The 56,255-nt window shown below is 68.2% G+C and carries 52 protein-coding genes, 2 tRNA genes and 1 riboswitch (1 of these 55 only partly in view); of the genes, 30 read left to right on the forward strand and 24 right to left on the reverse strand.

Features of this window, described 5'->3' with window-relative positions; all coding sequences use genetic code 11:
* Positions 1-280: 280 nt before the first annotated feature.
* A riboswitch (cobalamin riboswitch) is annotated at positions 281-477 on the forward strand.
* Between the two features lie 121 nt (positions 478-598).
* The 3 genes from BM140_RS17615 to BM140_RS25485 all read left to right on the forward strand — a co-directional run bounded on the left by BM140_RS17615 (position 599) and on the right by BM140_RS25485 (position 5,665).
* Positions 599-2,827, forward strand: coding sequence for a TonB-dependent receptor (locus tag BM140_RS17615; protein ID WP_091949333.1), 2,229 nt, complete (start codon positions 599-601; stop codon positions 2,825-2,827).
* Between the two features lie 188 nt (positions 2,828-3,015).
* Positions 3,016-5,160, forward strand: a complete 2,145-nt coding sequence (locus BM140_RS26615; protein ID WP_165616487.1) for a M57 family metalloprotease — start codon at positions 3,016-3,018, stop codon at positions 5,158-5,160.
* Positions 5,161-5,428: 268 nt separating this feature from the next.
* The gene (locus BM140_RS25485; protein WP_131803876.1) at positions 5,429-5,665 is read left to right on the forward strand and encodes a hypothetical protein; all 237 of its coding nucleotides are present in this window, start codon (positions 5,429-5,431) and stop codon (positions 5,663-5,665) included.
* Between the two features lie 52 nt (positions 5,666-5,717).
* Here the strand turns inward: BM140_RS25485 and BM140_RS17625 are convergent, their stop codons facing one another.
* Entirely contained in the window at positions 5,718-6,548 is an 831-nt protein-coding gene (locus tag BM140_RS17625; protein ID WP_091949339.1) for an ABC transporter permease, read from the reverse strand.
* Positions 6,549-6,584: 36 nt separating this feature from the next.
* Between BM140_RS17625 and BM140_RS25490 the strand changes: the two genes are divergently transcribed.
* Both BM140_RS25490 and BM140_RS25495 read left to right on the forward strand, forming a co-directional pair.
* Entirely contained in the window at positions 6,585-6,935 is a 351-nt protein-coding gene (locus BM140_RS25490) for a hypothetical protein (RefSeq protein ID WP_131803878.1), read from the forward strand.
* 74 nt (positions 6,936-7,009) lie between these two features.
* On the forward strand, positions 7,010-7,261 hold the full coding sequence (locus BM140_RS25495; protein ID WP_131803879.1) for a hypothetical protein: 252 nt from the start codon (positions 7,010-7,012) through the stop codon (positions 7,259-7,261).
* A gap of 17 nt (positions 7,262-7,278) precedes the next feature.
* On the opposite strand, the gene BM140_RS17635 is transcribed toward BM140_RS25495, so the two are convergent.
* The 6 genes from BM140_RS17635 to BM140_RS17660 all read right to left on the reverse strand — a co-directional run bounded on the left by BM140_RS17635 (position 7,279) and on the right by BM140_RS17660 (position 14,153).
* Positions 7,279-7,354: transfer RNA gene (locus BM140_RS17635), tRNA-Val, on the reverse strand.
* Between the two features lie 136 nt (positions 7,355-7,490).
* The gene (gene lon / locus BM140_RS17640) at positions 7,491-9,914 is read right to left on the reverse strand and encodes an endopeptidase La (protein ID WP_091949345.1); all 2,424 of its coding nucleotides are present in this window, start codon (positions 9,912-9,914) and stop codon (positions 7,491-7,493) included.
* Between the two features lie 269 nt (positions 9,915-10,183).
* Positions 10,184-11,455, reverse strand: coding sequence for an ATP-dependent Clp protease ATP-binding subunit ClpX (gene clpX / locus BM140_RS17645; RefSeq protein ID WP_091949348.1), 1,272 nt, complete (start codon positions 11,453-11,455; stop codon positions 10,184-10,186).
* A gap of 250 nt (positions 11,456-11,705) precedes the next feature.
* Positions 11,706-12,332, reverse strand: a complete 627-nt coding sequence (locus tag BM140_RS17650) for an ATP-dependent Clp protease proteolytic subunit (protein ID WP_091949351.1) — start codon at positions 12,330-12,332, stop codon at positions 11,706-11,708.
* Between the two features lie 171 nt (positions 12,333-12,503).
* Positions 12,504-13,931 carry a trigger factor gene (gene tig / locus BM140_RS17655; RefSeq protein WP_091949353.1) on the reverse strand — a complete coding sequence of 476 codons (1,428 nt, stop codon included), beginning with the start codon at positions 13,929-13,931 and terminating at the stop codon, positions 12,504-12,506.
* 137 nt (positions 13,932-14,068) lie between these two features.
* Positions 14,069-14,153, reverse strand: a tRNA-Leu gene (locus BM140_RS17660).
* Between the two features lie 321 nt (positions 14,154-14,474).
* Here BM140_RS17660 and BM140_RS17665 point away from each other — a divergent pair.
* Positions 14,475-15,968: a multicopper oxidase family protein gene (locus BM140_RS17665; protein ID WP_091949356.1), complete on the forward strand. Its 1,494-nt coding sequence runs from the start codon at positions 14,475-14,477 to the stop codon at positions 15,966-15,968.
* A gap of 3 nt (positions 15,969-15,971) precedes the next feature.
* Here the strand turns inward: BM140_RS17665 and BM140_RS17670 are convergent, their stop codons facing one another.
* Entirely contained in the window at positions 15,972-17,477 is a 1,506-nt protein-coding gene (locus BM140_RS17670; protein WP_091949359.1) for an NAD(P)H-hydrate dehydratase, read from the reverse strand.
* Between the two features lie 185 nt (positions 17,478-17,662).
* Here BM140_RS17670 and BM140_RS17675 point away from each other — a divergent pair, with 185 nt between their 5' ends.
* Both BM140_RS17675 and BM140_RS17680 read left to right on the forward strand, forming a co-directional pair.
* Positions 17,663-18,001 carry a P-II family nitrogen regulator gene (locus tag BM140_RS17675; RefSeq protein WP_003600526.1) on the forward strand — a complete coding sequence of 113 codons (339 nt, stop codon included), beginning with the start codon at positions 17,663-17,665 and terminating at the stop codon, positions 17,999-18,001.
* 92 nt (positions 18,002-18,093) lie between these two features.
* Positions 18,094-19,023, forward strand: a complete 930-nt coding sequence (locus tag BM140_RS17680) for a glutaminase (protein WP_091949362.1) — start codon at positions 18,094-18,096, stop codon at positions 19,021-19,023.
* Positions 19,024-19,161: 138 nt separating this feature from the next.
* On the opposite strand, the gene BM140_RS17685 is transcribed toward BM140_RS17680, so the two are convergent.
* Entirely contained in the window at positions 19,162-20,208 is a 1,047-nt protein-coding gene (locus BM140_RS17685; protein WP_091949365.1) for a glutamine synthetase beta-grasp domain-containing protein, read from the reverse strand.
* Between the two features lie 554 nt (positions 20,209-20,762).
* On the opposite strand from BM140_RS17685, the gene glnA reads away from it, so the two are divergent.
* The 5 genes from glnA (at position 20,763) to BM140_RS17705 (ending at position 25,548) form a co-directional block, all read left to right on the forward strand.
* Complete coding sequence (gene glnA, locus BM140_RS17690; RefSeq protein ID WP_091949368.1) at positions 20,763-22,172, forward strand: type I glutamate--ammonia ligase; 1,410 nt, start codon at positions 20,763-20,765, stop codon at positions 22,170-22,172.
* A gap of 195 nt (positions 22,173-22,367) precedes the next feature.
* Positions 22,368-24,299 carry a putative bifunctional diguanylate cyclase/phosphodiesterase gene (locus BM140_RS17695; RefSeq protein ID WP_165616488.1) on the forward strand — a complete coding sequence of 644 codons (1,932 nt, stop codon included), beginning with the start codon at positions 22,368-22,370 and terminating at the stop codon, positions 24,297-24,299.
* Between the two features lie 62 nt (positions 24,300-24,361).
* Positions 24,362-24,940, forward strand: a complete 579-nt coding sequence (locus BM140_RS17700) for an NADPH-dependent FMN reductase (RefSeq protein ID WP_091949374.1) — start codon at positions 24,362-24,364, stop codon at positions 24,938-24,940.
* Between the two features lie 89 nt (positions 24,941-25,029).
* Positions 25,030-25,167: a hypothetical protein gene (locus BM140_RS25935; RefSeq protein ID WP_165616489.1), complete on the forward strand. Its 138-nt coding sequence runs from the start codon at positions 25,030-25,032 to the stop codon at positions 25,165-25,167.
* Positions 25,168-25,341: 174 nt separating this feature from the next.
* On the forward strand, positions 25,342-25,548 hold the full coding sequence (locus BM140_RS17705) for a hypothetical protein (protein WP_091949377.1): 207 nt from the start codon (positions 25,342-25,344) through the stop codon (positions 25,546-25,548).
* Positions 25,549-25,604: 56 nt separating this feature from the next.
* Here BM140_RS17705 and BM140_RS17710 read toward each other — a convergent pair whose 3' ends face one another.
* On the reverse strand, positions 25,605-25,910 hold the full coding sequence (locus BM140_RS17710) for a hypothetical protein (protein ID WP_091949380.1): 306 nt from the start codon (positions 25,908-25,910) through the stop codon (positions 25,605-25,607).
* 289 nt (positions 25,911-26,199) lie between these two features.
* Between BM140_RS17710 and pstS the strand changes: the two genes are divergently transcribed.
* From pstS to phoB, 6 genes are all read left to right on the forward strand, one after another.
* The gene (gene pstS / locus BM140_RS17715; RefSeq protein ID WP_091949509.1) at positions 26,200-27,240 is read left to right on the forward strand and encodes a phosphate ABC transporter substrate-binding protein PstS; all 1,041 of its coding nucleotides are present in this window, start codon (positions 26,200-26,202) and stop codon (positions 27,238-27,240) included.
* 103 nt (positions 27,241-27,343) lie between these two features.
* Complete coding sequence (gene pstC, locus BM140_RS17720; protein ID WP_091949383.1) at positions 27,344-28,321, forward strand: phosphate ABC transporter permease subunit PstC; 978 nt, start codon at positions 27,344-27,346, stop codon at positions 28,319-28,321.
* Between the two features lie 23 nt (positions 28,322-28,344).
* Positions 28,345-29,238: a phosphate ABC transporter permease PstA gene (gene pstA / locus BM140_RS17725; RefSeq protein ID WP_091949386.1), complete on the forward strand. Its 894-nt coding sequence runs from the start codon at positions 28,345-28,347 to the stop codon at positions 29,236-29,238.
* A 46-nt stretch (positions 29,239-29,284) separates the two neighbouring features.
* Entirely contained in the window at positions 29,285-30,100 is an 816-nt protein-coding gene (pstB, locus tag BM140_RS17730; protein ID WP_091949389.1) for a phosphate ABC transporter ATP-binding protein PstB, read from the forward strand.
* Between the two features lie 65 nt (positions 30,101-30,165).
* On the forward strand, positions 30,166-30,879 hold the full coding sequence (phoU, locus tag BM140_RS17735; RefSeq protein ID WP_091949392.1) for a phosphate signaling complex protein PhoU: 714 nt from the start codon (positions 30,166-30,168) through the stop codon (positions 30,877-30,879).
* A 302-nt stretch (positions 30,880-31,181) separates the two neighbouring features.
* Positions 31,182-31,886, forward strand: coding sequence for a phosphate regulon transcriptional regulator PhoB (gene phoB / locus BM140_RS17740; protein ID WP_091949395.1), 705 nt, complete (start codon positions 31,182-31,184; stop codon positions 31,884-31,886).
* Between the two features lie 109 nt (positions 31,887-31,995).
* Here the strand turns inward: phoB and BM140_RS17745 are convergent, their stop codons facing one another.
* Complete coding sequence (locus BM140_RS17745; protein ID WP_091949398.1) at positions 31,996-33,510, reverse strand: carbohydrate porin; 1,515 nt, start codon at positions 33,508-33,510, stop codon at positions 31,996-31,998.
* 40 nt (positions 33,511-33,550) lie between these two features.
* Positions 33,551-33,949, reverse strand: coding sequence for an MAPEG family protein (locus BM140_RS17750; RefSeq protein ID WP_091949401.1), 399 nt, complete (start codon positions 33,947-33,949; stop codon positions 33,551-33,553).
* 231 nt (positions 33,950-34,180) lie between these two features.
* Here BM140_RS17750 and BM140_RS17755 point away from each other — a divergent pair, with 231 nt between their 5' ends.
* Both BM140_RS17755 and BM140_RS17760 read left to right on the forward strand, forming a co-directional pair.
* Positions 34,181-35,080: a ParA family protein gene (locus BM140_RS17755; RefSeq protein ID WP_091949404.1), complete on the forward strand. Its 900-nt coding sequence runs from the start codon at positions 34,181-34,183 to the stop codon at positions 35,078-35,080.
* Positions 35,070-35,594, forward strand: a complete 525-nt coding sequence (locus BM140_RS17760; RefSeq protein WP_091949407.1) for a hypothetical protein — start codon at positions 35,070-35,072, stop codon at positions 35,592-35,594. Before BM140_RS17755 ends, BM140_RS17760 begins: the two co-directional genes overlap by 11 nt.
* Positions 35,595-35,780: 186 nt before the next feature.
* On the opposite strand, the gene BM140_RS17765 is transcribed toward BM140_RS17760, so the two are convergent.
* Complete coding sequence (locus BM140_RS17765) at positions 35,781-36,644, reverse strand: outer membrane protein (RefSeq protein WP_091949512.1); 864 nt, start codon at positions 36,642-36,644, stop codon at positions 35,781-35,783.
* A gap of 315 nt (positions 36,645-36,959) precedes the next feature.
* Here BM140_RS17765 and pyk point away from each other — a divergent pair, with 315 nt between their 5' ends.
* Positions 36,960-38,396: a pyruvate kinase gene (pyk, locus tag BM140_RS17770; RefSeq protein WP_091949410.1), complete on the forward strand. Its 1,437-nt coding sequence runs from the start codon at positions 36,960-36,962 to the stop codon at positions 38,394-38,396.
* Positions 38,397-38,555: 159 nt separating this feature from the next.
* On the opposite strand, the gene BM140_RS17775 is transcribed toward pyk, so the two are convergent.
* Entirely contained in the window at positions 38,556-39,197 is a 642-nt protein-coding gene (locus BM140_RS17775; protein ID WP_091949413.1) for a response regulator, read from the reverse strand.
* Between the two features lie 8 nt (positions 39,198-39,205).
* The gene (locus BM140_RS17780) at positions 39,206-40,534 is read right to left on the reverse strand and encodes a sensor histidine kinase (protein WP_091949515.1); all 1,329 of its coding nucleotides are present in this window, start codon (positions 40,532-40,534) and stop codon (positions 39,206-39,208) included.
* Positions 40,535-40,708: 174 nt separating this feature from the next.
* Between BM140_RS17780 and BM140_RS17785 the strand changes: the two genes are divergently transcribed.
* Positions 40,709-41,617: an MBL fold metallo-hydrolase gene (locus BM140_RS17785; protein WP_091949416.1), complete on the forward strand. Its 909-nt coding sequence runs from the start codon at positions 40,709-40,711 to the stop codon at positions 41,615-41,617.
* A gap of 10 nt (positions 41,618-41,627) precedes the next feature.
* On the opposite strand, the gene BM140_RS17790 is transcribed toward BM140_RS17785, so the two are convergent.
* Positions 41,628-42,539 (reverse strand): cell envelope integrity EipB family protein, encoded by a 912-nt coding sequence (locus BM140_RS17790; protein WP_091949420.1) that lies wholly within the window; start codon positions 42,537-42,539, stop codon positions 41,628-41,630.
* Between the two features lie 565 nt (positions 42,540-43,104).
* Here BM140_RS17790 and BM140_RS17795 point away from each other — a divergent pair.
* Positions 43,105-43,659, forward strand: a complete 555-nt coding sequence (locus BM140_RS17795) for a GcrA family cell cycle regulator (protein ID WP_091949423.1) — start codon at positions 43,105-43,107, stop codon at positions 43,657-43,659.
* Positions 43,660-43,825: 166 nt separating this feature from the next.
* Here the strand turns inward: BM140_RS17795 and BM140_RS17800 are convergent, their stop codons facing one another.
* From BM140_RS17800 to BM140_RS17810, 4 genes are all read right to left on the reverse strand, one after another.
* On the reverse strand, positions 43,826-44,032 hold the full coding sequence (locus BM140_RS17800) for a hypothetical protein (protein ID WP_244535475.1): 207 nt from the start codon (positions 44,030-44,032) through the stop codon (positions 43,826-43,828).
* Between the two features lie 109 nt (positions 44,033-44,141).
* Entirely contained in the window at positions 44,142-45,224 is a 1,083-nt protein-coding gene (locus BM140_RS17805) for an aromatic ring-hydroxylating oxygenase subunit alpha (RefSeq protein ID WP_091949426.1), read from the reverse strand.
* Positions 45,225-45,314: 90 nt separating this feature from the next.
* A complete protein-coding gene (locus BM140_RS25500) occupies positions 45,315-45,806 on the reverse strand; it encodes a hypothetical protein (RefSeq protein WP_131803881.1) in 492 nt (163 codons plus the stop codon).
* 380 nt (positions 45,807-46,186) lie between these two features.
* Positions 46,187-46,714, reverse strand: coding sequence for a hypothetical protein (locus BM140_RS17810; RefSeq protein ID WP_091949429.1), 528 nt, complete (start codon positions 46,712-46,714; stop codon positions 46,187-46,189).
* A gap of 238 nt (positions 46,715-46,952) precedes the next feature.
* On the opposite strand from BM140_RS17810, the gene BM140_RS17815 reads away from it, so the two are divergent.
* The 5 genes from BM140_RS17815 to BM140_RS17835 all read left to right on the forward strand — a co-directional run bounded on the left by BM140_RS17815 (position 46,953) and on the right by BM140_RS17835 (position 52,080).
* Entirely contained in the window at positions 46,953-47,882 is a 930-nt protein-coding gene (locus tag BM140_RS17815) for a metal ABC transporter substrate-binding protein (protein ID WP_091949433.1), read from the forward strand.
* Between the two features lie 112 nt (positions 47,883-47,994).
* Positions 47,995-48,717, forward strand: coding sequence for a tRNA (guanosine(37)-N1)-methyltransferase TrmD (gene trmD, locus BM140_RS17820; RefSeq protein ID WP_091949436.1), 723 nt, complete (start codon positions 47,995-47,997; stop codon positions 48,715-48,717).
* 173 nt (positions 48,718-48,890) lie between these two features.
* Positions 48,891-50,066, forward strand: a complete 1,176-nt coding sequence (locus tag BM140_RS17825; RefSeq protein ID WP_091949439.1) for a phosphoserine transaminase — start codon at positions 48,891-48,893, stop codon at positions 50,064-50,066.
* Positions 50,067-50,216: 150 nt separating this feature from the next.
* On the forward strand, positions 50,217-51,809 hold the full coding sequence (serA, locus tag BM140_RS17830; protein WP_091949442.1) for a phosphoglycerate dehydrogenase: 1,593 nt from the start codon (positions 50,217-50,219) through the stop codon (positions 51,807-51,809).
* A 67-nt stretch (positions 51,810-51,876) separates the two neighbouring features.
* A complete protein-coding gene (locus tag BM140_RS17835; RefSeq protein ID WP_091949445.1) occupies positions 51,877-52,080 on the forward strand; it encodes a DUF1902 domain-containing protein in 204 nt (67 codons plus the stop codon).
* Between the two features lie 240 nt (positions 52,081-52,320).
* Here BM140_RS17835 and BM140_RS17840 read toward each other — a convergent pair whose 3' ends face one another.
* Positions 52,321-52,635: a DUF2853 family protein gene (locus BM140_RS17840; protein WP_091949447.1), complete on the reverse strand. Its 315-nt coding sequence runs from the start codon at positions 52,633-52,635 to the stop codon at positions 52,321-52,323.
* A 237-nt stretch (positions 52,636-52,872) separates the two neighbouring features.
* Here BM140_RS17840 and mtnA point away from each other — a divergent pair, with 237 nt between their 5' ends.
* Positions 52,873-53,970 carry an S-methyl-5-thioribose-1-phosphate isomerase gene (gene mtnA, locus BM140_RS17845; protein WP_091949450.1) on the forward strand — a complete coding sequence of 366 codons (1,098 nt, stop codon included), beginning with the start codon at positions 52,873-52,875 and terminating at the stop codon, positions 53,968-53,970.
* Between the two features lie 29 nt (positions 53,971-53,999).
* Here mtnA and BM140_RS17850 read toward each other — a convergent pair whose 3' ends face one another.
* The 3 genes from BM140_RS17850 to BM140_RS17860 all read right to left on the reverse strand — a co-directional run.
* Complete coding sequence (locus BM140_RS17850) at positions 54,000-54,347, reverse strand: DUF3140 domain-containing protein (protein ID WP_091949452.1); 348 nt, start codon at positions 54,345-54,347, stop codon at positions 54,000-54,002.
* Positions 54,348-54,416: 69 nt separating this feature from the next.
* A complete protein-coding gene (locus BM140_RS17855) occupies positions 54,417-55,808 on the reverse strand; it encodes an MATE family efflux transporter (protein ID WP_244535476.1) in 1,392 nt (463 codons plus the stop codon).
* 22 nt (positions 55,809-55,830) lie between these two features.
* Positions 55,831-56,255 carry the 3' end of an ABC transporter ATP-binding protein gene (locus tag BM140_RS17860; RefSeq protein WP_091949455.1) on the reverse strand. It continues 1,432 nt past the right edge of the window, so 425 of the gene's 1,857 nt are visible here — the last part of the coding sequence; its start codon lies beyond the right edge, outside the window; the stop codon is at positions 55,831-55,833.

Here is a 56,255-nt window from a genome sequence, read left to right on the forward strand (position 1 = left end):
CGCCGGTCGGACGCCGAGAAATCCCTAATCCATGCGTCCTGCGCATGCCCGGGATCGTTTCCATCGGGATTGTTTTGTGCAGCGCACCGTGAGACTAAAACGCCATGCGAGATCGCGATGGCGTCGCGGTCCCGTTGCCCTTCTTGGGCGTTTCCTCCCTAGACTTCGGGCCGCCCTCCATCGGGGCGGCCTTTTTTCTTGCCTGTTCCGGTTCGGTGGGCGGAACACAAGAAACCGCGCGAGGGGCGCGACATCCGGTTGACCGTGATGGTCCCGGCCTTCTAGCTAGACCGTAGACGGTTCCCGAAAGGGATCAAAAGGGAACGCGGTGAGGGGCTATCGGCCCGAACCCGCGGCTGCCCCCGCAACTGTGAGCGGAGAGTCCCCCATCACGACGTCACTGGGCGCCTCGCCTGGGAAGACGATGAGGGACGGCGACCCGCGAGCCAGGAGACCTGCCGTCCGCCGTGGTCACACGCGAAACACGCTGGGCGGGGTGCCCCGGCGGGTGTCGGAGCGCGGGTGCCCGAGACGGTCCCGTGCCACGGCCTCGTTCGCGGTGACGTGCCACTGTCGCCGTCCGAGGCCCTGAAACGCCATGTCCGCTCCTCGCTGCCGCCGCGCGCGGCCGATGCTCGCCGCTCTGTCTGCCGCCCTCCCCTTCGCCGCCACGGCGCAAGTCCTTTCGCCCGCCGAGACCCGGCTCGATGAGATTTCCGTCTCGGGCGCGGCCGCCGTTCCGGCGAACGCGCCCGCCGACGCCGTCGGTGCCGAAGCCGCCGCGCTCCTGCGCAAGCCGAGCCTGACCCAGGCCTCGCCGGTCGGCCTCAACCTGAACACGCCGTCCCGTGGGGCGAGTCGCCTCGGTCTCACGCCGCGGGAGACGCCGGCGAGCCTCGACATCGTCTCCGGCGAGACCATCCGCCTGCGCGGCCAATCCTCGGTGCTGGAGGCGGTCTCGCAGAACGGCACCGGCATCTCGATCTTCGGCACGCCGGGTTTCGGTCTCGGCGCCTTCAGCGCGCGGGGCTTTGCCGGGCAGAGCTCGATCCAGACGCTGTTCGACGGAACCCGGCTCTATGTCGGCGCCAACACCCTGACCTTCCCGTTCGACACGTGGAACGTCGAGCGCATCGAGGTGCTGCGCGGGCCCGCTTCCGTGCTCTACGGCGAGGGCGCCATCGGCGGCATCGTCAACGTCGTCTCGAAGAAGCCGCTATTCACCCCGCTGAACGTCGCCCGCGTCGGCCTCGGTTCGGACGGGCTGGTGCGCGCGGCGATCGATTCGACCGGGCCGATCGGCGAATCGTTTGCCTATCGCCTCAACGTCAGCGGCAACCGCGCCGACGGCTGGATTTCGCCCAACGGCGACTTCCGCAACCTCGCGGTCTCCGGCGCGCTGACGTGGCAGGCGACGCCCGACCTCGCCGTCACCCTGAGCCACGACCTCGGTTATCAGGAGCCGGTGCGCTACTGGGGCACGCCGCTGGTGAACGGGCGCGTGCTGGATAGCGTGCGCTTCAACAACTACAATGTCCGCGATTCCAAGATCAACTGGGCGGACAACTGGACCCAGCTCCGCACCGAGTGGACGCCGTCCGCCGACGTCACGATCCGCAACACCGCCTACCGCCTGCAGAGCCGGCGCCATTGGCTCGATGTCGAGCAATACGTCTACAACCCGACGACCCGACTGGTCGATCGCTCCGATTACATCGACATCACCCACCGCCAGGAGCAGATCGGCAATCGCTTCGACGCGACGTTCCGCGGCTCGCTGTTCGGCCTGCCGAACCAGTTCACGGCCGGCTTCGACGTGAACCGCATCACATTCCGGCACGACAACAACTTCACCGACAACTCTTTCTCGGATCCACCGTCGAGCGTTGCCTTGGTCGGCTACGATCCGGGCCTCTTTCCCGCCGACGGCCGGGCGAAGCCGGCCTACGTGACTCACACGAATCAGGCTTCCGTCTTCGCCGAGAACCGGTTGGAGCTGACCGACCGGCTCTCGCTGCTGGCGGGCGTCCGCTTCGACGCGCCGACGCTCCAGCGCACGAACCTGCTGGCGACTGAGCCCGCGAACCGCTTCTTCGAACGCTCGTACCAGGCGCTGGGCTACCGCTTCGGCCTCGTCTACGCGCTGTCGCCGGACACGACGCTCTACGCGCAATACGCCACCGCCACCGATCCGGTGAACAGCCTGATCTCGCTGTCGCAGTCGCTGGCGAATTTTAGGCTCTCGACCGGCGATCAGGTCGAGGTCGGCGCCAAGGGGCTCGCCTTCAGCGGCGCGGTCGAGTGGACGCTGGCCGGCTACCGCATCGTCAAGAAGGATTTGGTCTCCCCGGTGCCGGGCACACAGGTCGGGGTTCAGGTCGGTCAGCAATCCTCCTACGGGGCGGAGGCAGCCCTGTCGTGGCTGCCCCTGGCCGGTTGGCGCATCGACGCCAACCTCGCCCTGCTGCAGGCCCGGTACGACAATTTCGGCGCTTTCACTGGCAACACGCCGATCGACGTGCCCGAGCAGGTCGCCAATCTCTGGATCAACTGGGCGTTCGCCCGCGACTGGGAGGCGCGGGTCGGCGTGCAATATGTCGGCGCGATGTTCTCCGATTTCGCCAATACCGGCCGCCGCCCGGACTACGCCCTCGTGACGCTCGGCCTCGACCGGCAGGTCACGCCGGCCTCGCGCCTGTCGTTCCGGGTCTCCAACCTGCTCGATACGGTCTACGCCCTCGACGGCACCGCTGCTGGCGGCGTGAACACCAATTGGTATCTCGGTCGGCCTCGAACTTTCGAAGTCGCCTATACGGTCGCTTGGTAACCATAGAGAATTGGCTCGAAAGATGACTGTGGCGGATTCTGCGAAAGCCGTCGCGGCACAAAAATCGATAAAAACCGCTTGTCTCCCGTAAGACACGGGTGGCCCGAAAGCGAAAGCCGCGGCGAGCGAATGCTTGCGCGCCGCGGCTCTCCCTCCTATCGCTTGAGACACGCGTTTGGGGGATGATGATGGCGACCACCGTGTCCGATTACCGGGCTCTGCTCTCGGGCTCGTCATGGTGGGGCGGCGCTACGGTCGGCAAGCCCGCCTTCGTCACCTACTCGTTCGAGGTGCGCTCCTACGAGACGGTCGCCGGCGCGCCCTGGTCGAACGATTTCCGCGCCTCGTTCCAGCCCCTGACCGAGGCCGAGAAGGCGGTCGCCCGCGACGCCCTGAAGGCCTGGGGCGATGCCAGCGGTCTCGTCTTCCTCGAAGCGGATGCCGGCCAGGGCGACATCCGCTTCGCCACCTACGACCTCGCCAAGGATCCGAACAAATCGGAGGCGGCCGGCTACGCCTACTATCCCTCGGTCTTCCTCGGCAGCGACTACGGCTACGACCAAGCGGTCGGTGGCGACATCTACCTCGACGATGCTGTCGCGGGCTATTCCCTCGACGATATGACCCATGTCATCGCCCACGAGCTCGGCCATGCGCTTGGGCTCAAGCACCCGTTCGACGGCGATCCGGTGCTCAAGCCAGAGCTGGACGACACCGACCACACGGTGATGAGCTACGACGGCTACGGACCCAAGCTCGGACCGTTCGACCTCGACGCGATCCGCTACCTCTACGGCGGCCCGGATCGGGATGGGAAGCAGGTCGCCTCGTGGTCCTGGAACGCGGCGACCGACACCCTGACCCAAACCGGCTTCGCGACCGCCGATACGATCCGCGGCGTCGCCTCGGCCGACGTGATGTACGGGATGGGCGGCAACGACCTCCTGTTCGGCGGTCGCGGCAAGGACCGGCTCGACGGCGGCGCGGGCAACGACAAGCTCTTCGGCGATGCGGGCGACGACATCCTCGACGGCGGCGACGGCAACGACACCCTGCGGGGGGATGCCGGCTCGGACCGGCTGAATGGCGGCGCGGGCAACGACGTGCTCGAAGGGGGCGATGGCGACAACGTTCTCACGGGCGGTCTCGGCGACGACACGCTCAACGGCGGCCTCGGCCGCGACCAGCTCGACGGCGGCGACGGCACCGACACCCTGCGGGGCTGGAGCGGCAACGATACCCTCGACGGCGGCAAGGGCAACGACACCCTCGACGGCGGCGACGGTGACGATGTCCTGGCCGGCGGCCTCGGCGACGACACGCTCAACGGCGCCATCGGCCGCGACCGCCTCGACGGCGGCGACGGCAAGGACACGCTTGCGGGCTGGGAGGGCAACGACGTCCTTGTCGGCGGCGCGGGGGACGACACACTGTTCGGCCAAGCCGGCGCCGACCGTCTCGTCGGCGGCCTCGGCAACGACTGGCTCATCGGCGGCGATCAGGCGACGTCTGCTGCTGGGGATATCGACACGGCGGTATACAGCGCGTCGAATGCGCCGATCGTCGTCTCGATGAAGGGCACTTACGAGATCGTCAACAACACTTACGTCTTCTACAACGCCAAGGGCGCGGACATCGGCTACGACCGCTTCAGCAGCATCGAAAACGTCGTAGGCGGTGCAGACAACGACATCATCGAGGGCAATGCCGACGCCAACGATCTCGACGGGCGCGGCGGCAACGATCGGATGTCAGGCGGCGCGGGCGACGACACTTATCGCGTAAACTCCGCTCGCGATGTCGTCATCGAGGCAAAGGGCGAGGGCCGCGATATCATCATGGCGTACGCCACCTACGCGCTCGCCGCCGGTCAGGAGGTCGAAGTGCTCCAACTCGCCCCGACCTCCAGCGCGGGCCTTCGAAAGCTGTTGGGTAACGAATTCAACCAGGCTTTGGTTGGTAACGACGGGGCCAATCTGCTCGACGGCGGCCTCGGCAACGACGTGCTACGCGGGGGCAAGGGCGCCGACCTCTTCGTGTTCTCGACGAAGCCCGGCAGCACCAACATCGATCACATCGTCGACTTCGCTGCCGAGGACACGATCCGACTGTCCAAGAGCGTGTTCACGGCGCTGACCGCGGGCGACCTCGTCGCCACAGCGTTCAAGGATGTCGGCAAGGCAGCGGTCGATCTCGACGATCGTATCCTCTACCGGCAGACCACCGGCGAGCTGTTCTACGATGCGGACGGTTCGGGCAAGGGGGCGAGCGTGAAGATCGCCGTGCTCGACAACAAGGTGGCGCTGACGGCGGACGATTTCTTCATCGTCTGATCGTTTCTGGCGCCGCAGATCCCCGGATCGAGTGTGTCTCGGGCAAGGCGGTCGCGTTTAAGCCATGGCGCCTCAGACACGGGTGCAGACTTCATAATGTTTGTTGTTTTTTGAAAGTGGCGAGCGATGCGAAGTCGTTCTGGAAATACGACCGCGAGCGGCGCTCCACCGCGAGATCATGGGGCGATGCGAAGCTGACAGTTTCACAATCGAGATCTCACGACGACTATCCAGTCGACGTGGGGTGTAGCCGACAGGGGCCGAGGCCATGGCTTTCAACCCGTTCCGGCGGACGGCCGTACCCTTGCGGGCACATGTCATCCATGTCACCGGTGCAGTCCCGGGACGTTTTGCGGTCCTCACAACCGATCCGGGAACGGCGCTGGCTGCTGTCATCACGGGGCTCGACCAGTGCGACATCGCCGAAGTTACGAGCGAGGTGCTGGCCCCGGAGGCCGTCGCGATCCTCCGCCTCGAACCGGGCCGACCGCATCGTCTGACTTGATCTGCCGCTTGGGCGGCTCGTCCCATCGACGGTCCCAACATGGCCGTTCCGGTCAGCGGGCGACCACGTATCGATCCATCAGGAAACCGACCGTAAAGGCTGAGAAGATCCAGCCCAAGACGTAGAGATAATCAATCGTGATCGGAAGATTGGGTTCGTAGCCGAGTCGGACCCACTCGACGATCTGAACCAACGGGTTCCACTTCATGATCGAGTATATCTGTTCCGGCATGTAACAGCCCATGAACATAATTCCGCTCGAAATATAAAGAAGGATTGCGATCACGACATACATCAGCATCCAGAACGGAAAAATTGAAACCATCGCGACGTTAAAAACTCCAACTCCAAGCCCCATTGCGATGGCAGCCAGAAATCCGGTTATTGCCATGGTCATATCGACAGGAAGTGGATCGACGCCCCAACACATGAGGAATACGAAGACAACACCGAGGCCCATGAAGCTGCTGCAAATTTCAACCAAGCCGCGCGCGACCATTGTATCGACGCGTTTGACTTGGGGGAACCACGTCAAGGCTTTATGAATGCCGTATCCCTTCATCATCTCGCGAGAGATGTATTTGAAGGATAGAAAGGGAAAAGCGCCCGTGGCAATGAAAAGGAGCGGCGAATCTCCCATTGGAGATTCCATTCCGCGGATGTGCATGAGCGTAACAAGTAGAAAGACGTGCGCGGCCGGCCATAGCATTTGGACCAAATAGCCCCAGTACGAGCCGAAGAACCGACTGCGCATATCGCGCAGGATGAGCGCGCTGAGGACGCTAAGATAGCCGTCGACCTGTGTTGGACGCTCCGAAGCGGATCGGGTCGGCGGTTGTACCTGATGTCGACTGACCGAGACGGCCGTGGTCGCTGTGCTCATGGAATCCGTCGCACGCAAGAAGGCGATCGCGGCTTGATGGACCGCAATCGCGCCGAAATCAGGGAGGGAATGCAGCCGTCATACGAAGTGGCGGAAGGCGACGCGCTCGTCCCGATCCGCATCGTCGTCGAGCGCCGTGTTGTCCGTTGGATAAGCGACGCCGATCCCGATCAGCGAAACGCTCAGCAGGACCAACCGACGAACGAGCCGGCGAGCCCGCCGCTGGAGAGCATGGGCGTCCGTCCAAACGATGCGACGATCCAACATGGCCCTTGCCCCCGCATCCGGCTCGCACAGCGACGGCCTTTCGCATGCGGCGGGAGCTTGGCTCTTTTATGGCGCAGCCCTTCCCGAGCGCGTGAGGTCGATGCCAATGAAAATTTTTGATTGCGCCTCGCTCTCGTTTGCTTCCCGAGAGCGCTCATGTCTCACTGACACACACGCGAGTCCGGGAGCACGCCTTGTCTGACGAACGACGGCGCCTGACACGTCTCAACGGGTTCAAGTTCGGGACCTGTCGCCAACTCGATGGAACGACTGTGACGGAATGCCTGATCTGGAACCATAACGAGCAAGGCGCACTGCTCGAGTTTCCCGACACGTTCGGTCCTGGCGCGGCCTTCCGCCTGAACTGCCCGGAACTCGCCATCGACGCCGCCTGCCGCGTCGTCTGGCATGACGGGCGCGAATGGGGCGTGGCCTATGCGGACTGACCGCCGTGTCGACGGCGTGGTGGGCGGTGAGGGACTCGAACCCCCGACCCTCTCCGTGTAAAGGAGACGCTCTACCAACTGAGCTAACCGCCCGGCCATGACGCGCGAAGCGTTACGGAAGCGCGGGCGCGCGCGCAAGACGCTGGCCGTCGTCCCATCCGCTTCCGGCACGAAAAAGGCCCCCGGAGCCTGCGCTCCGGGGGCCTTCTCATACTTGTCCGGCTCGCCCCTAATGGGCGACGAGCGTGGCGCTGTCGTCGTCGCCGCGGGCCGGGGCCTTGGCCGGCAGAGGCTCGTCCCACTCGATCGGCTCGGGCTGGCGCACCAAGGCGTGCGTCAGCACCTGATCCATCCGCGAGACCGGGATGATCTCCAGCCCCTGCTTCACGCTGTCGGGCACCTCGGCGATGTCCTTGGCGTTCTCCTCGGGGATCAGCACCGTCTTGATGCCGCCGCGGAGCGCGGCGAGCAGCTTCTCCTTGAGGCCGCCGATCGGCAGGACGCGGCCCCGCAGGGTCACCTCGCCGGTCATCGCCACCTCGCGGCGCACCGGGATGCCGGTGAGCGTCGAGATGATCGCGGTCGCCATGGCGATGCCCGCCGACGGCCCGTCCTTGGGGGTCGCCCCCTCCGGCACGTGGACGTGGATGTCGCGGCGCTCGAACAGCGGCGGCTCGATGCCGAAGTCCAGCGCCCGCGAGCGGACGTAGCTGGCCGCGGCCGAGATCGACTCCTTCATCACGTCGCGCAGGTTGCCCGTGACCGTCATCTTGCCCTTGCCGGGCATCATGACGCCCTCGATCGTCAGCAACTCGCCACCGACCTCGGTCCAGGCCAGACCCGTCACCACGCCGACCTGATCGTCCGCGTCGATCTCGCCGTAGCGGAACTTCGGCGGGCCGAGGAAGACCGGAAGCGTGTCGGGGTTGCCCTCGACTTGCCGGACCTTGGTGATCAGGATCTCCTTCACCGCCTTGCGGATCAGGTTGGAGATCTCGCGCTCCAGGTTACGGACGCCCGCCTCTCGCGTGTAGCGGCGGATGAGCATCATCAACCCGTCGTCGGTGATCGACCACTCGTCGGTCCCGAGCCCATGCTTCTTCATCGCCTCGGGGATCAGGTGGCGGCGTGCGATCTCCAGCTTCTCCTCTTCGGTGTAGCCGGCGATGCGGATCACCTCCATGCGGTCCATGAGCGGGCCGGGGATGTTGAGCGTGTTCGCGGTCGTCACGAACATCACGTTCGACAGGTCGTAGTCGACCTCGAGGTAATGGTCGTTGAACGTCGCGTTCTGCTCCGGATCCAGCACCTCGAGGAGCGCCGCGGACGGATCGCCGCGGAAATCCATGCCCATCTTGTCGATCTCGTCGAGCAGGATGAGCGGGTTCGAGGTCTTGGCCTTGCGCATCGACTGGACGATCTTGCCGGGCATCGAGCCGATATAGGTCCGGCGGTGGCCCCGGATCTCGGCCTCGTCGCGCACGCCGCCGAGCGACATCCGCACGAACTCACGCCCCGTGGCCTTGGCGATCGACTTGCCGAGCGAGGTCTTGCCGACGCCGGGCGGGCCGACGAGGCAGAGGATCGGACCGGTCAGCTTGTTCGTCCGCTGCTGCACGGCCAGATACTCGACGATCCGGTCCTTGACTTTGTCGAGACCGAAGTGATCCGAGTCGAGGAGCGCCTGAGCCCCGAGCAGGTCCTTCTTGATCTTCGAGCGCTTGCCCCACGGGATGCCGAGCATCCAGTCGAGGTAGTTGCGCACGACCGTGGCCTCGGCCGACATCGGCGACATCTGGCGGAGCTTCTTCAGCTCGGCGGTGGCCTTCTCGCGGGCCTCCTTCGTCAGCTTGGTCTTCTCGATCTTCTCTTCCAGCTCGGCCAGCTCGTCGCGACCGTCCTCGTCGCCCAGCTCCTTCTGGATCGCCTTCATTTGCTCGTTGAGGTAGTACTCGCGCTGGGTCTTCTCCATCTGCCGCTTGACGCGGGTGCGGATGCGCTTCTCCACCTGCAGCACGGAGATCTCGCTCTCCATCAGCGACAGCACGCGCTCCAGGCGCGCGGCCACCGTGGGAATCTCCAGGATTGCCTGCTTGTCGGCGATCTTGACCGCGAGATGCGAGCCGACCGTGTCGGCGAGCTTCGAGGGCTCGTCGATCTGCGTGACGGCGGAGACGACCTCGGGCGAGATCTTCTTGTTGAGCTTCACGTAGTTCTCGAACTCGGAGATCACCGAGCGGGCGAGCGCCTCGGCTTCGACGCGGTCGCCGAGATCGTCGTCGAGGGTGAGCGCGCGGGCCTCGTAGAACTCGTCGGAGCGGACGAACTCCTCGATCTGGGCGCGTCCCGCGCCCTCGACCAGCACCTTCACGGTGCCGTCGGGCAGCTTCAGGAGCTGGAGGACGGAAGCGAGCGTGCCGATCTTGTAGATCGCGTCGGTCGCCGGATCGTCGTCGCTGGCGTTGATCTGGGTCGCGAGCAGGATGTGGCGGTCCGAGCGCACGGCTTCTTCCAGCGCACGGATCGACTTCTCGCGGCCGACGAAGAGCGGCACGATCATGTGCGGGAACACGACGATGTCGCGCAGCGGCAGGACGGCGTAGGAGCCCGTCGAACCGGGGACGACCGGCTGGCGCGATTTCGACTGGGTCATGGGGTTTCCCTTATCTGTTGACGCCGGGCATGCGCTCCTCGGATCGAGCAAGCATCCTGCCAGGTGCCGACCGGGCCGCGAAGGGTCGGGGGCGAATGATACGTCTGCGGCTGGTAGCGCAGCCCGCACCTTGGGAAGAGCGGGGGAGAGGAAGAAGCGTGCCGGCTGCGATGGACCTGAATTGGTCCTTCGCCGGCGCGCTTTCAAGCGGCCACCCCCGAACGAGAAAGGGCCGCCGGCTTGTGCCGGGCGGCCCTTTTGACTGCCGATCAGGCGCTGACGCTGGCCGGTGCGTCCTTGTTGCGGTCGCCGTGGATGAAGAGCGGCCTCGACTTGCCGTCCACCACCTCCGGCCCGATGACCACCTGCTCGACCGAGTCGAGCCCGGGCAGATCGTACATCGTATCGAGCAGGATGGTCTCTAGGATCGACCGCAGGCCGCGGGCGCCGGTCTTGCGCTCGATCGCCTTGCGGGCGACGAGGCTGAGCGCCTCGTCCTGGAACGTCAGCTCGACGTTCTCCATCTCGAACAGGCGCTGGTACTGCTTGACGAGCGCGTTCTTCGGCTCCTGCAGGATCTTCTTGAGGGCCTCCTCGTCGAGGTCCTCCAGCGTGGCGAGCACGGGGAGACGGCCGACGAATTCGGGGATGAGGCCGAACTTCAGCAGGTCCTCCGGCTCCACCGAGCGGAACACTTCGCCGGTGCGGCGGTCGTCGGGCGCCTGGACGCTGGCGCCGAAGCCAATCGACGTGCCCTTGCCGCGCTGGGAGATGATGCGCTCCAGCCCCGCGAAGGCGCCGCCGCAGATGAACAGGATGTTCGTCGTGTCGACCTGCAGGAACTCCTGCTGCGGATGCTTGCGCCCGCCCTGGGGCGGCACGGAGGCGACGGTGCCCTCCATGATCTTGAGGAGTGCCTGCTGCACGCCCTCGCCCGACACGTCGCGGGTGATCGACGGGTTGTCGGACTTGCGGGAGATCTTGTCGATCTCGTCGATGTAGACGATGCCGCGCTGCGCCCGTTCGACGTTGTAGTCGGAGGCCTGGAGCAGCTTGAGGATGATGTTCTCGACGTCCTCGCCGACATAGCCCGCCTCGGTCAGCGTGGTCGCGTCCGCCATGGTGAACGGCACGTCGAGGATGCGGGCGAGCGTCTGGGCCAGCAGCGTCTTGCCCGAGCCGGTCGGCCCGATCAGCATGATGTTGGACTTGGCCAGCTCGACGTCGTTGTGCTTCGTCGCGTGCGCGAGCCGCTTGTAGTGGTTGTGCACCGCCACCGAGAGGACCTTCTTGGCGAAGTCCTGACCGATGACGTAATCGTCGAGGACGCGCCGGATTTCCTTCGGGGTCGGGACGCCGTCGCGGCTCTTCACCAGCGAGGACTTCGATTCCTCGCGGATGATGTCCATGCACAGCTCGACGCACTCGTCGCAGATGAACACCGTCGGGCCCGCGATCAGCTTGCGGACCTCGTGCTGGCTCTTGCCGCAGAACGAGCAGTACAGCGTGCTCTTCGAGTCGTTGCCGCCGGTCTTGCTCATGTCGGTCTCCGGTTCGCGGGCGCGGCCCCAGCCAGCAGGGCGCGCGCTTCGGTCATAGGATGTAAGCGCATCCGCCTAAAGAAACAGTCACACCGCGCGGATGCGTCGGGAGTGAGGCGCTCGAATCCCGATGCAACCACGCTGCCGCCTCGGGATCAACCGGCCCCGGGGGCCGGGCAAGCGCCGAATGGCCGCATGGTTTGCCGGCGTGCCCCGGACGCCTCACTCGGACGCGTCCGGGTCATCCGCCTCACGCAGCGGCGGGTTCCGGGCGCTTGTGCAGGATGTCGTCGATCAGGCCGAACTCCTTGGCCGCCTCGGCGGTCATGAAGTTGTCGCGCTCGAGCGCCTGATGGATCGTCTCGTAGTCGCGGCCGGTATGCTTCACGTAGATCTCGTTGAGGCGCTTCTTCAGGGCCTCGATCTCGCGGGCATGGATCAGGATGTCGGTCGCTTGCCCCTGAAAGCCGCCGGAGGGCTGGTGCACCATGATCCGGGCGTTCGGCAGGGCGAATCGGTGGCCGGCTTCGCCGGCCGTCAGCAGCAGCGAGCCCATCGAGGCGGCTTGGCCGACGCAGAGGGTCGTGACCGGGCAGCGGATGAACTGCATCGTATCGTAGATCGACAGGCCCGAGGTCACCACGCCGCCGGGCGAGTTGATGTAGAAGGAGATTTCCTTCTTCGGGTTCTCGGCCTCGAGGAACAGGAGCTGGGCGACGATCAGGGAAGCGCCCTGGTCTTCCACCGGACCGGTCAGGAAGATGATTCGCTCACGCAGAAGCCGGGAGTAGATGTCGAACGCCCGCTCGCCGCGGCTCGACTGCTCGACCACCATCGGCACGAGCGAGTTGTGGAAGTAATCGACCGGATCTCTCATGTCAGCCCTCGGCTCCGGGTCCGGCCCGGACGAATCGCCCGGGGCCGGAGGTTACAGCGAACACGGCGCACGTTAACGCCGTCTGATCTTCGTCAACCGCGAGGCGCCCGACCGGCGGGCGCCCCGTGACCACGTTCCGATCGCGCCCGCCGCGGAGCCGCTGGGCGTCGATCAGCCGGCGGCCTGCTCGGACGCCGTCTCGTTCTTGTCACCCTTGGGCTCGTCGGCCTTCGACGCGGAGGCGTCGGCCTCGTCGTCCTCGGCGAAGAGCGCCTCCTTCGAGACGGGCTCCTCGACCACTTGGACCTGACCGAGGACGTGGTCGACGACCTTCTCCTCGAACAGCGGCGCGCGAAGCTCGGCGAGCGCCTGGGGGTTGTTGCGGTAGAAGTCGTAGACCTGCTTTTCCTGACCCGGGAACTGCCGGATCCGGGCGAAGAGGGCCTGGTTGACCTCGTCATCCGAGATCTTGATATCGGCGGTCTCGCCGACTTGCGCAAGCACCAGCCCGAGGCGCACGCGGCGTTCGGCGATCTTGCGGTACTCGGCCTGCGAGGCCTCCTCGGTGGTGCCTTCTTCCTCGAAGGTCTTGCCGCGGTTCTTCAGGTCCTGCTCGACCTGGGCCCACACGGCGGCGAACTCCTGGTGCACCAGGGAGGGCGGCAGCTCGAAGGCGTACTTGCCGTCCAGCGCGTCGAGCAGCTCCTTCTTGAGCTTGCGGCGCGACTGGGCCTCGTAGTCGGAGCCGATCGCCTTGGAGACGGCTTCCTTCAGCTTCTCCAGGTCGTCCATGCCGAAGCGCTTGGCCAGCTCGTCGTCGATCTTGGCCTCGCCCGCCGCCTTGACGGCCTTCACGGTCACGTCGAACTCGGCATCCTTGCCGGCGAGCTGCTCGGCCTGGTAGCCCTCGGGGAAGGCGGTCTTGACGACGCGGCTGTCCCCGACCTTGGCGCCGACGAGCTGATCCTCGAAGCCGGGAATGAAGGTGTTGGAGCCGAGTTCCAGCGGGACGTCCTCGCCCTTGCCGCCCTCGAACTCGACGCCGTCGATGCGGCCGACGAAGTCGATCACGACCTGATCGCCAACTTGCGCCTCCGCACCCCCCTCGCGGTCCTCGAAGGAGCGACCGTCCTTGGCCATGCGCTCCAGCGCCTCGGTGATCTCCTCGTCGGAGGGCTTCACCACGAGCTTCTTGATCGAGACGTCGGAGAGGTCGGCCAGCTCGAAGCTCGGCAGCACCTCGAGCTTCACCTTGAAGGCGAGGTCGCCCTTGGCATCGAGCGCGCGCTCGATGATGTTCTGCTCCTCGTCCTTCGGGAACTCGATCTGCGGCTCCAGCGCCAGCTTGAGGCCCTTGTCGGCCACGATCTGCTGGTTGGCCTCGTTGACGGCGTTCTGCAGCACGTCGGCCATCACCGACTTGCCGTAGACCTTGCGCAGATGCGCCACCGGCACCTTGCCGGGGCGGAAGCCCTTGATCTGGACCTTGCCCTTGATGTTCGAGAGCTCGGTGTTGAGGCGATCCTCAAGCTCGGTGGCGGGGAGGAGTACCTGAAACTCGCGCTTCAGCCCCTCGGAGGTCGTCTCGGTCACCTGCATCGTCGTTCGTCCGCTTTTTCAAAAACCGCAATCTCGTCCTCGATGCCGCGGCGCCGCTGGAGACCCGTTGGAGGGCTCCGACGGCGCGAACGCCCGGCGGGGACCGGCCCGGTCCCGAGGCCGGGCCGATGCGGACTTGGTGCGGGCGGAGGGGCTCGAACCCCCACGTCTTGCGACACTGGAACCTAAATCCAGCGCGTCTACCAGTTCCGCCACGCCCGCGAGCGCTTGAGCGACATGGCCCTGTCCGGGCCTTCGAAGCGCGCGTCTATAGCACGCGCACCGGAGGCCGCAGCAAAAATTTGTTCTTGGTTGGCCTCAGGCGCCGGCGGCCGCGTCCGCGGCCTTAGGCTATCGCTTCGCTAGACGCCTCGGCTGACGCCGAGGCCCGCTCCGCGCGGCGCTCTTCGCGCCGGGCCATACGGCCGTGCCTCCTGCGAGCGACGGTTGTCGATCGTCTCGACCACTTCCGGCCGTGATTGGCGCATCCCGAACGGCCCGGCTACAACGCGGGCCCCTGCCCCGTCAGCCGAACGAGCCCCCATGCGAATGCCCGCCCCCGAGGCCCGACCCGAGCCGACCCGGGAGGCGGACGGCCTGTCCCGGCGCGCGCTGATCGCCGGGAGCGCGGCCCTGACGCTGGCGCCCTTCGCCGCCGCAGCGCAGGCGCCTCGCAAGCCGGCCCCCGCGGCCAAGCCCGCCGAGGCACCCGCTGCCGAGGCCAAGCCGGCCGAGGTGAAACCGCTCAAGGCCGCTCCCGCCAAAACCCGGCTCAAGCCCGAGCCCGCCCCCGAGACCGCCGTATGGCGCCTCGGTTCGGAATCCGCCCCCCCGGTCCTGCGGATCAAGCTCGGCGAGGCTTTGCGCCTTCGCGTCGAGAACGGCACCGACAAGCCGCTCTCCCTTCACTGGCACGGGGTGCGCAACCGCAACGCCATGGACGGCGTCGGTGGCGTCACGCAGGCGCCGATCGCGCCGGGCAAGGACTTTCTCTACGATTTCACCCCGCCCGATGCCGGCACCTTCCTGATCCGGCCGCTCACCGTCGGCGGAGCGAGCGAGCCCTCGGGCCGCGGGCTGGCGGGTCTGCTCGTCGTCGAGGAGACGGCCCCGCCGCCGGTCGATCAGGACGTGAGCCTGTTGCTGCAAGACTGGCGCCTCGACGAAGCCGGCGCCCTGCTCCCGTTCGGGCAGGTGGAATTCGCGGCGGCCGCGGGCCGGCTCGGCAACGCGGTGACGCTCAACGGACAGCCAATCCCGCTGACGCTCGAAGGCCGCCCCGGCAGCCGGGTGCGGTTGCGGCTCGCCAATGCCTGCAACGCGCGGGCGATCCGCATCCGCTTCGACGGGGTGAAGGTCTACGTCGCGGCGGTCGACGGCCAGCCCGCCGACACGTTCGAGCCGCTGAAGGCCACCCTCCCCTTCGCCCCGGGCACCCGCTACGACCTGCTCCTCGATCTGCCGAAGGAGGCCGGTCCGGCCGGCACGATCACGGCGCTCGTCGGCCAGGGCCTGCCCCTTGCGACGCTGACCGTCGCGGGCGAGGCGGCGGCGCAGGCCGGGCGCGGGCCGATCGCCTCGATCCCCGAGAACAAGCGCCTGCCCGACGAGATCAGGCTCCAGAGCGCATTTCGCCGCGACCTCGTGATCACCGGCGGGGTGAAGCCCGACCGCACCAAGCCCGGCGCCGAGACGCCCTATACGGGCGACCCGAGGAAGGTCTGGCAGATCAACGGCGCGAGCGGCGCGGCGGGCGCGGGCCCGCTGTTCACGGTCAAGCGTGGGCAGGTCGTGGTGCTGACGATCCGCAACGACACCGGCTTCCCGCAGATCCTGCACCTTCACGGCCACGTCTTCCGCCTGCTCCACCTCCTCGACGACGGCTGGGAGCCCTACTGGCTCGACACCGTGCAGATCCCCGAAGGCCGCCACGCCCAGATCGCGTTCGTGGCCGACAATCCCGGCCGCTGGCTCCTGTCCTCGACGGTGCTGGAGCGATTCGATACGGGACTCTGGACGAGCTTCGAGGTGAGCTGACGCTCAAGACAGATCGCGCAACACGGCCGGCATCAAGTCCGGGATATCCTCGGCGATGAGGCCCGGCCCGTGGCGCAAACCGGCATCGCCGTGGAGCCAGACGGCGGCGCAAGCCGCCTCGAACGGTGCCAGGCCCTGCGCCAGCAGCCCGCAGATCAGCCCGCCGAGCACGTCGCCCGAGCCGGCCGTGCCGAGATGGGGCGAGCCGTGATCGTTGATCGCGATCCGGCCGTCGGGGGCGGCGACGACCGTGTCGGCGCCCTTCAGCACCACCACCGAGCCGGCGAGCCGGGCCGCCCGCGCCGCGCGCTCGGGCTTGGCCAAGCCCTCGGCGACGGCGTCCGTGCCGGAGAACAGGCGGGCGAACTCGCCCTCATGCGGGGTCAGCACGGCCTGCGCCTCGCCGTCGCGGATGTGACGCGCGAGGGTCCGCACCTCGCTGCGAAAGCTCGTCAGGGCGTCGGCGTCGAGCACCAGGGCTCGGCCGGCGGCGGCCGCGACGGCCACGAACTCGCAGGTGGCCGGGCCGGTGCCGAGGCCGGGACCGAGCAGCAGGGCGTTGAGGCGGTCGTCGACGAGGAGGTCGTCGAGGTCGTCGGCGGTCTCGCAGGGGCGCAGCATGATCGCGGTGAGCTGCGCGGCGTTCTCCGGCAATGCGGAGTTCGGCGAAGCGACGGTGACGAGGCCGGCACCGACCCGCAACGCCCCGCGGGCGGCGAGCCGGGCCGCCCCGGTCTTGTAGGCCGGGCCCGACAGGACGAGGGCGTGGCCGCGGGTGTATTTATGGCTTGCCGCCGACAGGATGGGCAGCGTCCAAAGCCCCGGCGCGTTCCGAAACAGGCTCGGCGCGCCCGCGAGCCCGTCGGCGAGCGCCGCGGGACCGGTGCCGATATCGGCGAGCGTGATCGCGCCGCACAGCGACCGGCCGGGCTGGAGCAGGTGGCCGGGCTTGAGCGCCACGAAGGTCACGGTCTCATGTGCCTTCACCGCCGCGCCACGGACTTGGCCGGTATCGCCGTCGAGGCCGCTCGGGACATCGACCGCCAGGACCGGGCGGCCGGACGCGTTCACCGCCTCGACCAGGGCGCGGGCCGCGCCGTCCAGATCCCGCGACAGGCCTGCGCCGAAGAGCGCGTCGACGATCAGGTCGCATTCGGGCAGCGGCGTCTTCGCTGGGGAGGTCGGGGCGGTCCACTCGGCGGCGGCGAGCGCCGCGTCGCCCGTCAATGCGGATCGGTCACCCAAAAGCTGCAGTTCGACCGCGCGACCCGCCTCCATAAGGAGGCGCGCGGCCACAAATCCGTCGCCACCGTTATTGCCCGGCCCGCATAGGATCAGAATCCTCTCCGCTCCGAGCGCGAGCACCCGCTCGGCCACCGCCGCGCCGGCTCGACCCATCAGCGCGAAGCCGGGCGTGCCCGCATCGATCGCCGCCGCATCGACCCGCCGCATCGCCTCGACGGTGAGCAGCCGCAGGGCCAACTTCGGGGTATGGGCCGGCTGATGCATCCGTGGCGCTCACTCTCTGCCTAAAGAATCATCGAAACCGACGCGATTGCCCGCATATTCCGCAGGCAATGCCTGCTTGATGCGCAACTTCGCCGGCCTGCCCTGCAAATCACCGTGGCGGTCGCGCGGCCGCGATGATAGACATGTCGTCAGCACAGACGACGCGCGCATCGGACCGAGCCGGGATGAAGAAGATCGAGGCGATCATCAAGCCGTTCAAGCTCGACGAGGTGAAGGAGGCGCTCCAAGAGGTCGGCCTCCAGGGCATCACCGTCATCGAGGCCAAGGGCTTCGGCCGGCAGAAGGGCCATACCGAGCTGTATCGCGGCGCGGAATACGTCGTGGACTTCCTGCCCAAGGTGAAGCTGGAGATCGTCCTGTCCGACGCTCTGGTCGAGGGCGCTGTCGAGGCGATCCGCAAGTCGGCCCAGACCGGCCGCATCGGCGACGGCAAGATCTTCGTCTCGACCATTGAGGAAGCGATCCGCATCCGCACCGGCGAGACCGGAACCGACGCGATCTGAGCGGGCGGCTTTTCCCACTTCTGACGACTTGGCGCGCTTCGTGAACGGGCGTTCGCGCGCTCTCTGAGGCGCGTGCCTCAGCGAGCGTGCCCGTGCCCGATCTCGATACCATCGTCAAAGAGATCGCCGACGAGATGCGGGCGCGGCCCGACCGCGGCGCGGTGGCGAGCTACATTCCCGAACTTGCCCGCGTCGATGCGGGGCAATTCGGCCTCGCGGTGATCGACCGCGAGGGGCGCGTCGCCGCCGGGGGCGAGGCCGACATCTCCTTCTCGATCCAGAGCATTTCCAAGGTCTTCACCCTCACGCTGGCGCTCGGCATGGTCGGCGACCGGCTGTGGCGCAAAGTCGGGCGCGAGCCCTCGGGCAGCCCGTTCAACTCCATCGTCCAGCTGGAGCGCGAGCAGGGCATCCCGCGCAATCCCTTCATCAATGCGGGCGCCATCGCGGTCACCGACGTGATCCTGTCGGGCCATCAGCCGCGGGAGGCGTTGGGCGAGATCCTGCGCTTCATGCAGTTCCTGGCGCAGGACAGCGGCATCGCCATCGACGAGACCGTGGCGGCCTCGGAGAAGCGCACGGGCTTCCGGAACGCGGCGCTCGCCAACTACATGCGCTCGTTCGGCGTGATCGAGAACCCCGTCGACTACACGCTCGGCGTCTACTTCCACCACTGCGCCATCGCCATGAGCTGCCGCCAGCTCGCCACCGCCGGGCTGTATCTCGCCTATTCCGGCCTTCATCCGCTGGCCGGCCACACGGTGATCTCGGCCGAGCGGGCTCGGCGCATCAACGCCATCATGCTGACCTGCGGCCATTACGACGGCTCCGGCGACTTCGCCTACCGGGTCGGCCTTCCCGGAAAGAGCGGCGTCGGCGGGGGGATTCTGGCGGTGGCGCCCGGAAAGGCCTCGATCTGCGTCTGGTCGCCGGGGCTGGACGCGGCCGGCAACTCGCATCTCGGGCGCATCGCCCTGGAGATGCTGGTGAAGCGCACCGGCTGGTCGATTTTCGGGGTGTGACGTGCATCCCCTCTTCTCGCACGTGGGGCGAGGGGGGCCTTCGCAGCGTATGGCGCATGGCAGACAAACAAAAACCGCCCCCGCTTTGCGGCGGGAGCGGCTGTCATCGGCCGTGAAAAGCTTCGGCCTCGAAGGCGCTTACGCGACGGCCTTCTCGGCAGCCTCGCCCGGGAGCGGGACCTCGGAGATCGTCTTCAGCACCTGCGAGGCGATCTGGTAGGGGTCGCCCATGGAGTTCGGGCGGCGGTCCTCAAGGTAGCCCTTGTAGTTGTTGTTCACGAAGGAGTGGGGCACGCGCACCGAGGCGCCGCGGTCGGCCACGCCGTAGGAGAACTTGTTCCACGGGGCGGTCTCGTGCTTGCCGGTCAGACGCATGTGGTTGTCCGGGCCGTAGACGGCGATGTGGTCGTCGAGGTTCTTCTCGAACTGGGCCATCATGGCCTCGAAGTAGTCCTTGCCGCCGGTCTCGCGCATGAACGTCGTCGAGAAGTTGCAATGCATACCGGAGCCGTTCCAGTCGGTGTCGCCGAGCGGCTTGCAATGGTACTCGATGTCGATGTCGTAGCTCTCGCACAGGCGCTGGAGCAGGTAGCGGGCCATCCACATCTCGTCGGCGGCCTTCTTGGAGCCCTTGCCGAAGATCTGGAATTCCCACTGGCCCTTGGCCACTTCGGCGTTGATGCCCTCGTGGTTGATGCCGGCGGCGAGGCAGAGGTCGAGATGCTCCTCGACGATCTTGCGGGCGATCGGACCGACGTTGGAGGCGCCGACGCCGCAATAGTACGGGCCCTGCGGGGCGGGGTAGCCGGTCTCGGGGAAGCCGAGCGGGCGGCCGTTCTTGTAGAGGAAGTACTCCTGCTCGAAGCCGAACCACGCGCCGGCATCGTCCAGCACGGTGGCGCGCTTGTTCGACGGGTGCGGGGTCTTGCCGTCGGGCATCATCACTTCGCACAGCACCAGCACGCCGTTGGTGCGGGCCGGATCGACGAAGTGGCGGATCGGCTTGAGCACGCAATCGGACGAGGAGCCCTCGGCCTGCAGGGTCGAGCTGCCGTCGAAGCCCCAGAGCGGGAGCTGCTCCAGGCTCGGGAAGCTGTCGAACTCCTTGATCTGCGTCTTGCCGCGCAGGTTCGGAACCGGGGTGTAGCCGTCGAGCCAGATATACTCGAGCTTGTACTTCGTCATTGCCTGTCTCTCGTTCCTGATCGACGAAACCCGTCTGACAGCCCCGAGTCCGGCGCCCTGTTCGCCCGAGCCTCGCCTGGACTTCGTCGCCGCGTCGCGGGCGCCGATCCCTCGGCGGGCCGGGGCTTTCGCCGGACCCTCGAAGCGTCCGGCTCAACCCGTTCGCTTCGGATCGGCCTCTAGCATGCACCGTGCCAATGTGTCGGCAAATGAGTCGAAGGTTCCTGCGTAAAAGCGTCGCCCTGATCGGACGGATCGGCACGTCCTTTTCCATGAAAGGCCCGCCGGGGCGGAGATTTTTGTCTCAGGACGGGTGGCGGCGGCCGAGCGCGGGCTTTATCGTCCGCGCCCGTCGGCCGGACCGGCCGGGGCGCGAGGAGGGATGCCCGCTTCAGGACCCGTGCCGCGCCAATCGCGCGCGGACCCGTCTGGGTCTTCGAGAGACGAGCCCCCTCCCCCCTTCGACGATCCGACGACCGGCCGGGATCAGCCCCGGCCCGGACGGCCCTCCCGGCCGCTTCCGCCTGACGAGACGACCCGAGGAGACGCACACGATGAAAACGGCCGCTGATGTGCTGAAGGCCATCAAGGACAACGACGTGAAATACGTCGACTTCCGCTTCACCGACCCGCGCGGGAAGTGGCAGCACGTGACCTTCGACGTCTCCCTCGTCGACGAGGAGATCTTCTCCGAGGGCACAATGTTCGACGGCTCCTCGATCGCCGGCTGGAAGGCGATCAACGAGTCCGACATGCTGCTGATGCCCGACCCGGTCACCGCCTGCATGGACCCGTTCTTCTCGGCGTCCACCATGTCGATCGTCTGCGACGTGCTCGAGCCCTCGACCGGCGAGCCCTATTCGCGCGATCCGCGCGGCACGGCGAAGCTCGCCGAGGCCTATCTGCGCTCGACCGGCATCGGCGACGACATCTTCGTCGGCCCCGAGGCCGAGTTCTTCGTGTTCGACGACGTGAAGTTCGGCGCCGACCCCTACCACACCGGCTTCCAGCTCGATTCCACGGAGCTGCCCACCAACGGCTTCACCGATTACGAGGGCGGCAACCTCGGCCACCGCATCCAGACCAAGGGCGGCTACTTCCCCGTGCCGCCGCAGGATTCGGCCCAGGACATGCGCGGCGAGATGCTGGCCGCCATGCAGTCGATGGGCGTCAAGGTCGAGAAGCACCACCACGAGGTGGCCTCCGCCCAGCACGAGCTCGGCATGAAGTTCGACACGCTGACGCTGCTCGCCGACCACATGCAGATCTACAAGTACTGCATCCACAACGTGGCGCAGAGCTACGGCAAGTCCGCGACCTTCATGCCCAAGCCCGTCTACGGCGACAACGGCTCCGGCATGCACGTCCACCAGTCGATCTGGAAGAACGGCAAGCCGCTGTTCGCCGGCGACAAGTACGCCGACCTCTCCCAGGAATGCCTGTGGTACATCGGCGGCATCATCAAGCACGCCAAGGCGCTCAACGCCTTCACCAACCCGTCCACCAACTCCTACAAGCGTCTGGTGCCGGGCTACGAGGCCCCCGTGCTGCTGGCCTACTCGGCCCGCAACCGCTCGGCCTCCTGCCGTATCCCGTGGACGACGAACCCGAAGGCCAAGCGCGTCGAGGTCCGCTTCCCCGATCCGATGGCCAACCCCTACCTCGCCTTCTCGGCGCTGCTGATGGCCGGCATCGACGGCATCCTCAACAAGATCGATCCGGGCCCGGCCATGGACAAGGATCTTTACGACCTGCCGCCGCGCGAGTTGAAGAAGATTCCGACCGTGTGCGGCTCGCTCCGTGAGGCGCTGCAGAACCTCGACAAGGACCGCGCCTTCCTCAAGGCCGGCGGCGTGTTCTCGGACGATCAGATCGACTCGTTCATCGAGCTGAAGATGACCGAGGTGCTGCGCTACGAGATGACCCCGCACCCGATCGAGTTCGTGCAGTACTACTCGCTGTAACCGACCTGCCGGCGTAGGCCGGCGTCCCGATACGGTCTCGCGAACGCCGCAGCCCCCGGGCTGCGGCGTTTTGCGTTTGCCGCACCGCTCGCTCGATCCGCCGCATTTCACGCAGGACGGGCATGCCGGGGCTTAATTTATTAGGAAATGTTAGTGTCAAGTCGTCGCGTTGCACGTGACGACCGCGAGACCGTGATGCTTGTTCCGAGGCTCCGCCGCCTCCTCGATCTCTATACCGTCCGGGAGAACGATCCCGTGCTGGCCGCGGCGCAGTTCCAGGCGCTCGCCCGGCAAGTCCTGATGCTCTACGTTGTCCTCGGCCTCAACGCGGTCGTGCTCGCCTACGCACATTACGGCTTGGCGCCCGATTGGATCGTCCTCGGCCCTCCGATTCTGTTGCTTCTCGGCATCGGAGGACGCTCGCTGGCCTGGATCCGCTTGGCCCGGCGCACGTCCCAGGAAAAGGAGGCCTTCGCTCAGTTGCGCTCGGTCAGCCTGTTCACCGTGATCGTTGGCGGTTTCGCCTCGTTCTGGTCGGCCATGCTGTACGGGTACGGTAACGACGCCAGCGACATGCACGTCATCTTCTTTCTCACCGTCACGGTGATGTTCTGCATGCAGTGTATCGCGCAGCTGCGCAGTGCTGCCTATATTCTGGCGACGATCGCCGTGTGCTTCTGTATCTACTTCTTCATGATCGGTGAGCCGCTGGTGCGGGTGTCGATCGTCAACTACTTCCTCGTGTTGATCGGCTCGATGGTGATGCAAAATTTCGCCTACCGCGATTTCTGCCGCTTGGTCGACCTCACCGAGGAGAACAGCCGCCTCGCCCTGACCGATGCGCTGACCGGCCTGCCGAACCGCCGCGCCTTCGTGGCGCGGCTGGAGGAGGCCGTCACCCACGCGACCGTCACGGGCGGACGTTTCGGTGTCGGCCTGATCGATCTCGACGGCTTCAAGCCCGTCAACGACAGTCTCGGGCACGGGGCCGGCGACGCCGTTCTGCGAGAGGTGGCCCGGCGCCTGGAGGGGGCCGGGCTGGGCTGGGCGGCCCGGCTCGGCGGCGACGAGTTCGGGCTCATCGTTGCGGAGGAGACGGATCTCGACGCCGTCGGCCGCCGCATCTGCGCCCTGCTGGGCCAGCCCTACCTGCTGCGGGAGGGCCCGGCCCAGATCGGCGCCTCGGTCGGCTTCGCCCGCTTCCCCGAGGCGGCGGCGAGCGCCGAGACCCTGGTCGACCGGGCCGACTTCGCCCTCTACCACGCCAAATCCTGCCGCCGCGGCGCGGCGGTGTGCTTCGCGCCCGAGCACGAGGCGGTGCTGCGCCGCGATGCCGCGATCGAGCAGGCGCTGCGGCGGGCGGACCTCGCGGTGGAGTTCCGCCTGCTCTACCAGCCGATCGTGGACGCGGTGAGCGGGCGCGTCGAGGCCTACGAGGCACTGGCGCGCTGGCAGAGCCCGACGCTCGGATTCGTGTCGCCCGCCGAGTTCATCCCCGTGGCCGAGCGCAGCCGACTGATCCGCGATCTCAGCCGCGTCCTGCTGGGTCAGGCGCTCGACACGATGCGGGACTGGCCGGCGGAGCGCCGGCTCTCCTTCAACCTGTCGGCCCACGACATCGCCGCACCCGAGAGCGTCGATCATCTCGCCGCGATGGTGGTGGCGAGCGGAATCGATCCGCGCCGGATCGTCTTCGAGGTGACCGAAAGCGGTCTCATGCGCGATCTCGGCGACGCCACGCGCGCCCTGACCTCGCTCAGGGCGCTGGGCGTGGGCATCGCCCTGGACGATTTCGGCACCGGCTACTCGAGCCTCAGCTACCTGCAACGTCTGCCCGTCGATCGGCTCAAGATCGACCGCAGCTTCGTCATCCGCTGCGCCGAGGACGAGACCTCGCTCAACATCGTCCGCTCGATCCTCGATCTCTGCCGCCACCTCACCCTCGACTGTGTGGTCGAAGGCGTCGAGACCGCCGACCAGTTGCTGCTTCTGCGCTCGGTCGGCTGCCGTGCGATGCAGGGCTACCTCTTCCACAAGCCGATGCCGGCCGCTGCGATTCCGGCCTTCGAGGCCGCGCCGCCCCTTTGGGCCCTGCCGCGTGGGTCTCGCGCCGCGGCCGCGGCCTGACCGGGACGGAGCCGGCGGATTGGGGTAGGCTCCGGGCCCGCCTTCGAGCCAGCGAGGCTTCCATGTCCCTGACCGTCCCGGTGATCCTCGGCTCCGTACGCTCGGACCGGCAAGGCATCCGCGCCGCCCGCTTCCTCGTGGCCGAGCTGGAGGCGCGCGGCCACGCGGCGCCGCTGGTCGATCCGGCCGAGCTGAAGCTCCCCCTCCTCGACCGGATGTACAAGGAATATCCGTCCGGAGAGGCCCCCGAGCCGCTGGAGTGTCTGGCCGCGATCTACCGCCGCGCCGACGCCTTCGTGGTCGTCTCGGCCGAGTACAACCATTCGATCCCGCCGGCCCTGTCCAACACCCTCGACCACTTTCTGGAAGAGTATTTCTGGCGCCCGTCCGCGATCTGCTGCTACTCGGCCGGGCAATACGGCGGGGTGCGCGCCGCGATGCAGCTGCGGGCGATGCTGGCCGAACTCGGCGCGCCGAGCATTCCCTCGCTGTTGCCGATCCCGCGCATCCAGAAGGCCCTGAGCGAGGCGGGCGAGCCGGCCGAGGACTGGCTGCGCAAGGCGGCCGGCAAGTTCCTCGACGAACTGACGTGGTACGCCGAGGCTCTTCGGGCCAAGCGTGCCACCGGCACACCGTATTGATCGGCGGGATCTGGCTGCTCCGGCGTTTCTCCTGAAACCGAAACGGGCCTCGCGCGATTGTCGGCCGAAGACAAACGACGGAGGCATCCTTGTCCGCCAACGATTTCACCCACCGCGTCGGCCACGACGTAGACAGCGTCGATCAGGTCAGCAGCGTCGTCCTGCTCGGGCTCGCGGTCGCCGGCGGCATCGCCGCGGTGCTGCTCGATCTTCTGCTGATCGGCTGACGCGCCCGCGAGAGCCCCGCCGCGCCCGAACCGGCGCGGCGGACGGCGATGCGACGGCCTTCCGATCGTCGGACCGGTGGTAGGCTTTCGTTAACCATCTCCGTGCAAGCTGCATCCTCGGTTGCAGATCCGCACCCCGCGGTGACGAAACCTTCATCCTCGCTTCGGTCCACCATGGCACAGCTCGCGACCGACTACGCCGCCGACACCCTGACCCAGGCGTCTCTGCCGAACCTCAGTGGCGAGACGCGCAACCGGCTCGGCCACGCCCTGCGCGAAGCCTATGTCGAGCCCTGCGAAACGCTTCCGATCACGGACGCGCAGGTCGAATTGCTGCTGCGCCTGCGGCAGAAGGAGCGGGACCGGCGCCGCGGCGCCTGATCGGGATTTCCGACAGCGAGCGGACGAGCCTGCGGCGGCCCCCGCGGGACCCGTTCCTACTGCCAGCGCCGAGCCTTCGGCTGGTTGCGGCGAATCTCGGCCGCGCGGATCAGCGTCAGAACCCGGTCGAGATCCTTGAGAAGCTGGCCCTCCCGGTCACGGGCCGCTTCCGCGTCGGCCTCGCCGCCGAATTGCTGCTGTTGCTGCGCCAGCGTCAGCGCCCGCTCCAGCGCGTCGCGTTCGGCGTGGAGCGCACGGTAAGCCGCCTCCTGCGGATCGACCGCCTCGACCGTTTCTCCGCCTTGCGGATCGTTCGGCGTCGGATCGCTCCGCCGATCGTTGCCGCGGGATGGCTCCGCCACGCTGTCTCCTCCTCCGGTCTCGACCGCCCTCGGGCGCGGCGCCCGCGACCGGGCCGGAGCGCCCCGACCGATCCCAACGTCCGAAAGCGGCCAACCGGTCCCATCCGCAGCGAAAATCGGCCTGACACGGCGCGCGCGCGCCGCTGTCATGTCCCCGTCATGTGGCCGTCATAGAGGCGGCGCGTCGGCCGGATAGGGCTGCCCCGTCGCGGCGGGAGGCCGGTCTACCCGAGACCGAGCCGAGACGGTCCCGACCGGCGGCAGCGCCCGACACGTTACGGAGATGCTCGTGAAACCCTTCGCTTACGCCCTGGCCGTCGGCCTCGCGGCCGCCCAGCTCGCGACCGCGGCGCTCGCCGCCGACATCACCGGCGCCGGCGCCACCTTCCCCTTCCCGGTCTACTCGAAGTGGGCCGAGGCCTACCGCAAGGAGAGCGGCAACGGCCTGAACTACCAGTCGATCGGTTCCGGCGGCGGCATCAAGCAGATCCAGGCCAAGACCGTCGATTTCGGCGCCACCGACGCCCCGCTGAAGCCCGCCCAGCTGGAAAAGGACGGCCTCGTCCAGTTTCCGACCGTCATGGGCGGCGTCGTCACGGTGGTGAACATCGCGGGCCTCGAGCCGGGCAAGCTCAAGCTGACCGGTGAGATCGTCGCCGACATCTACGCGGGCAAGATCCAGAAGTGGTCGGACCCGAAGATCGTCAAGCTGAACGAGGGCCTCAAGCTGCCTGAGGCCAACATCACCCCGATCTACCGCTCGGATGCCTCCGGCACGACCAACATCTTCACCACCTACCTCTCGGGCGTTTCCGAGAGCTGGAAGAAGGAGTTCGGCGCCGCCACGACGATCAGCTGGCCGGTGGGCCAGGGCGGCAAGGGCAACGAGGGCGTGACCGCCACCGTCAAGCAGGTCCCGAACGCCATCGGCTACGTCGAGTCGGCCTATGCCAAGCAGAACAAGCTCGCCTACGCCCTGATTCAGAACAAGGCCGGCAACTTCCCGCAGCCCGACGACAAGGCGTTCCAGGCCGCCGCCGCCAGCGCCGACTGGAAGGCGACCCCCGGCTTCGGCATCGCGCTGACGAACCAGGCCGGCGCTGATGCGTGGCCGATCACGGCCGCGACCTTCATCCTCGTCCACAAGGACCCCGCCGACGCCGCCAAGACGGCCGACGTGCTGAAGTTCTTCGACTGGGCCTACAAGAACGGCGACAAGCTCGCGACCGAGCTCGACTACGTGCCGCTGCCCGACAACGTGGTCGGTCTGATCCACGAGGAGTGGCAGTCGATCAAGAAGGACGGCAAGCCGGTCTTCGCCGGCAAGTAAGGCGTACGGGCCTCTCCCCCTCGGGAGGGGCCCTTTTCCTGCGGCCTGCTCGCCTCGCGCCCGCGACCGCGCTACACGCCCCGCACTCGATGAGCATTCGCGGATGACCGCCTTGACCCAATCCGTCGCCCTGGCCCGTGAGAGCGGCGTGGCCACCCGCACCGCCCCGAGCAAGACGGGAGACCGCCTGTTCCAGGGGCTGTCCTACGCCTCGGCGCTCCTCGTGCTGCTCGTGCTCGCGGGCATCCTCGGCTCCATCGTCTACGGGGCGTGGCCGGCCTTCGCCGAATTCGGCTTCGGCTTCCTGACCTCCTCGGCCTGGAACATCGGCACCGAGCAGTACGGCGCCCTGCCCGCCGTCATCGGCACGGTGGCCGCGGCGCTGCTGGCCCTCGTCATCGGCGTGCCGATCTCTCTCGGCATCGCGATCTACCTGACGCAGCTCTGTCCCGGCTGGGCCCGCAAGCCCGTCGCCATGACGATCGAGCTGCTCGCCTCGGTGCCGAGCATCATCTACGGCATGTGGGGCCTGTTCGTGTTCGCGCCCCTCTTCGCCCGCTTCGTGCAGGTGCCGGTCTCCAACGTCGTCGAGGGCATGCCGATCCTCGGCACCATCCTCTATGCCCGCATCCCCTCGGGCGTCGGCGTGCTCACCGCGGGCATCATCTTGGCCATCATGATCGTGCCCTTCGTGGCCTCGATCACCCGCGACATGCTCGACCAGATCCCGACCGTGCTGCGCGAGAGCGCCTACGGCATCGGCTGCACCACCTGGGAGGTCGTGCGCCATGTCCTCGTGCCGCAGGCCTCCGTCTCGATCATCGGCGCGATCATGCTGGGCCTCGGCCGGGCGCTCGGCGAGACCATGGCGGTCACCTTCGTGATCGGCAACGCCAACCGGCTCTCCGCCTCGATCTTCGACCCGGGTTCGACCATCGCCTCGCGCATCGCCAACGAGTTCAACGAGGCCGACGGCCTGCAGCTCTCCTCGCTGATGGCGCTCGGCTGCTTGCTCTTCATCATTACCTTCTTCGTGCTGATCATCGCGCGCCTGCTGGTGCGGCGCGCCAAGGTCGCCTGAGCCAACCGGGACGAGCGCCGACCATGGACGCCACCAACCCCATCGCGACCGCCGGGCACGCGCCCCGCGCCAGCCGCGTCCGCTCCAGCCGCCGGGTCGCAGACCGCATCCTGATCCTGGCGAGCACGCTCGCCACCCTGATCGGCATCGTCGTCCTCGGCTCGATCCTGCTGATGCTGATCGTCGAGGGCCTGAAGGGCATCACGCCGACGCTGCTCACGGCGCCGACCCCCGGCCCCGGCTCGGAAGGCGGCGGCATCGCCAACGCCATCCTGGGCAGCCTCGTGATGACCTTCATCGGCATCGTCATCGCCACGCCGATCGGGCTGATGGCCGGCACCTTCCTGGCCGAATACGGCAAAACCTCGAAGATCGCCGACGTCATCCGCTTCCTCAACGACGTGCTGCTCTCGGCGCCCTCGATCCTGATCGGTCTGTTCGTCTACACCCTGATGGTGCGGCCGATGGGGACCTATTCGGGCTGGGCCGGCGCCGTGGCCCTCGCCATCATCGCCGTGCCGGTCATCGTGCGCACCACCGAGGACATGCTGCGCCTCGTGCCGAGCCCGATGCGCGAGGCCGGCGCCGCGCTCGGCGCCCCCCGCTCCCTGGTGATCCGCGCGATCACCTGGCGGGCGGCTTCTGCCGGCATCGTCACCGGCATCATCCTGGCGCTGGCCCGCATCGCCGGCGAGACCGCCCCGCTGCTGTTCACCGCGCTCAACAACAATTCGTGGTTCAACGCCAACCTGCTCGGGGGCGTGCCGAACCTGCCGGTGATGATCTACCAGTTCGCGCTCTCGCCCTACCCCAACTGGCAGAGCCTCGCCTGGGCCGGCGCACTCCTCATCACCGTCACCATCCTGGCCCTCTCCGTGACGGCCCGCTTCGTGATCAAGGAACAGCGGCAGCGCTGATCCACGCGCTCCGCGTCCCGACCTCCTACCCGACGAGAGACCTCCGATGAGCGCCTCCCCCGCGATCCGCAGCCAGCTCGACGGCCGCAACCCGGCCGACCACGCCGCGCCCGTGCGCATCGCCGTCAAGGATCTGAACTTCTACTACGGTCAGTTCCACGGCCTGAAGAACATCAACCTCGACTTCCGCGACCGGCAGGTGACCGCGCTGATCGGCCCCTCGGGTTGCGGAAAGTCGACCCTGCTGCGCACCTTCAACCGGATCTACAGCCTCTATCCGGAGCAGCGCGCGGAAGGGCAGATCCTGCTCGACGGGCAGAACGTGCTCGACCCCAAGATCGACCTCAACGAGCTGCGCTCGCGGGTCGGCATGGTGTTCCAGAAGCCGACGCCCTTTCCGATGTCGATCTACGACAACGTCGCCTTCGGCCTGCGCCTCTACGAGAAGCTGCCCAAGGCCGAGCTCGACGTCCGCGTCGAGGAATCCTTGCGCAAGGCAGCCCTGTGGGACGAGGTGAAGGACAAGCTCAAGCAGTCCGGCATGGGCCTGTCCGGCGGTCAGCAGCAGCGCCTGTGCATCGCCCGCACCGTGGCCCAGCGCCCGGAGGTGATCCTGTTCGACGAGCCGACCTCGGCGCTCGATCCGATCTCGACGGGCCGCATCGAGGAGCTGATCGAGCAACTCCGCTCGGAGTTCACGATCGTCATCGTGACGCACAACATGCAGCAGGCCGCCCGCATCTCGCAATTCACGGCGTTCATGTATCTCGGCGAGTTGATCGAGTTCGATGCGACCTCGAAGATCTTCATGAACCCGGCCAAGCGCCAGACCCAAGACTACATCACCGGCCGCTTCGGCTGACCGGATCGTCCGCTCAACCGATCGACCAGGCGACGGGTGGCGACGCCCGACCGGAGAGTCCGAAGATGTCCGAACATATCGTCTCGTCCTACGACAACGATCTCGAGAACCTGCGCCGCTCCATCGCCGAGATGGGCGGCGTCGCCGAGAAGATGCTCGCGGAGGCCACCGAGGCCCTGGTCCGGCGCGACACCACCCTGGCCCAGGCCGTGATCGTCGCCGACAAGCGCCTCGACGTGCTCCAGCGCGAGATCGAGGAGCGCTCCGTGCTGCTCATCGCCCGCCGCCAGCCGCTGGCCATCGACCTGCGCGAGACCATCTCGGGCATCCGCGTCGCGGGCGATCTCGAACGGATCGGCGATCTGGCCAAGAACATCGCCAAGCGGGTCGTCGCGATCAGCGATCAGGCCCAGCCGCAGAAGATCGTGCTCGGCGTGCAGCACATGAGCGACCTCGTGCAGGAGCAGCTCAAGGACGTGCTCGACGCCTATGCCAGCCGCGACACCGCCGCCGCCCACGACGTGTGGGAGCGGGACGGGGCCATCGACGCGCTCTACAACTCGCTGTTCCGCGAACTCCTGACCTACATGATGGAAGATCCGCGCAATATCTCGTTCTGCACGCATCTCCTGTTCTGCGCCAAGAACGTCGAGCGCATCGGCGACCACACCACCAACGTCGCCGAGACGATCCACTACCTCGCCACCGGCGAGGCGCCTGCGGGGGAGCGGCCGAAAAACGATGCCTCGAACTACGCGACCGTCCTGCCGGGCGCCTGAGGCATTGCGGGGGGCGTGACCTTCATGGTCGTCGCGCGGGCCGGGTGTCGGTGCGCGAGGATCGACGTCATGCCAATCGGCGATGATCCCGATTCATCGCCGATTGCCCCCGCGACGGCGGGGCGGCGGGCGTCCGCCGGATGCACGGAACAGGACCCTCGGTCCTATTCCGGGCCGCTTGGTATAAGACGCTCTTTGCCGGGTACATGCACGCGCCGGGACTGGATTCCCGCGCTCGCCTCCGTCACCGTTGCGGTGACGAAGGAGGCCCTTGGCAAAACATGCGAATGGGAAGACGTTCGATGACGAGCGCGCGTATCCTGATCGTCGAGGACGAGGAATCGCTGACCACGCTGCTGCGCTACAACCTCGAAGCCGAGGGCTTCGTGGTGGACGTGGCGATCCGTGGCGACGAGGCCGACCTTCGCCTGCACGAGACCACTCCCGACCTCGTCCTGCTGGACTGGATGGTGCCGGGCCTCTCGGGGATCGAGCTGTGCCGGCGCATCCGGGCCCGCCGTGAGACCGAACGGCTGCCGGTGATCATGCTGACCGCCCGCGGCGAGGAGGCCGACCGGGTGCGCGGCCTCTCGACCGGGGCCGACGATTACGTGGTCAAGCCGTTCTCGGTGCCCGAACTCCTCGCCCGCGTGCGCGCCCTGCTGCGCCGGTCCAAGCCCGCCCATGTCGCCGACACCCTGACCGCGGGCGACATCGAGCTCGACCGGGTGAGCCACCGCATCCGCCGCCAGGGCCGCGAGATCCATCTCGGGCCGACCGAGTTCAAGCTGCTCGAATACCTGATGCAGAGCCCCGGCCGCGTCTTCTCCCGCGAGCAGCTCCTCGACGGCGTATGGGGACACGACGTCTACATCGACGAGCGCACCGTCGACGTCCATGTCGGCCGCCTGCGCAAGGCGATCAACCGTCCGCGCCAGAGCGATCCGATCCGCACCGTGCGCGGCTCCGGCTATTCGTTCGACGAGATGTTCGCGGTGGCCGAATAGAGCGTCATCCCGAAAGGTGATTTCCGGCTTTCGGTGAAAGGACGATGCGGCGCAATGAAGTAGAGCATCGTCCCGGATCCGATATCCAGGACGATGCTCCAACCGCCCCTCAATAGTTCACCGTTGCCCGCAGGCCCACCACGGTCGCGTTGCGGATGCGCCGGCCGTCGGCGTCGGGCAGGCCGCCGCCGGGGCGCATGACGAATTGAAGGTCCGGCTGGAGCGTGAAGCCCGGCACGATCTCGGCCTGATAGGTCGCCTCGATCACCGTCTCGCTGCTCCGGATCGGCCCGGTTCCGGTGCCGAGGGCGAGGGCATCGCGGTCGAAGGCGCGGGCGGCGGGCGCGATGCGCGAATGGATCACGCCGAGGCCGGCGGTGTCGTTGGGGCGGCCCGGGATCAGTCCCTTGTAGGCGATGCCGGCATCCACGTAGAGGTCGATCAGGTTGCGGTCCCCCGGCACCGCCGAAAGGCGGACGAAGGCCGAGGCGCCCTCCCCCGGCGCGCCGGGCTCGTTGTAGAGCGTCTGGTCGAGGATGGCGTAGACGCCGCTGTCGCCGCGGAAGCGCCGGGCGATGCCGCTGGCCTCGGGGTCGGCCAGAAGCCGTCCCTGAACGCTGTCGAGCCGCGGGCTGTCGAAGCGGCCGAAATGATGCCACGCCCCGAGCGTCGCCGTCCCGGGCAAGCCCGTCATGCCGGGAAGCGAGGGATAGGCATAGGCCGCCTCGCCGATCAGCAGGGCCGGATCGTTGACGCGGAAATCCGTGCCGTGGCGGTTGCGCCGCTGCGGATCGGTGCCGTCGTCGGGGTACGGCGTGCCGGCCGGGTCGCCGTTGAAGATCGCCGCTTGGAACGACAGGGCGTCGGTCGGCACGTATTTCACCCGCACGGCCGGCGTCGCGAGCGGGTAGATCGGCCCGCCGCTCGGCATCACCACCGCCCCAACATTCGGCCAGCCGAACCCGGCGTTCAGGAAGACGACGCCCGACTGGGCGATGGCGAACTCGGTGTCGGCCGAGACCTGCCCGATCTTGATCGAGACTTTCCCGTCCCAAAAATTCTGTTCGACCCACAGCTCGAACAGCCGCGTGGAGGGCAAAGCCTCGATGCCGCTCACCGTCGTGAGGTTGTTCACGAAGGACCGGGACATCCCGTGGCCGTGGATCTGGAAGAAGTCGGTGTGGAGCCGCGCCCCCTCCCAGCCCATGAAGCGGTCGAGATCGATGTCGAGGCCGGCATCCAGGCGCCCGCCATAGGTCGCCCCGCGCTTGAGCCCGCCCGACACGTCGGCGAGGCCTTCGCCGATATAGGTGAGCACGTAGGTGATGCCGCGTTGCGCGAGATAGGCGCGCAGGCCTAACGGATCACCGTCGGGTCCGAGCGAGGACTCGATAGAGCCCTTGTTAGTGACCGAGACCTGATCCGAGGTGCGCGACTGCGCCACCGCGGTCTGCGGGTCGCCGCCGGCACCGGTCAGCGGCAGCAGGAAATCCTGGGACGCGGCCGGGCCGGCGGCAAGACAGGCCGCGAGCGCGGCGAGCCGCGCTCGTCGTCGCCCCGCGCTCCCGTGCCAAGCCTCGCGTTTCACTCTCAAGACCTGTCGCCCGGCGGTCGGTTCATCCATCAAGCAGAAGCGGATGACAGGGCCGAGACCATCCAAAACATCAGCCGGCGCGCAACAACAGGAGAATCGAGGTGATCGTCATTACGGCGATCGTCGCGATGATGCCGCCGCCGCGGCAGGCGAACTGGCGCGGGGTGTTGGCGGCGGCGAGCATGCCGATCGGATGCAGGATGCGGGCGATGAGAAGCACGATCAGCAGGCCCTGCACCCACCCATGCGACCCGCCGCCGGCTTCGTAGAGGGCGATCAGCAGGAGGGTGAGCGGCACGAACTCGCCGAAATTGCCGTGCGAGCGGATGCGCCGCTGCAATCCGTCCTGCCCACCGTCTCCGAAGAGGACGTTGCCGGTGAGCCGCCCGCCGATCACCCAGGCGGACAAGCCGGCATAGATCAGCCCGAGGAGGCCGGCATAGAAGGCGGTGGTGGTCGGGAAGATCACAGGCTCATGTCTCCGTCGTGTTCGGGCAACGCACCAATCGGCGCGGGTCCGGCTTGTTCCGGCTGCCGCGCGCATGGATCCGTGCGCATGACCGGGAAAGCATGTCATGCCCTGTGGATCGTCGCGGTGTGGGTCGCGTCCGGATCGCCGCCGGCGCGCGAAAGCTGACATATGTCTATCGCGCGCCGCGGCCATACCGGGCGAAGACGGGGATATCGGGGAGGACGCAGGTTGAGCGGCAAGCTGATCGCGGTCGCCAACATGAAGGGCGGCGTCGGCAAGACGACGACGGTCGTCATGCTGGCCGAGGCGCTCGCCGCCGACGGGGCGCGGGTGCTCGTGGTCGATCTCGATCCGCAGGCCTCGGTCTCGGTCTGCCTCGCTGGCGACGACCTGCTCGCGCAGATGATCTCCCGCGGGCGGACGCTCGAGGCTTATCTCGCCCTCAAGATCATCACCCGTCACAAGCCGGATCTCCGCGCCCGCATCCAGCCGGGCGTCAGCCTGACGACCCACAAGAACCGGCCGCTCGAACTCTCGCTTCTGCCGTCCGGCCCGCATCTGCGCCTGGTGGAGCGCGAGATCCTCTACGAGCTGACCGAGCGGAAGTTCTCGATGAGCGACATCGAGGGCCGGCTGTGGACGCTGTTCCAGGACGAGTTCGCACCGCTGGCGCAGGACTACGACTACGTCTTCTTCGATTGCGCGCCGGGCATCTCGCCGATGACCGAGGTCGCGGTACGCGCCGCCGACCTCGTCCTCGTCACCTCGATCCCCGACTTCCTCTCGACCTATGGCCTCAACGCCTTCGTCGAGACGATCTGGCGGCACAGCGGGCGCAAGGACGGCCATATCCGGCCGCGCAGCGCCCCTTACGTGCTCGTCACCCGCTATCAGGCGCAGGTGCGCCAGCATCAGCAGACGCTGGCCCGTCTGGTCGCCGAGGCCGAGGCGGGCGATGCGGGGTTTCGCCTGCTCGACACCCGCGTTCCCCAGGCGGCGGCGCTCGCCGACGCTCTCGTCCCGGTCGGCGGCGCCCCGCCGACCTTCTCGGCCAAGTACGGCGCGCATGTGCCGAACGTGTTGATCCCGCTCGTCGCGGAAGTGAAGGACATCCTCCATGGCGCTTGATGTCGACGGATACGCGGTGCTGCAGGCGATGGCCGCCGCGCCCGAAGCCTTCCCCGACATCCGCGCCGAGATTCCGAAGGCCGCCCGCACCCTCGTGGTGCGCCAGCTCAAGGCGCGCGGTTTGAAGGCGCATCACTTGCGGATGGTCCGTGACGTGATCGGCACCGAGGCCTTTGCGCTGATCGCCGACGGCATGACCGACGCGGAGGTGAAGGCGGTGGTCGCCCGCCTCGACCCGCATCACCCGACCCTGAAACAGGCCACTCCCGGCTGGCTGCGCCGCCGACTCGCGGCGCTGGCCGTGGGCGAGGCTCCGCTTCGGCGGGGCGAGCTCGCTCCGCCGGAGACCGACGCCCCCGCTCCGACCCGGGCGCTCGGCAGCCGGCCCTTTGCGGCGGTCTGGGACGGCGTGGACCATGATGCGCCGCTCGCGAAAGCCGGCAAGAAGGAGAAGGCGTCGGGCAAGAAGGAACGCAAGGACCTCGAGAAGAAGGGCAAGAAGAAGAAGGATTGAGCGGGCGGAGGAGCGCCGCATCCTCCCAGGCCGTCACGGCGAGTGCTGCCCCGAGGGCATCGGCCTTTGCCGAAGGCCCGTCGCCGCCGCTGGGTCCGATGGTTGCGGGACCGCGAGACACGCGGCCCAAACGAAAACGGGCGCCCCGCGGGGCGCCCGTTTCGTCTCGCCGAAGGCGAAATGCGATCAGTAAGCGCTGAACTTGTAGTTGAAGCCGGCGCGGACCAGGCTGCCCTCGGTGCCGAAGCGAGCGGAATAGCCGTTGGTGCCCGCCGGGTTGAGGACGGCGATGGTGCGGCCGCCGAGATCGTAGCGGATGTACTCGGCCTTGATCGTCACGTCGGACTTGATGCCGAGCAGCTTGCCGAAGGCGAAGGTGTTGAGGAACGAGTCGGCCGGGATCGCGTACTCCACGCCGCCGCCGTAGTTGTAGCCGGTCTCGAACTGCTTGTCGTAGCCGCCGAGGAACTGGAGCGGCAGGCCGTTGGCCGGGGTGCCGAACAGCTGGGCGCCGTAGGCGACCTGACCGAAGGCGAGACCGCCGGTCCCGTAGACGAGGAACCGGTCGAAGGCGTAGCCGATCTTGCCGTTGACGGTGCCGAGGTAGTCGAGGTTCTGGGTGTAGATGCTGGCGTTCGAACCGCCCTGGGCGGGGTTGAAGGCGCCGCCGAAGCCGGTGTTCTTGTGCAGGTCGGTCCAGGTGATGTCGAAGGCCGCGCCGATGACGAAGCCCGAGCCCGGCGTGAACTGCAGGTTATAGCCCATGCCGCCGCCGATCTTCGAGAAGCCGTCGACTTCGCTCTTGAGCGAGGCGGGGCGGAAGTTGGCGTCGACGTTCGCCTGCGTCACCGCCGAGAGGCCGGTGGTGCGGATGTTCGGGTTGTCGGTGAAGGCGTAGCCGGTGTGCAGGCCGGCGTAGAAGCCCGTCCAGGTGAAGACCGGGACCGGCGTGAAGACCGGGGCCGGCGCAACGCGGCGCGGCAAGTCGGCGGCGAGGGCCGCAGTGGAGGCCAGCGCCGCGACGCCGCCGAGGAGAAGAGTTCTGATCACGAGGGACCGCCCGAAATTGCTGAATTCGTGACGCAACGTAGCAGCGGAACGGCCAAGGTACCTATGGCAGCGGAGCAACACGCGGCCGCCGCCTGCGGCTGTGGGCCCTTCGATCACCGTTCCGTGAAACCCTGACGGGAAATCCGCCCGTCCCTGCCCGGAGCGCTGCGCTTGACCTGTGCGGCACAGGGATGCTTCTGACCCGGCAAGCCCCCGTCCGGCCGCCGACTCCTGCCAAACGTCGTGCGTCATCCGGGCCGTTCCCGCCCTCGCGCTCCCGCGATCCGGCGGGTCCAGCGGGTCATGGAGGCTGGATTGAAGCGCTCGCGCCGCACCAAGATCGTCGCAACCCTAGGCCCGGCGTCCGAATCGCCGGAGATGATCGCCAAGCTGTTCCACGCCGGCGCGGATGTCTTCCGCATCAACATGAGCCATCTCGACCGGACCAAGCTCCCGGAGCGCATCGAGGTGATCCGCACCATCGAGCGCGAGGCCAAGCGCCCTATCGGCATCCTGGTCGATCTCCAGGGGCCCAAGCTCCGGCTCGGCACCTTCGTCGATACGGCCGCCGAACTGGAGAACGGCCAGAGCTTCGTGCTCGACTCGGATCCGACGCCCGGCGACGTGAACCGCTGCTACCTGCCCCATCCCGAAATTCTCTCGGCGCTGGAGCCGCAGCACGCCATCCTGATCGACGACGGCAAGCTGCGCCTGATCGTGACCGAGGTGAGCGAGGGCCGCGCCGTGACCCGCGTCGAGGTCGGCGGGCGCATCTCGAACCGCAAGGGCGTGTCGCTGCCCCACACCGTGGTGCCGCTGCCGGCGATGACCGAGAAGGACCGCGCGGATCTCGATGCCGGCCTCGCCGCGGGTGCCGACTGGATCGCCGTCTCCTTCGTGCAGCGCCCGGAGGACGTGGCCGAGGTGAAGAAGGTCGCCGCCGGCCGCGCCCTGGTCATGGCCAAGATCGAGAAGCCGCAGGCGCTGACCCGGCTCGACGAGATCATCGAGATCTCCGACGGCATCATGGTGGCCCGCGGCGATCTCGGCGTGGAGATGCCGCTGGAGCAGGTGCCCGGCGTGCAGAAGCGCATCACCCGCGGCGCCCGCCGGCTCGGCAAGCCCGTCGTCGTCGCGACGCAGATGCTCGAATCGATGATCACCGCGCCGGTGCCGACCCGCGCCGAGGTCTCGGACGTGGCCACCGCCGTCTACGAGGGCGCGGACGCCGTGATGCTCTCGGCCGAGAGCGCCGCGGGCGCCTTCCCGGTGGAGGCGATCACCACGATGAGCCGCATCGCCGAGCAGGTGGAGCGCGACGCGCTCTACTGGTCGATCCTGACCGCGCAGCGCACCAGCCCGGAGCGGACGGCCTCCGACGCCATCGCGGCGGCCGCCCACCAGATCGTCGAAGCCCTGGATCTGCGCGCCATCATGGCCTGGACCCATTCGGGCTCGACGGTGCAGCGCCTCGCCCGGTCGCGGCCGAACGCTAGCGTGATCGCCCTGACGCCGAAGCGCGAGACCGCGCGCCGCCTCACCATGGTGTGGGGCACGCACCCGATCGTCACGAAGGACGCCAGCGACATCGACGACATGGCCTTCCGGGCGGCGAAGTTCGCCGTGCGCGAGCGCTTCGCCGAACTCGGCGACCGGGTCATCGTCGTGGCCGGCGTGCCCTTCGGCATTCCGGGGGCCACCAACATGGTCCGCATCGCCTTCGTGACCCGCGAGCACGCCGAGCAGGCTTGAGGCGCGCGCATCGGCCCGAAAGCCGGGGAACGGCTTTCGGGCCGATGCGGCACAACGAACGAGAGCATCGTGCCGGATCCGATATCCGGCACGATGCTCGAGCGCGGGAGCGAGCCACCGCCCCCGCGCCGTGTTCGGGCCGAGGGCGATCGGGCCGCCTCAGATCTCCGGTGCCGCGACGAGTCCGGCGCCCAGGGCGATCCACACCAGATGCGCGTCGGTGCGGGCGCCGAGCTTGGTGCGGATCAGGGAGAGGTTGTTCTGCACCGTCTTCGGACTGAGGCAGAGGGCATCGGCCACCGCGCCCGCCGTCATCCCGCGGGCCGTCAGCCCCAGGATCTCGACCTCCCGCGCGGTCAGATCGTCCAGGGCGGTGCGCCCCGACGACACCTCGTCCTGTGCGATGGCCCGCGCCACGTCGGAGCACATCGCCCGCTCGCCGCGCAGCACCGCCGCGACCGCGTCGAGCAACGCCCGTGGCGGGCTCGCCTTTCCGACATAGCCGCAGGCGCCCGCGGCAAAGGCTTGTCGCGCGATTGCGGCGCCGGTTCGCATGCTGAAAACCAGGATGCGGGCGGCCGAATCCCACTGGCGGATATGCCGGATCGCCTCGATACCGCTCGGGCCCGGCAGGGACAGATCGAGGAGGACGAGGTCCGGGGCATGCGTCTTGTAGAGGCGGTAGGCCTCCGCCGCGCTCTCGGCCTCGGCCACCACGCTCAGTCCCGGCTGCCGCTCCAAGAGGCGGCGATAGCCCTCGCGCACCACCGGATGGTCGTCGACGAGGAGAAGGGTCGTCATGTCCGGCCTCACGCGGGCATCGGAACGGTGGCACGGGCGCGTAGGCCGTTCCCCGTGCCGGTCAACGACAGGCTCCCGCCGAGCGCGGCGAGCCGGGCGCGGATGCCGGTGAGCCCGCGCCCCGGCGCCGTCAGCGCGCGGGCGGCATCGCCCCCGCCGTCGTCGTCCACGGTCAGCACCGTCGCCCCGGTCGCGGTTTCGAGGCGCACGAAGACCCGGCTCGGGCGGCCGTGGCGCAGCGCGTTGGTCAGCAATTCCTGCGCGATCCGGTAGAGGCTCGCCGACGCCTCCGGCGACCCCTCGAACCGACCGTCCGGCGCGTCGAGATGGAGGACGGGCCCGCCCCGGACATGGTCCTGCCACTGCGCGACGAGGTCGTGCAACGCCGCGAACAGTCCGGTCTCGGCGAGGTCCGGCAATTCCAGGCGGGCCAGGGCGCCGCGCAGGCTCTCGCGCATGGTCGCGACCACGGCCTCGATCCCGCGGGCATCCTCGCGCAGGTCGTCGCGATCCGCGGGCGCCGCCGCCTCGATGGCCGCCGCGCGGGCGCCGGCCGCTGCGAGGCACTGGCCGAAGGCGTCGTGCAGGTCGCGGGCCAGCCCCTGCCGCTCCTCCTCCTGCACCGCGACGAGGCGCCTGAGGAGGTCGCCGCGCTCGGCTTCCGCCGCGCCGAGCCGATCCGCGAGGCGGTTGCAGGCCTGGGCGATCCGGTCGAACTCGGCGACGGCGAAGCGCGGCAGGGAAGTCGGCGCGCCCGCGTCGAGGCGCTCCAGCCCCCGCACGATTCGGGCCGCCGGCGCGACGAGGCGCAACGTGGCGATCCAGCCGAGCCCGGCGGCGGCGGCCGTCAGAACCAGGGCCACGCATCCGCTGAGCCGGACCTCCCGCCACAGGCGCGCGGCGGCCGCTTCCCGGTCGGGCCAGGCGGCGACCTGGCCGATGGTGCGGCCGCGATAGAGGATCGTCCGCTCCATGGCGGATTCGGCGCCCGGAGCGACCAGGACGCGCAGCCAGCCGGGCGCCGCGCCGAGCCCGTCCCAATCGCCGCAGAAGCGGCGGGGCGTCTCGGCGCCGAGGCGGATCTCGGCGCAGATGCCGGGCAGCAGCGTGAGGATCGCGGGCGCCGCGGACGCCGGTTCGCCCGCGAGCCTCTGAGGGGGGCCCGCGCTGCCGAGTCCCGGCTGGCGCCCGAACTGCGCGGCGATCCGCTCGGCCGAGATGGCGGCCTCGCTCCGCAATCCGCCCTGCGCCTCCCGGACGGTCCAGGCGACGGCGCCCGCGAGGCAGAGGACGGCGACGAGGACGAGACGCAGGCCGAGATGCGCGGCGAGGGTCATGGCGAGCAAGGGCACTTCCGTGGAGAGGCGGACCCGGATTGGGCACCCGGACGACCGCGCGACGCAAGCCGATGCGGCGAGGATCGGGAAGAATGCCCGGCTCAGGCGGGAACCGCGCCCTGGCCCGGCCGGGCCGTCCCGTCAGGATGGCCCGTCCCTCCAACGAGGTCTCCGATGCCCGTTCCGTTCACCCGCCGCAGCTTGCTTGCCGCCTCCGCGCTCCTGCCGCTGAGCCTGACCCGCCTCGCCGCCGCCCCCGATCCCGGTCCCTGGCGGGTTGGAGGGTTCACGGTGATCCGGCTGGAGGACGGGCTGTTTCCCCTCGAGCCCCCTATGATCCCCGGCGCCGAGAGCGCCGCCGGACGGGCCTTGCTCGACGGTGCCGGGCTCTCCCCCGACGGCCCTTCTCCCGAGCCGGTCAACGCGTTCCTGATCCGCCGCGGCGAGCGGCATTGGCTGTTGGACGCCGGCTGCGGCACGGTGTTCGGGCCGGATTTCGACCGGGTGAGCGCGGCGCTCGCGGCGCAGGGCGTGCGTCCGGATCAGGTCGAGACGGTCTGGTTGAGCCATCTCCACGCCGATCATGCGGGCGGCCTGCTCACGCCGCAGCGGCAGGCGCGCTTCGCCCAGGCCGAACTCGTGGTCCAGGAGCGGGAGGCCGCCTTCTGGTCGGATGCGGGCGCGCGGGCGAATGCCGCCACGGCTCTCGCCCCGATGTTCGACACGGCGCAGGCCGTGCTCGCCGCCTATGCCGGGCGGGTGCGTCGCATCGCGGGCGAGGCGGAACTCACGGACGGCATCCGGGCCGTGCCGCTCCCCGGTCACACGCCGGGGCATATGGGCGTGCTGATCGTCGACGGCGCGGAGCGGCTACTGATCTGGGGCGACGTGATCCACTCGCGGCTACTGCAGATGCCCCATCCCGACTGGACGGTGATCTGGGACGCCGACCCGGCTCAGGCGATGGCGACGCGCCGCCGGCTTCTCGACCGCGCCGCGAGCGAAGGTTGGCCGGTGGCCGGCATGCACATGGCCGTCGCCGGCCGGATCGAGCGGGACGGAGCGGGCTACCGGTTGACGTGACGAGTGGGATTCAGCGCCGACACTCCGCCTCGCCCTTGCCCTTGTCCTTCTCTTTGTCCTTGGGCAGGTCGAGCTGGGTCAGGTTCCCCGAGATGGCGAAATCGCCGTAATCGAGGTTGAGGCGACCGCTGACCCCGTTCTCGTAGAGGTCGAAGGTCAGCGTGTAGATCGGGGTACGCTCGCCCTCCCCGGCCGTGAAGTAGCTTAGCGTCACCGGCCAGCGGCGCATGGAGGCGAAGTCGCCCTCGCGCAGCGGCTTGTCGCGCTCGGCCTCGGCGGCGGGGGCCGCGCTCGCCCGGCCGATGACGGCTAGCGTATCGTAGACCTTGCGGCCGTCGTCGGAGCCGTCGAACACCTTGGCGGAAACGGTCGTTTCCCCGGCCTTCGCCGCCTTGAGCAGGCGGATCATGTGGCGGACCGGAAAGAACACCTCGCCGGCGGACTGGAACTCGGCGCGCTTGGGCTCCTTCAGCTTCACCGTCAAAGCCTGGGCCGTGGCCTCCGCGGTGCCGTCGACTGGGGGCGACGGCGCGTTGTTCATGAGCGTCGCGGTGCGGAATCGGAAGTTGGCGCCGTCCCCGCTCTCGAAGGTGGTGTTGCGCAGGTCGGACGTGCGGTTTCCGGATTCCGAGGAGTCGAGCAGCGTGACCTGCCGGGTCTGCATGGTGAAGCCGCGGCAGGCATCGCCCGAGAAATCGATGACGATACGCCCACGCACGCCTTCCACCGCCCGCGTGCCCTCGGATTTGGCGAGCGACAGGTCGTAGACCGCCCGGTGATTGGTGAGGTGGATCGGTGCCTCGTCCGGAACGGGGGCGGCGGGCCCGGCCGCCGCGGCGCCCGTCACCGCAGACGTCACGGCACCCGTCGCCAGGAGCGGCGCGGCGAGGATGAGAAAGGCCGGTGCGAGGCGCAGACGCATGCGAACTCCGAAGACATCGGGCCGGTCGCGGCGACCGGATGCCCGAGAGATAGTCGAAGCGTCCGATCCGGCAAATGGATGGCCCGCACCGGAAAAGTGCGGCCGGCGTGCCATGCCACGCAAAAATCGTCCCGATCCCGGCTTGCGCCCACGGCCCTCCGGATCGGCGGCGGTAGGGCCCCCCGGGGCGGCCGGGAGACGCTGCGGCGCAGGCCATTCGGGGAGGAGGAGCGTGACTGCAGCGTTATCCGGATCGGTAAAATTGTCGATGTTTGACAGGGGTTTGGCGGAATCGACGGTGTCCGGTGTCCATCCCGGGCGACCCGGCGCCGCCCTCATGCCGATTGATGGTGGAAACCGCCGCTCGGCCCGTCGCGACCCTTGCTCCGCGGCCGAGCTGTCCTGTAGTCTTCGATCGTTGCCGAGGGGGGCTTCGGCTTTTTGTTAACCGATCTGTGCAGGCCCGCCGCGGCGGTCCTCACGAGGCGGGTTTGCGCCATGGGCTGCGGTCCGGGTCGGTTGAATTTTCTCGGTCTTGGCAGGCCGGAACGCGGTGGAGGGGGCAATGACGGAAGCGGTCCCGAGCTGGACGGACGAGCGCGTGGAGCTGCTTCGCCGTCTATGGGATGACGGGCTCAGCGCCAGCCAGATCGCGCTTCAGCTCGGCGGCGTCTCCCGCAACGCCGTGATCGGCAAGGTGCACCGCCTCGGTCTGGCCGGACGCGTGAAGCCCATCGGTCCCGCCGTCAACGGCCGCAGCCAGGAGGACATCGAGGTCGCGGTGGCCGTGATCGTCGAGGAGCCGACCCTGCCGGAGCCGCCCGCGATCGTCACGCATCGCCCCGCCCCGGACTTTCCGCTGGAGCCGGCGGTTGCGGCCGCGCCGCAGCCTCCGGCCGCATCCCAGCCGGTGGCGCTCGCGGTGTCCGAGCGCGTCACCATCATGGACCTGCGGGAATCGATGTGCCGCTGGCCGATGGGCGACCCCACCAAGCCGGATTTCCGGTTCTGCGGCGGTCGCGCCATCACCGGTCTGCCCTACTGCACCCAGCACGCCCAGATCGCCTACCAGCCCGCCACCGAGCGCAAGCGCGACCGCCGCGTCGCCGGGATGCGCTAGAGCATCGGCCCGAAAGGTGGGAACCGGCTTTCGGAAAAAAGCCGATGCGGCACAAGAACGGAGAGCATCGGGCCGGCAGGGGAGCGGCTTCAGGAAGGCCGTTGAAACTAGAGCTTAGCGCCTCGTGCTGGATGCGATGTCCCGCACGAAGTTCTCGGCGCGTCGCTCACACCTCCGGGGGCCCACCCACCGCGGCGACCAACGCGGCGGCGACTTCCTGAATCTTGGCGCGTGCGCTGCGTTCGATCTCCTCGCGGCTTAGCTTCTCGGTCGGCACCACCACGACGCCGCTGATGCGGCCGTGCTCGGACAGGAGCGTGAAGTTGAATCGCCCGGAGCGGCTTCGGCGAACGACGTAGTGCGGAATCGACACGCGCGATGACCCTTCCGGGGGAGAGCGCAGCGCCCATCGCGCCGCGGTTCCCGATACGGGCTGCGGCTCGGAGAAGTTTCGGCCTGCCTGCGGAATTCGGCGCGGCGCCTTACGAGCGCCAGCGCAGTTCCTGTCGGGTCAGCGGGTTGTCGAACGCCCTCCCCTCGCGCGCCGCTTCCAGCGCTTCGCGCTTCAGCCGAAAATACCATTGCGAGGGCAGGTCGCCCTGGCCGAGCAGGACCATGGTCGGCTTGCGGTCGAGGCCGGCCTGCGCATGTTGGAGCACCTGCTGGTCCTGGGTCAGGAACTGGCGCATCAGCGGGCGGGCGAGCGGCTTCAGCAGGTTGAGGGCCGGCATGCTCCAGTAGAGCGCGTTGGTCAGCATCGTCCGGTTGGCCGAAAGCGGCGTCGCGAAGGTGTAGTTCGCCACCCGCTTCTCGCCGGCTGCGATCCGCTCCAGCCGCACGCCCGGCAGGCGGAACTCGATCTCGACCTCGGGCACGCCGCCGAGCAGCCGATAGACCGGCGAACTTTTCGTGGTCGCGTGGCTCGTCATGACGAAGCCGTGCGGCACCGGCTGGAAGGTCTTCACCTTCTCCCGCAGCTCCTTCGACGGGCGGAACCACCACGAATCGTGGACGAAGGCGACGTGGCCGGGATCGACGAGGCTCAGCGTCGTCAGGTCGAACGAGGCCTCGACCTCCAATTCCACCACGAGGCTGCCCGCGGGTGTGAAGCCGAGTTCGGGCAAAGCCGGCACGGCGGCCGGGTCGGAGGGGCCGAGATGCGGGTTGACCCAGAGGAAGCCCGCGCTCTCGCGGATCGGAAAGCGCTGGACCGCGATGCGCGAGAAGTCGGAGGCGTCGTGCGAAGATAAGGTCGGCACGTCGCGGCAACGCCCGTCCGTGCCGAAGCGCCAGCCGTGGAACGGGCACATCAGCGTGTCGCCGTCGAACTTGCCCCTGGAGAGCGCCATGCCGCGATGGGGGCAGCGGTCGCGCAGCGCGAACAGCGCGCCGTCACTTCCCCGACCGAGCACCACCTGCTCGCCGTTGAGCGCCACCGCCCGCATTTTGCCGCCCGCGATGCTGGCGGCTCGGCCGACGCAGTACCACGCGTTGGACAGCGGCTCGCGCATCGCCTTCGGATCGAGGCTGTCGTCGGAGGCGCGCGGGGCGGCGGCTGTGTGCATCGTCGGGCCATCGGTGGTGGCGATGGCCGTTTTTAGGCGGTGGCGACGGGCCGTGTCAGCCACGCATCGGGCGATCGGCTTGGCCGAGGGTCATGGTGCGGTGCGCGGCGATGGTCGGAAAAGCTCGACGACGGAACTCGCCATGAGCCGACCGAGCACCATTCCGGCAGGAATGCCGGAACCAGCCATGCATAAGAAGCAAACAGTGCCAAATGAGAATATTTCTATAGTTTTTTGGTTTTGTATGCTTGCGTATATATGATAGGGAAGCATAGGGCTCGTGGTGATTCCACCAGCAATTCCGCCTACATTTACAAAAAACTTTCGCCTATCCCATTTCTTTTGGAAGCGATCCGAGAATATCTTTCCGCTTACAATAAGCGATATGAAGGTCGGTATCGGCAACCAGAATAAGAATCCAGGGAACTCAGTTGGTATGATTGGAACATACATAAAGAAAAGCAATGCAAGTGCCGGTGAAAAGATATGCAAAATTGGCATCATTGCAACGACCAACCCCACATAAACGGCCGCAATATAAGCGAACGCGAATTTAGCGCATATCTTCAACGCGCGTTTCATGAGAGCAGACATCGTAATACAACACGAAGAATGGCGCGAAAACCGAGCATAAGACCCGCGGCGTACGCACGAAACAGCCGCCTCAAGCCGCATGACGCACCGCGGCGAGACAACGCAGCGGACAAAGCCCCCGGGGGCTATCGCACCCCGAAAAACGTCCCTACCTTGGGGCTCCCAGCAACGAACGAAAGGAGGTGATCCAGTGTCTCATTGTCATCAGCCGTCGCCGACGACCACGACCTGGACCGTTACCTCCCTCGTCTGCGCCTGACGCATTCGCGGGATCACGACAGGTTTCGTCGGGCCGACCGGTTCGACAATGGAAGGGCCGCTCCCGGTGAGGGAGCGGCCCTTCGCTTTTTCTGGGGCAGCGCAGCAGTTCAGCGCTGCGCGGTCTGGAACAGCGGCGAGGCGAGCGCCTCGCAGCGGGCGCGCCACAGGTCGCGCTCGGCCCGGAGGTCCTCCATCTTGCCGACTTCCTCGGTGATGTGGGCGCGCAGCTCGCGCAGCTCGGCGGCGAGCAGAATCTGAAGTTCGTCGCGGCGCTCGGCCTCGAGCCGCAGCTTGGCCTTGAGCATCATGTTCTCGGCCATGATCTCGGCGAGTTCGTCGTCGGCGTCCTCGCCGGCCTTGGCGGCGGTGACGAGCCGCGGCGCCCACACGCCGCGGGCGTCCTCGGCGGCGGCCTCCTTGGCCTCTACCGTTGCGGCCGGCGCCGGCTCGACGGGGGCGGCCTCGACGATGCGCGGGCGCAGGGCCGGCTCGGCGACGGGCTCGGCACGCGCTTCGGACGGACGGGTCTCGGTGACCGCACGCATGGCCGCGAGCCAATCGCGCAGGGGCGCGGCGGTGCCGGGGCCACGGAGGCCGGTGTCGGGGGTCGGAATCTGTCGCGCGGGGTCCGACATCGGGTTCGTCCTCAGGGCTCCGCCTTGCGGTGCGTGGGGGCATTTGGCCCGATTATGCTTAATGATCCGTAAAGTTTCTGCCCGCGGCGCCGGTGCAGCGATGGGACGCCCGAGACGTTCGCCCGGTCCTTCCCAGGCATCTTCGTTCGAGCCTTGATGATCTGATCCTTGGCGATGTGATAATGTTACATTATGCGGGGCCGATCGAAAGCCGGAAGCGGGTGCGAGTGGGGCAGGGATGCGTCGGGGCGTGTTGAGAGTTCTGGTCGTGCTGGCGGCGCTCGCGCCTCTTGCCGCGGCGGCGGGTGAGGCGAAGCTGAAGGCGGTCGCGACCTTCTCGATCCTGGCCGATCTCGTGGCGCAGGTCGGGGGCGATCGGGTGGCGGTGACGAGCCTCGTGGGGCCGGATGCCGACGCCCACGGTTACAGCCCCGCGCCCGGCGACGCCCGCCGGGTGGCGGAGGCCGACCTCGTGGTCGTCAACGGCCTCGGCTTCGAGGGATGGATCGAGCGGCTGATCCGCGCCTCGGGCACCAAGGCGCCCGTCGTCACGGCCTCGAACGGCATCGCGACGATCCCGGCGAGCGAGGACCACGACCACGATCATGGTAAAGATCATGGCCACGCGCATGGCGATGGCGACCATCCCGATCCGCATGCGTGGCAGAGCGTGGCCAACGTGAAGACCTACGTGGGCAACATCCGCGACGCGCTCACCAAGATCGATCCGGACCACGCCGCCGACTACGCCACGCGGGCGGCCTCCTACACCGAAAGGCTCGACGCGCTGGAGGGCGAGATCCGGGCCGGGCTCGCGGCCATCCCCGAGGGGCAGCGGCGCATCATCACCACCCACGATTCCTTCGGCTATTACGCCGCGGCCTACGGCCTGCGCTTCCTGGCGCCGCAGGGCATCTCGACCAACAGCGAGGCCGGCCCGAAGGACGTGGCTCGCATCATCCGCCAGATCCGGCGGGACAAGGTGCCGGCCGTGTTCGTGGAAAGCATCGCCGATCCCCGCCTGATGCAGCAGATCGCCCGCGAGAGCGGTGCCAAACTCGGCGCCCGCCTGTACTCCGACGCGCTCTCCGGTCCGGACGGCCCGGCATCCACCTATCTGGAGATGATGCGTGCCAACCTCCGGGCGTTCCGCGAGGCCTTGCAGTAGAGTCTCGCACCGCGTCGGCTGTCTCTGACGCGTCGGTCCCCCCTTCGGACCGACGCTCCTTGGGGGCCACTCCGGCGATTGACCGCCCGGCCCTCCGCCGCCATCAAGCCGCATGAGCGACGATGCCGACCCCGTCGCGGTCTCCCCCTGGCGGGCGACCGTGCTGACCCTCTACCCGGAGATGTTCCCCGGCCCGCTCGGGCTGTCGCTGTCCGGCGACGCGCTGGCACGCGGCGCCTGGAGCCTCGAGACGCGGAACATCCGCGCGCACGGGCTCGGCCGCCATCGCAACGTCGACGACACGCCCGCGGGCGGCGGCGCCGGGATGGTGTTGCGCTGCGATGTGCTCGGGGCCGCCATCGATGCTGCCGCGCCAGCGAGCGATCCCCGCCCCCGCCTGCTGATGTCGCCGCGGGGCAAGCCTCTGACGCAGGAGCGGGTGCGAGCCCTCAGCGAGGGGCCCGGCGCCGTCATCGTCTGCGGCCGGTTCGAGGGGGTGGACGAGCGGGTGATCGAGGGCCGCGGCCTCGAGGAGGTGTCGATCGGCGATTACGTGCTGTCCGGCGGCGAGATCGCCGCGCTTGTCCTGATCGATGCCTGCGTGCGCCTGCTGCCCGGCGTGATGGGCAAGCACGAATCCGGCGTCGAGGAGAGTTTCGAGGGGGGGCTCCTCGAATATCCGCACTACACGCGGCCCCGCGAATGGGAGGGCCGCGCGATCCCCGACGTGCTGATGGGCGGTAACCACGCGGCTATCGCCCGCTGGCGGGCCGAGCGCAGCCGTGCGCTCACTCGAACACGCCGGCCCGACCTTCTCGGTGACGACGAGCGATAGAAGAATAATCTCTTAAGAACATCTTGCGGAAACTGTCAGACCATCTGTCGCCGGCGGGACACGCACCGGAGAAACCTGCAAAAGACCGCTTGCTTTGCCGGCCGCAATCCGTCATCCCCGTCGGCGGGACACCTCCCCCCAACGGGAGGCGCCCATCTGGAAGGATGGATGACATGACGGTTCAAATGCCCGCCGCGCGTCCGCGCGTGCCTTACTTCTCGTCCGGCCCCACGACCAAGCGTCCCGGCTGGACACTCGACGCCCTCTCCGGCGCGGCCCTCGGCCGCTCGCACCGCTCGGCCGCCGGCAAGGCGAAGCTCGCGCAGGCGATCGAACTCACCCGCACGGTCCTGCAGGTCCCGGCCGATTACCGCATCGGCATCGTCCCCGGCTCCGATACCGGTGCCGTCGAGATGGCGATGTGGTCGATGCTCGGCCCGAAACCCGTCGAGGTCATGGCCTGGGATTCCTTCGGCGCCGAGTGGGTCACCGATGCCCTGAAGGAACTCCGGATCGATCCGATCGTGCGCACCACCGAGCACGGCATCCTGCCCGCGCTCGACGCGATCGACACCAAGAACAACGATGTCGTCTTCACCTGGAACGGCACCACCGCCGGCGTGAAGATCCCGCACAGCGACTGGATCGCCGACGACCGCGACGGTCTCACCATCTGCGACGCGACCTCGGCCGCCTTCGCGATGCCGCTGCCGTGGGACAAGCTCGATGTCGTCACCTATTCCTGGCAGAAGGTGATGGGCGGCGAGGCCGCGCACGGCATGCTGATCCTCTCGCCGCGCGCCGTCGCGCGCCTGGAGAGCCACGTTCCGGCCTGGCCGATCCCCAAGGTGTTCCGCCTCACCAAGGACGGCAAGCTGATCGAGGGCATCTTCAAGGGCGACACCATCAACACGCCCTCCATGCTCGCGGTCGAGGACTACATCGACACGCTGAAATGGGCCGAATCGATCGGCGGCCTCCCGGCGCTGCATGCCCGCGCCGACGCCAACGCCAAGGTGATCCACGACTGGGTGGCGAAGACCCCCTGGATCGGTCACCTCGCCGTCGATCCGGCGACCTACTCGAACACGGGCGTCTGCCTCGTGCTCACCGACCCGGACGTGCTCGCCAAGGGCGACGCGGTGGTCAAGAAGGTCGCCGCCGGCATCGTCGCGCGTCTGGAGAAGGAAGGCGTCGGGTACGATTTCGGAGCCTATCGCGATGCGCCCGCGGGCCTGCGGATCTGGTGCGGGGCGACCGTGGAGGCGTCCGACCTCGAAGCGCTGACGCCTTGGATCGACTGGGCCTACGCCCAGGAGAAGGCGGCGCTCGCCGCCGCGGCGGCCTGATCGTTCCGTGATCCACGGCCGGTCCCCTGCGATCGGCCGTTTCCTTATCAGCCTGCGCGTTCAGCGATCCGAAGGCCGTCCCGCCTGCAAGGGACCGGTCACGCCGCGGCGTGGCCCGTGATCCTGCGCGCCTGCCTCCCAGGTGCTCCCATGCCTCAGCCCAAGGTTCTGATTTCCGACGCCCTCTCCGACGCCGCCGTACAGATCTTCAAGGATCGCGGCATCGCGGTCGATTTCCGGCCCGATCTCGGCAAGGACAAGGAGGCGCTGGCCCGCATCATCGGCCAGTATGACGGCCTCGCCATCCGCTCCGCCACCAAGGTGACGGGCAAGCTCCTGGCGGAAGCCCCCAACCTCAAGGTGATCGGCCGCGCCGGCATCGGCGTCGACAACGTCGACGTGCCGGCGGCTACCGCCAAGGGCGTGATCGTGATGAACACGCCGTTCGGCAATTCGATCACCACCGCCGAGCACGCCATCGCGATGATGTTCGCCCTCGCCCGCCAGATCCCGCAGGCCGACGCCTCGACGCAAGCCGGCAAGTGGGAGAAGAACCGCTTCATGGGCGTCGAGCTGACGGGCAAGACGCTGGGCGTGATCGGCTGCGGCAATATCGGCGCCATCGTCGCCGAGCGGGCCATCGGCCTGAAGCTGAAGGTCGTGGCCTACGATCCGTTCCTGTCGCCGGAGCGCGCGCTCGAACTCGGCGTCGAGAAGGTGGAACTCGAGGCACTCCTCGCCCGCGCCGACGTCATCACGCTGCACGTGCCGATGACGGAGCGCACCCGCAACATCCTCTCGGCCGAGAATCTCGCCAAGACCAAGCCCGGCGTGCGCATCGTCAACTGCGCCCGCGGCGGCCTCGTCGATGAGGTGGCCCTGCGCGCGCTGCTCGATTCCGGCCATGTCGCGGGCGCGGCCTTCGACGTGTTCGTCACCGAGCCGGCCACCGAAAACCCGCTGTTCGGCCACCCCAACGTGGTCTGCACGCCCCATCTCGGCGCCTCGACCTCGGAGGCGCAGGAGAACGTCGCGTTGCAGGTGGCCGAGCAGATGGCCGACTACCTCGTCAGCGGCGCCATCACCAACGCCATCAACTTCCCCTCGATCTCGGCCGAAGAGGCGCCCCGGCTGAAGCCGTTCGTGGCTCTGTGCGAAAAGCTCGGCTCGTTCCTCGGCCAGCTCACCGAGGCGCCGATCAAGGGCATCCGCATCACCTACGAGGGGGCGGTGGCCGGCATGAACACCCGTGCGCTGACTTCCGCTGCGGTGACCGGCGTGCTCCGGCCGATCCTGCAGGACGTCAACATGGTCTCGGCCCCCGTGATCGCGAGGGAGCGCGGGATCGTGGTGGACGAGGTCAAGCGCGAGGGCGGGGCCAGCGACTACGAATCGGTGGTCCGCATCACCGTCGATGCCGAGGACATGCCGCGGGATGCCGCCGGCACCGTCTTCCACGACGGCAAGCCGCGCGTCATCGAGATCCGCGGCATCGACATCGACGCGGCGTTCAGTCCGCACATGCTCTACGTGCGCAATCACGACAAGCCGGGCTTCATCGGCCGGCTCGGCACGGTTCTGGGCGAGGCGGGCGTGAACATCGGCACATTCAACCTCGGCCGCGAGGCGGAAGGCGGCAACGCCATCGCCTTCGTGGCGGTGGACGCTCCCGTCTCCGCGCAGGTCCTGGAGGCCATCGCCGCGATCCCGCAGGTGAAGCGTGTCCGCCCCGTCCGCTTCTGAGCCGCCCCCCCACGACGCGGAGGATTCCGCGTCGTCCCCCCTCCCCCGGACGCAAGAGGAGCCGACCATGAGCCACCCGATCACCGTCCGCTGCGGCTGGGACCAGGCCGCCGGCCTTTACGTCGTGCGCGACTCGGAGGTGCCCGGACTCGTCGGCGAGGCTCCGACGATGCAGGATCTGATGTGCCGGCTGCCGGGCCTGATCCGCGACCGCCTCGGCCTCGCGCCGGACGCTGCCATCGACGTGTTCATCGAGCGGGTCGCGCGCTGAGGGTTCGGGGAATGCTCTGACGTCGTTCCGGGGCGCCGCAGGCGAACCCGGAATCCACGACTGGTCGCGACGGTCCGTGCAGCGTCGCATCACGGGTGGATTCCGGGTTCCGCTCCGCGGCTCCGGAGTGACGATGGGAGGAATTGCGCGGCCGCGGTCGTGTCCGTCATCGCGAGGCGAAGCCGAAGCGTTCCGGTGCTCCGCACTCCCCGAAGAGGTCGCGCCGCTCGAAACCAGGCCCTACGCAAACGTATCGAGCTTCCCGTGATGCTCGGCCAACAGATAGTAGAACGTCAGCCGCGACTTCGAGCGGGTCGCCTTCATGGTCTCGCAGACGCTCTTGATCGAGGCGTCGAGATCCTCGCCGCTGAGACCCAGCTTTTTCTCCAGGAAATTCTTGCGCACGGTCTCCAGCTCGGCCTTGTCGGAGCAGGCGACATAGCGGGTGTCGGGCTTCGACAGGACCAGCCGGTAAGTCTTTTCCAGGCTGGCGACGGCGGCCTCGTTGACCGGGTTCTTGGCGTATTTTTTTACGTCGTCGAGATGCGTGGACATCGCAGGGCCTCCGTCTCAGGGCCGCGGGCGCGAGCCAGTCTCGGGCGGCGGCCTTCGCAAAAGTCCTGATTTTCGCGTCGCTGTCATGTGCCTACAGATCAAGAGAGCGTGCGTTCCCCACACGAATGCTGTTTCGGCCGGTGCGGGGTTGCGGCGAAGACAGTCTATGACGGTGGCGTGACGCTTCGCGATGGCATGGGGCTGGCCTCGCGGGCGGCTTCATGCGAGAGGCAGGCCATGAAGATCGACGGACAGCCCTACCGCACCATCTTCCCCGAGGCCGACGGCCACGGCGTCATGGTCATCGACCAGACGCGGCTGCCCTTCGCGTTCGAACTGAAGCGGCTGGCGAGCCTCGACGACGCGGCGGTGGCGATCCGTACCATGGTGGTGCGCGGCGCGCCGCTGATCGGCGTCACCGCCGCCTATGGGCTGGCGCTGGCGATGCGGGCGGATGCGAGCGAGGCCGGGATCGAGCGCGCCTGCGCGACGCTCGCGGCCACGCGCCCCACCGCGATCAACCTGCGCTGGGCGCTGGACCGCGCCGCTTCCGTGCTGCGCCGCGCGCCGGAATCCGAGCGTGAAGCCGTCGCCTTTGCGGAAGCCGCCCGGATCGCCGACGAGGACGTGGCGAGCTGCCGCTCCATCGGCGAGCACGGCGCCAGGATTCTGGCCGAGATCGCCGCGAAGAAGGGCGGCCCGGTCAACGTGCTGACCCATTGCAACGCGGGCTGGCTCGCCACCGTCGATTGGGGCACCGCGCTCGCGCCGATCTACGTCGCGCACGATGCCGGCGTGCCGGTCCACGTCTTCGTGGACGAGACGCGGCCGCGCAACCAGGGCGCGGCGCTCACCGCGTTCGAGCTGAACGCCCACGGCGTGCCCCACACCGTCATCGCCGACAATGCGGGCGGGCACCTGATGCAGCACGGCGCGGTCGATGTCTGCATCGTCGGCTCGGACCGCACCACGGCGTCGGGCGACGTCTGCAACAAGATCGGCACCTATCTGAAGGCGCTGGCCGCGAGCGACAACCGCGTGCCGTTCTACGCGGCCCTGCCGTTCTCGACCATCGACTGGACGCTGGACGACGGCGTGCGCGACATCCCGATCGAGGAGCGCGACGCCCGCGAGGTCACGCATCTGACCGGGCGCACCGAGGACGGGGGCTTCGCCACCGTGCAGGTGGTCTCGCCCGGAAGCCCGGTGGCGAACCCCGCCTTCGACGTGACGCCCGCGCGCCTCGTCACCGGGATCATCACTGAGCGCGGGGTGTGCGCGGCGAGCCACGAGGGGCTGGCGGAGCTTTATCCGGAGCGTCGGCGGGCGGCGTGATACGCGCACCGACAAAACCCAAAAAAGAATCAGTCCTTCAGCGGGTCGTGGCCCCAGTTCATCAGCGACAGGCGCCAGGGTGAATCCTTCACCTTGTCCTTGTCGTCCGGACCGCCCTGCTTGAGGTGGCGGTTCACGTAGCCGACGACCTTTTTTATGTGGGCGTAGTCGTCGTCGGTCAGGTCGGCCTTCTTCTTGTGCAGCATCTCGACGATGCGGCGGCCTTCCTTATGGCCGGTGGCCTCGCCGCCGTTCGTCTTCTGACCGACGGATCGGCTCTCGTCGGTCTCGAGGAATTTTTCCAGCGCCGAGGCCGTCATGTTCACGGCCTCCTTGAAGTTCTTGTAGATTTCCGCGTGGTCGTCGTTCGCCGCCATTGCGCCCTGCCGTCTCCGTGATGCTGGGGCTGAACCGGCCTGCGCGGGGTCGGTTCGGGGCTGCGCGGTTCAGACGCGGGCGCTGAGCCGCACCCAGCGGGTCACGAGCAGGATCGAGACGGCAAGCAGCCCGGCGCAGAAGCCGGCCCAGATGCCCTGTCCGCCCCAGCCCGCGCCCCAGGCGAGCGTCGCCCCGAGCGGCACGCCGATGCCCCAGTAGCCGGTGAGCGCGATCACCATCGGTACCGTCGTGTCCTGCAGGCCGCGCAGCGCGCCGAGCGCCACCGACTGCACCCCGTCCGACACCGCGAACAGGGCCGAGAAGGCGAGGAAGCCGACGGCGACCGGCATCACCGCGGCGGCACCCGGCGCCTCGGCATCGAGGAACAGGCCGATGAGCATGCGCGGCGCGGCCAGTTGCAGCACCGCGCAGGCCAGCATGAAGGCGAGGCCGAGCCCGATCGCCACCGCGCCGGCCCGGCGCAGACCGGCATCGTCGCCCGCGCCGAGCGCCCGCCCGACCCGCACGGTGGCGGCTTGGCCGATGCCGTTGGGGACCATGAAGCAGGTGGCCGCGATCTGCAGCGTCACCGCGTGGGCGGCGAGCGGCACGGTACCGAAGGTGCCCATGGCGATGGTCGCCGCCTCGAACAGACCGGCCTCGGCCACGCTCGCCACGCCCATCGGCGCGCCGACCCGCACGATCCGCCCGAGTTTTTCGGAATCGAACCGCCAGAGGCGGCCGAACATGCGGTGGCTTTGCAGGACGGGATCGCGCCCGATCACGAGGATCAGGGCCGCCAATGCCAATAATTCGGTGATGACGGTGCCGAGCGCCACGCCGACGATGCCGAGATCCGGCGGCCCGAAGGCGAAGAAGGCGCCGAGCCCGATATTGAGCGGCAGCGCCGCCAGGCTCACGGCCAGCGGCGGGCCCGGCCGCTGAAGCGCGGCGAGCGCCCCTTTGAGCACCATGAAGGCGAGCGCGGGCAGCATCCACCATTGCAGCACCCGTATGTAGGCGCCCGCCTCGCGCAGAACCGCCGGATCCTGCCCGAGCGGCGCCAGCAGCGCCTCGGTGTGCCAGAGGAGCGGCATCAGCACGGTGCCGAGCAGGCCGCCGAGCCAGAGCCCGGCCCGCACCGTGCGGCGCACCGCGCCCTCGTCCCCGGCCCGGCCGCGCCCGGCGGCTTCCGCCACCAGCGGCGCGACCGCGGAGGTCAGCCCGATGCCGCCGATGAACAGCAACAGATAGAGGCTGGTGGCGAGCGCCCCGGCCGCCACCGGCTCCGCGCCGAGCCGCCCGAGCAGGATGGCGTTCGAGGCGACGAGCCCGTGCTGGGCGAGGTTGATGAGGACGAGCGGCGCGGAGAGCCGCAGCGTCGCCCGCATCTCGTCGCGCCAGGGCGAGGCCGGGCGCGGAGGCAGGGCCGTCTCGGCGAAGCCGGTGGAGCGGGTCACGGTCTCGGTCCCTTGCGTGGCGTCAGCGGGCCGGCGCCTCGGCCCGATCCCCCAGGAACCCGCCGGATTGCCGCCGCCACAGGTCGGCATAGAGGCCGCCGAAGCGGATCAGCTCGGCATGGGTGCCCTCCTCGACGATGCGGCCGCGGTCGATCACGATCAGGCGGTCGAGGGCCGCGATGGTCGAGAGGCGGTGGGCGATGGCCAGCACGGTCTTGTCGCCCATCAGGGTGTCGAGCGCCTCCTGGATCGCCGCCTCCACCTGGCTGTCGAGCGCGCTCGTGGCCTCGTCGAGGATCAGGATCGGCGCGTCCTTGAGGATGACGCGGGCGATGGCGATGCGCTGGCGCTGGCCGCCCGAGAGCTTCACGCCGCGCTCGCCGACATGGGCGTCGTAGCCGCGTCGCCCCTTGTGATCGACGAGGTCGAGGATGAAGTCGTGGGCAT

This window comes from Methylorubrum salsuginis (assembly GCF_900114375.1).
Lineage (GTDB): Bacteria > Pseudomonadota > Alphaproteobacteria > Rhizobiales > Beijerinckiaceae > Methylobacterium > Methylobacterium salsuginis.

Excerpts from the sequence above, each read along its gene's own strand:
- BM140_RS17615 (WP_091949333.1), top strand. The coding sequence starts at position 599 with ATGTCCGCTCCTCGCTGCCGCCGCGCGCGGCCGATGCTCGCCGCTCTG.
- BM140_RS26615 (WP_165616487.1), top strand. The coding sequence starts at position 3,016 with ATGGCGACCACCGTGTCCGATTACCGGGCTCTGCTCTCGGGCTCGTCA.
- BM140_RS25485 (WP_131803876.1), top strand. The coding sequence starts at position 5,429 with ATGGCTTTCAACCCGTTCCGGCGGACGGCCGTACCCTTGCGGGCACAT.
- BM140_RS17625 (WP_091949339.1), bottom strand. The coding sequence starts at position 6,548 with ATGAGCACAGCGACCACGGCCGTCTCGGTCAGTCGACATCAGGTACAA.
- BM140_RS25490 (WP_131803878.1), top strand. The coding sequence starts at position 6,585 with ATGGACCGCAATCGCGCCGAAATCAGGGAGGGAATGCAGCCGTCATAC.
- lon (WP_091949345.1), bottom strand. The coding sequence starts at position 9,914 with ATGACCCAGTCGAAATCGCGCCAGCCGGTCGTCCCCGGTTCGACGGGC.
- clpX (WP_091949348.1), bottom strand. The coding sequence starts at position 11,455 with ATGAGCAAGACCGGCGGCAACGACTCGAAGAGCACGCTGTACTGCTCG.
- BM140_RS17650 (WP_091949351.1), bottom strand. The coding sequence starts at position 12,332 with ATGAGAGATCCGGTCGATTACTTCCACAACTCGCTCGTGCCGATGGTG.
- tig (WP_091949353.1), bottom strand. The coding sequence starts at position 13,931 with ATGCAGGTGACCGAGACGACCTCCGAGGGGCTGAAGCGCGAGTTTCAG.
- BM140_RS17665 (WP_091949356.1), top strand. The coding sequence starts at position 14,475 with ATGCGAATGCCCGCCCCCGAGGCCCGACCCGAGCCGACCCGGGAGGCG.
- BM140_RS17670 (WP_091949359.1), bottom strand. The coding sequence starts at position 17,477 with ATGCATCAGCCGGCCCATACCCCGAAGTTGGCCCTGCGGCTGCTCACC.
- BM140_RS17675 (WP_003600526.1), top strand. The coding sequence starts at position 17,663 with ATGAAGAAGATCGAGGCGATCATCAAGCCGTTCAAGCTCGACGAGGTG.
- BM140_RS17685 (WP_091949365.1), bottom strand. The coding sequence starts at position 20,208 with ATGACGAAGTACAAGCTCGAGTATATCTGGCTCGACGGCTACACCCCG.
- glnA (WP_091949368.1), top strand. The coding sequence starts at position 20,763 with ATGAAAACGGCCGCTGATGTGCTGAAGGCCATCAAGGACAACGACGTG.
- BM140_RS17695 (WP_165616488.1), top strand. The coding sequence starts at position 22,368 with ATGCTTGTTCCGAGGCTCCGCCGCCTCCTCGATCTCTATACCGTCCGG.
- BM140_RS17700 (WP_091949374.1), top strand. The coding sequence starts at position 24,362 with ATGTCCCTGACCGTCCCGGTGATCCTCGGCTCCGTACGCTCGGACCGG.
- BM140_RS17705 (WP_091949377.1), top strand. The coding sequence starts at position 25,342 with ATGGCACAGCTCGCGACCGACTACGCCGCCGACACCCTGACCCAGGCG.
- pstC (WP_091949383.1), top strand. The coding sequence starts at position 27,344 with ATGACCGCCTTGACCCAATCCGTCGCCCTGGCCCGTGAGAGCGGCGTG.
- pstA (WP_091949386.1), top strand. The coding sequence starts at position 28,345 with ATGGACGCCACCAACCCCATCGCGACCGCCGGGCACGCGCCCCGCGCC.
- pstB (WP_091949389.1), top strand. The coding sequence starts at position 29,285 with ATGAGCGCCTCCCCCGCGATCCGCAGCCAGCTCGACGGCCGCAACCCG.
- phoU (WP_091949392.1), top strand. The coding sequence starts at position 30,166 with ATGTCCGAACATATCGTCTCGTCCTACGACAACGATCTCGAGAACCTG.
- phoB (WP_091949395.1), top strand. The coding sequence starts at position 31,182 with ATGACGAGCGCGCGTATCCTGATCGTCGAGGACGAGGAATCGCTGACC.
- BM140_RS17745 (WP_091949398.1), bottom strand. The coding sequence starts at position 33,510 with ATGGATGAACCGACCGCCGGGCGACAGGTCTTGAGAGTGAAACGCGAG.
- BM140_RS17760 (WP_091949407.1), top strand. The coding sequence starts at position 35,070 with ATGGCGCTTGATGTCGACGGATACGCGGTGCTGCAGGCGATGGCCGCC.
- BM140_RS17775 (WP_091949413.1), bottom strand. The coding sequence starts at position 39,197 with ATGACGACCCTTCTCCTCGTCGACGACCATCCGGTGGTGCGCGAGGGC.
- BM140_RS17780 (WP_091949515.1), bottom strand. The coding sequence starts at position 40,534 with ATGACCCTCGCCGCGCATCTCGGCCTGCGTCTCGTCCTCGTCGCCGTC.
- BM140_RS17785 (WP_091949416.1), top strand. The coding sequence starts at position 40,709 with ATGCCCGTTCCGTTCACCCGCCGCAGCTTGCTTGCCGCCTCCGCGCTC.
- BM140_RS17790 (WP_091949420.1), bottom strand. The coding sequence starts at position 42,539 with ATGCGTCTGCGCCTCGCACCGGCCTTTCTCATCCTCGCCGCGCCGCTC.
- BM140_RS17795 (WP_091949423.1), top strand. The coding sequence starts at position 43,105 with ATGACGGAAGCGGTCCCGAGCTGGACGGACGAGCGCGTGGAGCTGCTT.
- BM140_RS17805 (WP_091949426.1), bottom strand. The coding sequence starts at position 45,224 with ATGCACACAGCCGCCGCCCCGCGCGCCTCCGACGACAGCCTCGATCCG.
- BM140_RS25500 (WP_131803881.1), bottom strand. The coding sequence starts at position 45,806 with ATGAAACGCGCGTTGAAGATATGCGCTAAATTCGCGTTCGCTTATATT.
- BM140_RS17810 (WP_091949429.1), bottom strand. The coding sequence starts at position 46,714 with ATGTCGGACCCCGCGCGACAGATTCCGACCCCCGACACCGGCCTCCGT.
- BM140_RS17815 (WP_091949433.1), top strand. The coding sequence starts at position 46,953 with ATGCGTCGGGGCGTGTTGAGAGTTCTGGTCGTGCTGGCGGCGCTCGCG.
- trmD (WP_091949436.1), top strand. The coding sequence starts at position 47,995 with ATGAGCGACGATGCCGACCCCGTCGCGGTCTCCCCCTGGCGGGCGACC.
- BM140_RS17825 (WP_091949439.1), top strand. The coding sequence starts at position 48,891 with ATGACGGTTCAAATGCCCGCCGCGCGTCCGCGCGTGCCTTACTTCTCG.
- serA (WP_091949442.1), top strand. The coding sequence starts at position 50,217 with ATGCCTCAGCCCAAGGTTCTGATTTCCGACGCCCTCTCCGACGCCGCC.
- BM140_RS17835 (WP_091949445.1), top strand. The coding sequence starts at position 51,877 with ATGAGCCACCCGATCACCGTCCGCTGCGGCTGGGACCAGGCCGCCGGC.
- BM140_RS17840 (WP_091949447.1), bottom strand. The coding sequence starts at position 52,635 with ATGTCCACGCATCTCGACGACGTAAAAAAATACGCCAAGAACCCGGTC.
- mtnA (WP_091949450.1), top strand. The coding sequence starts at position 52,873 with ATGAAGATCGACGGACAGCCCTACCGCACCATCTTCCCCGAGGCCGAC.
- BM140_RS17850 (WP_091949452.1), bottom strand. The coding sequence starts at position 54,347 with ATGGCGGCGAACGACGACCACGCGGAAATCTACAAGAACTTCAAGGAG.